This is a genomic window from Nocardioides rubriscoriae (assembly GCF_008087085.1).
GTDB classification, from domain to species: Bacteria; Actinomycetota; Actinomycetes; order Propionibacteriales; family Nocardioidaceae; genus Nocardioides; species Nocardioides rubriscoriae.
Window position 1 is genome coordinate 1 of the sequence record NZ_VIYJ01000015.1, and the last position, 54,206, is coordinate 54,206.

At 75.0% G+C, this 54,206-nt stretch carries 59 protein-coding genes and 3 pseudogenes (1 of these 62 running past the window's edge); 32 read left to right on the top strand and 30 right to left on the bottom strand.

What is annotated here, in order from left to right:
* The first annotated feature begins 310 nt into the window (after positions 1-310).
* From FZC61_RS23815 to FZC61_RS21450, 3 genes are all read left to right on the top strand, one after another.
* Positions 311-1,261, top strand: a complete 951-nt coding sequence (locus tag FZC61_RS23815; RefSeq protein ID WP_246142845.1) for a phospholipase D-like domain-containing protein — start codon at positions 311-313, stop codon at positions 1,259-1,261.
* 113 nt (positions 1,262-1,374) lie between these two features.
* On the top strand, positions 1,375-1,806 hold the full coding sequence (locus FZC61_RS23820; protein ID WP_246142848.1) for a phospholipase D-like domain-containing protein: 432 nt from the start codon (positions 1,375-1,377) through the stop codon (positions 1,804-1,806).
* A 51-nt stretch (positions 1,807-1,857) separates the two neighbouring features.
* Positions 1,858-3,135, top strand: a complete 1,278-nt coding sequence (locus FZC61_RS21450) for a GNAT family N-acetyltransferase (RefSeq protein WP_148616304.1) — start codon at positions 1,858-1,860, stop codon at positions 3,133-3,135.
* Here FZC61_RS21450 and FZC61_RS21455 read toward each other — a convergent pair.
* Positions 3,101-4,150: a hypothetical protein gene (locus tag FZC61_RS21455; RefSeq protein WP_148616305.1), complete on the bottom strand. Its 1,050-nt coding sequence runs from the start codon at positions 4,148-4,150 to the stop codon at positions 3,101-3,103. The two genes, FZC61_RS21450 and FZC61_RS21455, sit on opposite strands and share 35 nt — an antisense overlap.
* A 37-nt stretch (positions 4,151-4,187) precedes the next feature.
* On the opposite strand from FZC61_RS21455, the gene FZC61_RS21460 reads away from it, so the two are divergent.
* A complete protein-coding gene (locus FZC61_RS21460; RefSeq protein ID WP_148616307.1) occupies positions 4,188-5,384 on the top strand; it encodes a glycoside hydrolase family 183 protein in 1,197 nt (398 codons plus the stop codon).
* Between the two features lie 73 nt (positions 5,385-5,457).
* Here the strand turns inward: FZC61_RS21460 and FZC61_RS21465 are convergent, their stop codons facing one another.
* Positions 5,458-6,129: a DUF305 domain-containing protein gene (locus FZC61_RS21465; RefSeq protein WP_148616309.1), complete on the bottom strand. Its 672-nt coding sequence runs from the start codon at positions 6,127-6,129 to the stop codon at positions 5,458-5,460.
* Between the two features lie 110 nt (positions 6,130-6,239).
* Positions 6,240-6,701 carry a DUF6153 family protein gene (locus FZC61_RS21470; protein WP_148616311.1) on the bottom strand — a complete coding sequence of 154 codons (462 nt, stop codon included), beginning with the start codon at positions 6,699-6,701 and terminating at the stop codon, positions 6,240-6,242.
* Positions 6,702-6,883: 182 nt separating this feature from the next.
* Between FZC61_RS21470 and FZC61_RS21475 the strand changes: the two genes are divergently transcribed.
* Genes FZC61_RS21475 through FZC61_RS21485 form a run of 3 tightly spaced genes read left to right on the top strand, consistent with a single transcriptional unit; the run spans position 6,884 to position 9,659 of the window.
* On the top strand, positions 6,884-7,396 hold the full coding sequence (locus FZC61_RS21475) for a pyridoxamine 5'-phosphate oxidase family protein (protein ID WP_148616312.1): 513 nt from the start codon (positions 6,884-6,886) through the stop codon (positions 7,394-7,396).
* Positions 7,393-9,135 (top strand): GNAT family N-acetyltransferase, encoded by a 1,743-nt coding sequence (locus FZC61_RS21480; protein WP_170286213.1) that lies wholly within the window; start codon positions 7,393-7,395, stop codon positions 9,133-9,135. Before FZC61_RS21475 ends, FZC61_RS21480 begins: the two co-directional genes overlap by 4 nt.
* A complete protein-coding gene (locus FZC61_RS21485) occupies positions 9,132-9,659 on the top strand; it encodes an acetate--CoA ligase family protein (RefSeq protein WP_148616316.1) in 528 nt (175 codons plus the stop codon). The genes FZC61_RS21480 and FZC61_RS21485 overlap by 4 nt, the downstream gene beginning before the upstream one ends.
* On the opposite strand, the gene FZC61_RS21490 is transcribed toward FZC61_RS21485, so the two are convergent.
* On the bottom strand, positions 9,647-10,198 hold the full coding sequence (locus FZC61_RS21490; RefSeq protein ID WP_211357385.1) for a flavodoxin family protein: 552 nt from the start codon (positions 10,196-10,198) through the stop codon (positions 9,647-9,649). The genes FZC61_RS21485 and FZC61_RS21490 overlap by 13 nt on opposite strands.
* Positions 10,199-10,399: 201 nt before the next feature.
* Here FZC61_RS21490 and FZC61_RS21495 point away from each other — a divergent pair, with 201 nt between their 5' ends.
* Positions 10,400-11,548 carry a universal stress protein gene (locus FZC61_RS21495; protein WP_148616317.1) on the top strand — a complete coding sequence of 383 codons (1,149 nt, stop codon included), beginning with the start codon at positions 10,400-10,402 and terminating at the stop codon, positions 11,546-11,548.
* Between the two features lie 689 nt (positions 11,549-12,237).
* Here FZC61_RS21495 and FZC61_RS24130 read toward each other — a convergent pair.
* Together FZC61_RS24130 and FZC61_RS21505 are read right to left on the bottom strand one after the other, a co-directional pair.
* A pseudogene (locus FZC61_RS24130) lies at positions 12,238-12,801 on the bottom strand (GAF domain-containing protein); the annotation flags it as partial.
* A 135-nt stretch (positions 12,802-12,936) separates the two neighbouring features.
* Positions 12,937-13,860 (bottom strand): carbamate kinase, encoded by a 924-nt coding sequence (locus FZC61_RS21505; protein ID WP_148616319.1) that lies wholly within the window; start codon positions 13,858-13,860, stop codon positions 12,937-12,939.
* A gap of 322 nt (positions 13,861-14,182) precedes the next feature.
* On the opposite strand from FZC61_RS21505, the gene FZC61_RS21510 reads away from it, so the two are divergent.
* Both FZC61_RS21510 and FZC61_RS21515 read left to right on the top strand, forming a co-directional pair.
* Entirely contained in the window at positions 14,183-14,824 is a 642-nt protein-coding gene (locus FZC61_RS21510) for a response regulator (protein WP_148616320.1), read from the top strand.
* A gap of 142 nt (positions 14,825-14,966) precedes the next feature.
* The gene (locus FZC61_RS21515; protein ID WP_148616321.1) at positions 14,967-15,572 is read left to right on the top strand and encodes a hypothetical protein; all 606 of its coding nucleotides are present in this window, start codon (positions 14,967-14,969) and stop codon (positions 15,570-15,572) included.
* Positions 15,573-15,580: 8 nt separating this feature from the next.
* On the opposite strand, the gene FZC61_RS21520 is transcribed toward FZC61_RS21515, so the two are convergent.
* Positions 15,581-15,889: an SHOCT domain-containing protein gene (locus tag FZC61_RS21520; protein WP_211357386.1), complete on the bottom strand. Its 309-nt coding sequence runs from the start codon at positions 15,887-15,889 to the stop codon at positions 15,581-15,583.
* Positions 15,890-16,057: 168 nt separating this feature from the next.
* On the opposite strand from FZC61_RS21520, the gene FZC61_RS21525 reads away from it, so the two are divergent.
* Both FZC61_RS21525 and FZC61_RS21530 read left to right on the top strand, forming a co-directional pair.
* Positions 16,058-17,035, top strand: a complete 978-nt coding sequence (locus tag FZC61_RS21525; protein ID WP_148616322.1) for an alcohol dehydrogenase catalytic domain-containing protein — start codon at positions 16,058-16,060, stop codon at positions 17,033-17,035.
* 92 nt (positions 17,036-17,127) lie between these two features.
* The gene (locus FZC61_RS21530) at positions 17,128-17,739 is read left to right on the top strand and encodes a DUF2231 domain-containing protein (protein ID WP_148616323.1); all 612 of its coding nucleotides are present in this window, start codon (positions 17,128-17,130) and stop codon (positions 17,737-17,739) included.
* Positions 17,740-17,787: 48 nt separating this feature from the next.
* Here the strand turns inward: FZC61_RS21530 and ppk2 are convergent.
* Positions 17,788-18,783: pseudogene (gene ppk2 / locus FZC61_RS21535) on the bottom strand (polyphosphate kinase 2).
* 200 nt (positions 18,784-18,983) lie between these two features.
* On the opposite strand from ppk2, the gene FZC61_RS21540 reads away from it, so the two are divergent.
* The 3 genes from FZC61_RS21540 to FZC61_RS21550 all read left to right on the top strand — a co-directional run bounded on the left by FZC61_RS21540 (position 18,984) and on the right by FZC61_RS21550 (position 22,947).
* The gene (locus FZC61_RS21540; RefSeq protein WP_148616324.1) at positions 18,984-20,201 is read left to right on the top strand and encodes an NAD(P)/FAD-dependent oxidoreductase; all 1,218 of its coding nucleotides are present in this window, start codon (positions 18,984-18,986) and stop codon (positions 20,199-20,201) included.
* Between the two features lie 124 nt (positions 20,202-20,325).
* The gene (locus FZC61_RS21545) at positions 20,326-21,375 is read left to right on the top strand and encodes an alcohol dehydrogenase catalytic domain-containing protein (protein WP_148616325.1); all 1,050 of its coding nucleotides are present in this window, start codon (positions 20,326-20,328) and stop codon (positions 21,373-21,375) included.
* 3 nt (positions 21,376-21,378) lie between these two features.
* Positions 21,379-22,947 (top strand): bifunctional aminoglycoside phosphotransferase/ATP-binding protein, encoded by a 1,569-nt coding sequence (locus tag FZC61_RS21550; RefSeq protein ID WP_148616326.1) that lies wholly within the window; start codon positions 21,379-21,381, stop codon positions 22,945-22,947.
* Positions 22,948-22,975: 28 nt separating this feature from the next.
* Here the strand turns inward: FZC61_RS21550 and FZC61_RS21555 are convergent, their stop codons facing one another.
* The 6 genes from FZC61_RS21555 to FZC61_RS21575 form a co-directional block, all read right to left on the bottom strand.
* Positions 22,976-23,497, bottom strand: coding sequence for a universal stress protein (locus tag FZC61_RS21555; protein ID WP_148616327.1), 522 nt, complete (start codon positions 23,495-23,497; stop codon positions 22,976-22,978).
* 61 nt (positions 23,498-23,558) lie between these two features.
* Complete coding sequence (locus tag FZC61_RS21560) at positions 23,559-23,996, bottom strand: pyridoxamine 5'-phosphate oxidase family protein (RefSeq protein WP_148616328.1); 438 nt, start codon at positions 23,994-23,996, stop codon at positions 23,559-23,561.
* The gene (locus FZC61_RS21565; RefSeq protein WP_148616329.1) at positions 23,996-24,418 is read right to left on the bottom strand and encodes a hypothetical protein; all 423 of its coding nucleotides are present in this window, start codon (positions 24,416-24,418) and stop codon (positions 23,996-23,998) included. Before FZC61_RS21565 ends, FZC61_RS21560 begins: the two co-directional genes overlap by 1 nt.
* A gap of 237 nt (positions 24,419-24,655) precedes the next feature.
* The gene (locus FZC61_RS23505; RefSeq protein ID WP_211357387.1) at positions 24,656-24,799 is read right to left on the bottom strand and encodes a DUF1003 domain-containing protein; all 144 of its coding nucleotides are present in this window, start codon (positions 24,797-24,799) and stop codon (positions 24,656-24,658) included.
* Entirely contained in the window at positions 24,787-24,942 is a 156-nt protein-coding gene (locus FZC61_RS23510) for a hypothetical protein (RefSeq protein ID WP_211357388.1), read from the bottom strand. The genes FZC61_RS23505 and FZC61_RS23510 overlap by 13 nt, the downstream gene beginning before the upstream one ends.
* A 102-nt stretch (positions 24,943-25,044) precedes the next feature.
* The gene (locus tag FZC61_RS21575) at positions 25,045-25,755 is read right to left on the bottom strand and encodes a response regulator (protein WP_148616330.1); all 711 of its coding nucleotides are present in this window, start codon (positions 25,753-25,755) and stop codon (positions 25,045-25,047) included.
* A gap of 264 nt (positions 25,756-26,019) precedes the next feature.
* Between FZC61_RS21575 and FZC61_RS21580 the strand changes: the two genes are divergently transcribed.
* Both FZC61_RS21580 and FZC61_RS21585 read left to right on the top strand, forming a co-directional pair.
* Positions 26,020-27,021 (top strand): Acg family FMN-binding oxidoreductase, encoded by a 1,002-nt coding sequence (locus tag FZC61_RS21580; RefSeq protein ID WP_148616331.1) that lies wholly within the window; start codon positions 26,020-26,022, stop codon positions 27,019-27,021.
* A gap of 138 nt (positions 27,022-27,159) precedes the next feature.
* A complete protein-coding gene (locus FZC61_RS21585; RefSeq protein ID WP_148616332.1) occupies positions 27,160-27,804 on the top strand; it encodes an ATP-binding cassette domain-containing protein in 645 nt (214 codons plus the stop codon).
* Between the two features lie 33 nt (positions 27,805-27,837).
* Here FZC61_RS21585 and FZC61_RS21590 read toward each other — a convergent pair.
* Both FZC61_RS21590 and FZC61_RS21595 read right to left on the bottom strand, forming a co-directional pair.
* Positions 27,838-28,080, bottom strand: a pseudogene (locus tag FZC61_RS21590) (universal stress protein); the annotation flags it as partial.
* A 105-nt stretch (positions 28,081-28,185) separates the two neighbouring features.
* A complete protein-coding gene (locus tag FZC61_RS21595; protein WP_170286214.1) occupies positions 28,186-28,989 on the bottom strand; it encodes a universal stress protein in 804 nt (267 codons plus the stop codon).
* Between the two features lie 214 nt (positions 28,990-29,203).
* On the opposite strand from FZC61_RS21595, the gene FZC61_RS21600 reads away from it, so the two are divergent.
* The 3 genes from FZC61_RS21600 to FZC61_RS21610 are packed head-to-tail and all read left to right on the top strand — an operon-like array spanning position 29,204 to position 32,326.
* Positions 29,204-30,088, top strand: a complete 885-nt coding sequence (locus tag FZC61_RS21600) for a universal stress protein (RefSeq protein ID WP_170286215.1) — start codon at positions 29,204-29,206, stop codon at positions 30,086-30,088.
* A gap of 1 nt (position 30,089) precedes the next feature.
* The gene (locus tag FZC61_RS21605) at positions 30,090-31,817 is read left to right on the top strand and encodes a universal stress protein (RefSeq protein WP_148616336.1); all 1,728 of its coding nucleotides are present in this window, start codon (positions 30,090-30,092) and stop codon (positions 31,815-31,817) included.
* An 11-nt stretch (positions 31,818-31,828) separates the two neighbouring features.
* On the top strand, positions 31,829-32,326 hold the full coding sequence (locus tag FZC61_RS21610) for a hypothetical protein (RefSeq protein ID WP_211357389.1): 498 nt from the start codon (positions 31,829-31,831) through the stop codon (positions 32,324-32,326).
* Positions 32,327-32,386: 60 nt separating this feature from the next.
* Here FZC61_RS21610 and FZC61_RS21615 read toward each other — a convergent pair whose 3' ends face one another.
* Together FZC61_RS21615 and FZC61_RS21620 are read right to left on the bottom strand one after the other, a co-directional pair.
* Positions 32,387-32,812, bottom strand: a complete 426-nt coding sequence (locus FZC61_RS21615; RefSeq protein WP_148616337.1) for a pyridoxamine 5'-phosphate oxidase family protein — start codon at positions 32,810-32,812, stop codon at positions 32,387-32,389.
* 87 nt (positions 32,813-32,899) lie between these two features.
* A complete protein-coding gene (locus FZC61_RS21620) occupies positions 32,900-33,334 on the bottom strand; it encodes a DUF305 domain-containing protein (RefSeq protein WP_148616338.1) in 435 nt (144 codons plus the stop codon).
* A 473-nt stretch (positions 33,335-33,807) separates the two neighbouring features.
* On the opposite strand from FZC61_RS21620, the gene FZC61_RS21625 reads away from it, so the two are divergent.
* The 8 genes from FZC61_RS21625 (at position 33,808) to FZC61_RS21655 (ending at position 39,846) form a co-directional block, all read left to right on the top strand.
* A complete protein-coding gene (locus FZC61_RS21625) occupies positions 33,808-34,527 on the top strand; it encodes a response regulator transcription factor (protein ID WP_148616339.1) in 720 nt (239 codons plus the stop codon).
* The gene (locus FZC61_RS21630) at positions 34,524-35,870 is read left to right on the top strand and encodes a sensor histidine kinase (RefSeq protein ID WP_148616340.1); all 1,347 of its coding nucleotides are present in this window, start codon (positions 34,524-34,526) and stop codon (positions 35,868-35,870) included. The genes FZC61_RS21625 and FZC61_RS21630 overlap by 4 nt, the downstream gene beginning before the upstream one ends.
* Positions 35,871-35,991: 121 nt before the next feature.
* On the top strand, positions 35,992-36,273 hold the full coding sequence (locus FZC61_RS23240) for a hypothetical protein (protein ID WP_170286216.1): 282 nt from the start codon (positions 35,992-35,994) through the stop codon (positions 36,271-36,273).
* On the top strand, positions 36,270-37,220 hold the full coding sequence (locus FZC61_RS21635) for an FAD:protein FMN transferase (RefSeq protein ID WP_170286217.1): 951 nt from the start codon (positions 36,270-36,272) through the stop codon (positions 37,218-37,220). Before FZC61_RS23240 ends, FZC61_RS21635 begins: the two co-directional genes overlap by 4 nt.
* Positions 37,217-37,849, top strand: a complete 633-nt coding sequence (locus FZC61_RS21640) for a ferric reductase-like transmembrane domain-containing protein (protein ID WP_148616342.1) — start codon at positions 37,217-37,219, stop codon at positions 37,847-37,849. Before FZC61_RS21635 ends, FZC61_RS21640 begins: the two co-directional genes overlap by 4 nt.
* Positions 37,850-37,851: 2 nt before the next feature.
* Positions 37,852-39,120 (top strand): NADH-ubiquinone oxidoreductase-F iron-sulfur binding region domain-containing protein, encoded by a 1,269-nt coding sequence (locus tag FZC61_RS21645; RefSeq protein ID WP_170286218.1) that lies wholly within the window; start codon positions 37,852-37,854, stop codon positions 39,118-39,120.
* Positions 39,117-39,323, top strand: coding sequence for a ferredoxin (locus tag FZC61_RS21650; protein ID WP_148616344.1), 207 nt, complete (start codon positions 39,117-39,119; stop codon positions 39,321-39,323). The genes FZC61_RS21645 and FZC61_RS21650 overlap by 4 nt, the downstream gene beginning before the upstream one ends.
* 103 nt (positions 39,324-39,426) lie before the next feature.
* A complete protein-coding gene (locus FZC61_RS21655) occupies positions 39,427-39,846 on the top strand; it encodes a COX15/CtaA family protein (protein ID WP_148616345.1) in 420 nt (139 codons plus the stop codon).
* Positions 39,847-39,979: 133 nt separating this feature from the next.
* Here FZC61_RS21655 and FZC61_RS23245 read toward each other — a convergent pair whose 3' ends face one another.
* From FZC61_RS23245 to FZC61_RS21690, 8 genes are all read right to left on the bottom strand, one after another.
* Positions 39,980-40,132, bottom strand: a complete 153-nt coding sequence (locus tag FZC61_RS23245; protein ID WP_170286219.1) for a helix-turn-helix domain-containing protein — start codon at positions 40,130-40,132, stop codon at positions 39,980-39,982.
* A 68-nt stretch (positions 40,133-40,200) separates the two neighbouring features.
* Positions 40,201-41,490 (bottom strand): COG4705 family protein, encoded by a 1,290-nt coding sequence (locus tag FZC61_RS21660; protein WP_148616346.1) that lies wholly within the window; start codon positions 41,488-41,490, stop codon positions 40,201-40,203.
* A 100-nt stretch (positions 41,491-41,590) separates the two neighbouring features.
* Positions 41,591-42,916 (bottom strand): HAMP domain-containing sensor histidine kinase, encoded by a 1,326-nt coding sequence (locus FZC61_RS21665; RefSeq protein ID WP_148616347.1) that lies wholly within the window; start codon positions 42,914-42,916, stop codon positions 41,591-41,593.
* A gap of 62 nt (positions 42,917-42,978) precedes the next feature.
* On the bottom strand, positions 42,979-43,668 hold the full coding sequence (locus FZC61_RS21670) for a response regulator transcription factor (protein ID WP_148616348.1): 690 nt from the start codon (positions 43,666-43,668) through the stop codon (positions 42,979-42,981).
* 157 nt (positions 43,669-43,825) lie between these two features.
* A complete protein-coding gene (locus FZC61_RS21675) occupies positions 43,826-45,529 on the bottom strand; it encodes a sensor histidine kinase (RefSeq protein WP_148616349.1) in 1,704 nt (567 codons plus the stop codon).
* 30 nt (positions 45,530-45,559) lie between these two features.
* Positions 45,560-46,243: a response regulator gene (locus FZC61_RS21680; protein ID WP_148616350.1), complete on the bottom strand. Its 684-nt coding sequence runs from the start codon at positions 46,241-46,243 to the stop codon at positions 45,560-45,562.
* Positions 46,244-46,586: 343 nt separating this feature from the next.
* Positions 46,587-47,060, bottom strand: a complete 474-nt coding sequence (locus FZC61_RS21685) for an arsenate-mycothiol transferase ArsC (protein ID WP_148616351.1) — start codon at positions 47,058-47,060, stop codon at positions 46,587-46,589.
* A complete protein-coding gene (locus FZC61_RS21690) occupies positions 47,057-47,773 on the bottom strand; it encodes an arsenate reductase/protein-tyrosine-phosphatase family protein (RefSeq protein WP_148616352.1) in 717 nt (238 codons plus the stop codon). The genes FZC61_RS21685 and FZC61_RS21690 overlap by 4 nt, the downstream gene beginning before the upstream one ends.
* A 46-nt stretch (positions 47,774-47,819) precedes the next feature.
* Here FZC61_RS21690 and FZC61_RS21695 point away from each other — a divergent pair, with 46 nt between their 5' ends.
* Entirely contained in the window at positions 47,820-48,566 is a 747-nt protein-coding gene (locus tag FZC61_RS21695; RefSeq protein WP_281289856.1) for an aquaporin, read from the top strand.
* Here FZC61_RS21695 and FZC61_RS21700 read toward each other — a convergent pair.
* On the bottom strand, positions 48,557-49,741 hold the full coding sequence (locus FZC61_RS21700; RefSeq protein WP_246142846.1) for an ArsO family NAD(P)H-dependent flavin-containing monooxygenase: 1,185 nt from the start codon (positions 49,739-49,741) through the stop codon (positions 48,557-48,559). The two genes, FZC61_RS21695 and FZC61_RS21700, sit on opposite strands and share 10 nt — an antisense overlap.
* A gap of 226 nt (positions 49,742-49,967) precedes the next feature.
* On the opposite strand from FZC61_RS21700, the gene FZC61_RS21705 reads away from it, so the two are divergent.
* On the top strand, positions 49,968-50,210 hold the full coding sequence (locus FZC61_RS21705; protein WP_148616354.1) for a DUF6458 family protein: 243 nt from the start codon (positions 49,968-49,970) through the stop codon (positions 50,208-50,210).
* 191 nt (positions 50,211-50,401) lie between these two features.
* On the opposite strand, the gene FZC61_RS21710 is transcribed toward FZC61_RS21705, so the two are convergent.
* The gene (locus FZC61_RS21710) at positions 50,402-50,587 is read right to left on the bottom strand and encodes a DUF1918 domain-containing protein (protein WP_148616355.1); all 186 of its coding nucleotides are present in this window, start codon (positions 50,585-50,587) and stop codon (positions 50,402-50,404) included.
* Positions 50,588-50,819: 232 nt separating this feature from the next.
* On the opposite strand from FZC61_RS21710, the gene FZC61_RS23250 reads away from it, so the two are divergent.
* Positions 50,820-51,233 (top strand): Hsp20/alpha crystallin family protein, encoded by a 414-nt coding sequence (locus FZC61_RS23250; protein WP_170286220.1) that lies wholly within the window; start codon positions 50,820-50,822, stop codon positions 51,231-51,233.
* A 79-nt stretch (positions 51,234-51,312) separates the two neighbouring features.
* On the opposite strand, the gene FZC61_RS21720 is transcribed toward FZC61_RS23250, so the two are convergent.
* Together FZC61_RS21720 and FZC61_RS21725 are read right to left on the bottom strand one after the other, a co-directional pair.
* Complete coding sequence (locus FZC61_RS21720) at positions 51,313-52,383, bottom strand: lysylphosphatidylglycerol synthase transmembrane domain-containing protein (RefSeq protein WP_170286221.1); 1,071 nt, start codon at positions 52,381-52,383, stop codon at positions 51,313-51,315.
* 10 nt (positions 52,384-52,393) lie between these two features.
* The gene (locus FZC61_RS21725) at positions 52,394-53,620 is read right to left on the bottom strand and encodes a site-2 protease family protein (protein WP_148616358.1); all 1,227 of its coding nucleotides are present in this window, start codon (positions 53,618-53,620) and stop codon (positions 52,394-52,396) included.
* A 205-nt stretch (positions 53,621-53,825) separates the two neighbouring features.
* Between FZC61_RS21725 and FZC61_RS21730 the strand changes: the two genes are divergently transcribed.
* On the top strand, positions 53,826-54,206 hold the start of the coding sequence (locus tag FZC61_RS21730; RefSeq protein WP_170286222.1) for a universal stress protein. Its footprint extends 504 nt past the window's final position; the window shows 381 of its 885 coding nt (coding positions 1-381); its start codon is at positions 53,826-53,828; its stop codon lies beyond the right edge, outside the window.

Below are 54,206 nucleotides of genomic sequence, written 5' to 3' on the forward strand. Positions count from 1 at the left end.
TGCCCCGCGACCGACTCCACATCCATCAGATCCCGCTGGCGATCAGCCTCACCCTGCACAACCACATGATTTCAGCCCAACCCCGACGAGTCGCTCAGGCGCGCCCTTTGTTCAGCAGGCTCCTAGCGGCCCTCGCACCTCGACCACCGAAAAGGCAGTCGCCCGACCGTCGGCAGGATCGGGCTCCCCCGCTGTCCCGGTCGGGACCTGCGACCCGGGACCTCGGGTCGTCCGACGCTCGACGCGAGCAGTGCGGCCCGCGATGCTGACGCGGTGGACGCGCGGTGGGGACGACGGCGGTGGGGACGACGTGAGCATCCCTGACTGGCTGCCGTCGGGGTCGTGGCTGGCCACCCTCGTCGTCGTGCTGGTCGCGCTGGCCGGGCTGGCCCTGCGGATCGCCGCGATCGGCATCATCCCGGGCAACCGAAAGCCCTCGACCGGCATGGCGTGGCTGCTGCTGATCCTGCTCACCCCGTGGCTCGGCCTCGTGGCGTTCGTGTTCTTCGGCAGCACCCAGGTCGGCGCGCGCCGCCGCGAGCGGCAGGCGGAGATCAACGCCGCGATCACCGAGCGGGCCCGCACCCTGGCCACCGCATCGGTCGGACCCGAGGCGCCGGCGTACCTGCGGTCGGTGGTCGCGCTCAACCAACGACTCGGGGCCCTGCCGCTACTGTCCGGCAACCGCGTCGCGCTGGTGCCCGACTACGCCGGGTCGGTCGGCGAGATGACGGCAGCGGTCGAGGCGGCCGAGACCTACGTCAACGTCGAGTTCTACATCGCCGCCTGGGACGAGGTGACCGCGCCCTTCTTCGAGGCGCTCGTCGCAGCCACCGCGCGCGGGGTCACCGTGCGGCTGCTCTTCGACCACCTCGGGTCGCGACGCGTCCCGGGCTACCGAGACCTCCTCGCCCGGCTCGCCGCGACCGACATCGCCTGGCACCCGATGCTGCCGGTGCGGCCCTTCCGCGGCCGTTTCCGGCGTCCCGACCTGCGCAACCACCGCAAGCTCGTCGTCGTCGACGGCCGGGTCGGCTTCACGGCTCGCAGAACCTCGTCGAGCCCGGCTACCACAAGCCCGCCGGCGCCGACCGCCGCGAGTGGGTCGAGCTCGTCGTGCGCGTCGAGGGCCCGGTCGTGGCCGAGCTCGACACGGTCTTCGCCACCGACTGGAACGCCGAGACCGACGAGGTCCTGCCCATCACGGTGGGGCCGGACCTGCGCCCGACCGGCGAGGTCGGCCCCGCGCTGGACGAGGTGACCTGCCAGGTCGTGCCGTCGGGGCCGGGCTTCACCACCGAGAACAACCTGCGCCTGTTCACGACCCTGATCTACGGCGCCACCCGACGCATCTCGCTCACCAGCCCCTACTTCGTGCCCGACGAGTCCCTGCTGTACGCCGTCACCACGGCCGCGCAGCGCGGCATCGACGTCGAGCTCTTCGTCTGCGAGGAGGCCGACCAGCTCATGGTCGGGCACGCGCAGGCGTCCTACTACCGGGCGCTGCTCGAGGCGGGGGTGCGGATCTGGCTGTACCCCGCGCCCGCGGTGCTGCACGCCAAGCACTTCACCATCGACGACGACGTGGCGGTGATCGGCTCCAGCAACATGGACCTGCGGTCGTTCGCGCTCAACTACGAGATCTCGCTGATGCTCCTCGGCACCCCCGTCGTACGCCGTCTGCGTGAGGTCGAGGACACCTACCGGGCGCTCTCGCGCGAGCTCAGCGCCGAGGAGTGGGCCGGGCGGTCGCGGCGCGCGCGCTACCTCGACAACGTCATGCGGCTCACCGCTGCCCTGCAGTAGCCCGGGCCAGGTCCGCGCACCGCGACGCCGGATCGGCCTAGGGTGGTCGGCATGTCCGACCCGGCCGCAGTGACGCACCCCCGGGAGCTCGTCGACGGCCTGGTGCTCCGCTCGTGCCGGCCGGCCGACCTGACCCAGGTCGGCGACCTCCTGGCCGAGCGCGGTGACGACGCCGACCGGCAGGACCACCGGCTGGTGGTCGAGGACGCGGGCTACGACGCGTGTGCCATAGTGGTCGACGGCTACCGTGTCGTGTCGACCGCGGTGCTGCTCGACGAGGAGCTGACGCTGGCCGACGCGGGCGCCGAGGTGCGCCTGCCCGCCGGCCAGGTCGAGCTGGTCGCCACCGACCGGGCCTACGAGGGCCGCGGCCTGGTCCGAGCCCTAATGGGCTGGGCGCACGAGCGCTCGGCCGCGCGTGGCCACGTGGTCCAGGTGATGATCGGGATCCCCTACTTCTACCGCCAGTTCGGCTACTCGTACGCCCTCGACGTCCCGCCGCGCCTCGTCGTCGACCGTGTCCGCGCCCTCACCTCCGACCTCGCCGACTTAGCGTCCGGGCACGTCGTGCGCACGGCGACGGCGGCCGACCTCCTGGTGATCCAGGAGCTGCAGGCCCTCGCCCAGGCCACGGCGCAGGTGCGGATGCCGCACTCGGCCCCCTGCTGGAGGTGGGTGCTCGAGCGCACGGGTTGCCGGACCCTGCTGGTCGAGCGCGACGGTGTGCCCGTGGCGACCGGGCGTCTCACCCCCGCCGAGGGCCCGGACCTCCTCGGCGAGGTCGCAGCCGTCGACGAGGCCGCCGCCGCGGCCCTGGTCACGCACGCGCTCGGTGCCGCCGGGCGGGCTGCGGAGCCCGAGCCGCTGCGCGTCGCGGACCGCCCCGGAACGCCGGTGTCCGCGCTGCTCGCGCGCGTCGCCGAGCCGCCCTCCCCCCGCGCCGACCAGTACTACCTGCGCGTGCCCGACCCGGTCACCGCGCTCGACGCCGTCCGCCCGGTGCTGCAGGCGCGCCTCGACGCCGCCGACCTGCCCGTAGACGCGACGGGTCATGAGGTGGTGGTGTCCTTCTTCGGCTCTCACGTCCGGTTCCCGGTCGTCGGGGGCAGGCTCGGGGCGCCGGTGGCCGGCGGCCCGATGCAGGCGCCGGGTGCTGTCGGTGGCGCCGGGGTCGCCCCGGACCACCTCGGCGCCCTGCTGCTCGGGCCGCTCGGGATCGACGGGCTCGCCCGGCTGCGACCCGACGTCTACCCCGGCCCCCGCGCCGAGCTGATGTCGGCCCTGTTCCCGCCGGTCAGGTCGGACCTGCTGACCTACTACCTGGCCTGAGGGACGCCTCTCGCACGAGCGCGAGACGCTCGCGGCGCGCCGCGGTCAGCGTGAGGAGCGCCAGCAGCGCCCACGACACCAGCACCGCCACCGGCCGCAGACCCGCACCGCCACCGAAGAACACGTCCTGGCGCACCAACGACAGCGCCGAGCCCCCCACCGTCCACGGGAACAGCGCCGACCACGGTGCCGGGAGCGTGCCCGCGTCGGTCGCCAGCAGCAGCGGGGCCGCGCCGCACAGGGCCAGGGACACGGCGGCGGCGAGCCCCCAGAGCCCGAACAGGGCCTCGGAGCCCAGGACCAGCCAGGCGGTCGCGGCCACGGTCACCGCGCCGACGGCCCCGGTGCGGAGCACGTCGACGTCGGCACTGCTGAGGGCCCCGACCGCCAGCGACACCAGGAGTCCCACCACCACGCTGCTGGCCGCCAGCGCCGCCGTACGCCGGAACGCGCCGCGCCAGGTCGCGGAGAGCGGCCCGCGCCACCACGACAGCCCGACCGCCAGGGCGACACCGGCCACGACCCACGCCAGGACCATCGCGTACGGCGTGCCGCGCCACGCGTCGGGACTGCGCGCCGGCGCGACCGACCCGACGACCAACGACCGGCCGTAGCTGCTGCTGATCGCCTCGACCCGCACGCGGACCTCAGCGACCAGGGCCGGGGACAGCGTCGACGACACCAGCAGGGTGTTGTGGTCCTCGCGGAAGTCGACGGCCACGGTCGCCGCGAGGAGGCCCGCGCGCACGGGGGCCGCCGGGTCGGCGTCCTCGGCCAGCACGACGGCGTGGAACGGGTCGCCCGGGAGGCCGCCGCCGCGCTCGACGACGGCCTGCGAGACGACCACCGGGCCGATGACGCCCACCTCGAGGTCGCGGGGCTCGGTACCGACGCGGGCGACCTGGAGTGCGAGCAGGAGCGGAGCGAGGACCAGGACCGCGACCAGCGGCACCAGGACGAGCACCACGCCTCGTCTGCCCACCCCGTGCGGGGCGGTCGTCGTCAGCGTGGTCATGGCGGTTCGAGGCTAGTGGGCGAGAGGCGGGCTGGACGTGTCGGTCAACGACCACTGGCGCCGGCGCGTGGTCGCGACCGTGGCCCCCGCCGCCGCGGCCCTGGTGCTGATGGCCGCGGTCCTGCCGGAGGGTCCCAGCGCCAGCGAGGTACCGCGCGTGGCGGGGGCCAGCGAGACACGGTGCCTGCCGACCGGGGGGCTCGACACGGTCGCCGAGCTCGACGCCTTCGCCCGGGAGGTGCGCGGCAACCCGGAGTTCCAGGGGGGTGACGTCGGGGCGAGCGTCGAGCTGCAGGACGGTCGGCAGCTCTTCGTGTTCGGTGACACCCTGCGCGGTGCGTCCTTCGACGGTCAGGGCTTCGTGCACAACTCGATGCTGGTCTTCAGCCCGGCCTGCGCCCAGGCGGTGCTCCCGGCCGACCACGGCGCGATCGTGCCCGACCGGCGCGACGGGGTCGGCTACTGGCCGATGTCGGTGGCGAAGGTCGAGCACCCCGGCTACGACCTCGTCGGGGTGAGCACCCAACGGGTGCGCGACACCGGCGACCCGGGCGACGGCGGGTCCGGTGTCTTCGCCTTCGAGCAGCTCGGACCGGCCGTCGCGATCTTCGTCGTCCCGCGCGGCGGCACGCCCCAGCTCATCGACCAGCAGGACCTCGGGCCCGACCTGGTCGACACCACCCGTCCGGTCTGGGGTGCGGCGACCGCCGTCGTCGGCGACCAGGTCTACCTCTACGGGACCGCACGGCCCGACACGACCGGGGTGTTCGGGTTCTCGTTGCAGGTGGCGCGCGTCGACCTCGATGACCTGCTCGACCCCACGGCATGGCGCTACTGGGACGGCGAGCGCTGGCAGCGCGACGCCGACCGTGTCGCCGAGCTCGTGCCGGCGGTCGGCGGGGTCTCGCAGACGCTCAGCGTCTTCGAGCAGGACGGCCACTGGTACGCCGTGAGCAAGCGCGACGAGGTCCTCGGCAGCGACCTGACGATCTGGACCGCCCCCGCACCCACCGGGCCCTTCACGCCGAGCCCGGCGCTGGCACAGATCCCCTCGGACGCGGCCACCGGCACGCTGCGCTACCTGCCGCTGGCGCACCCCGACCTGCTCCCGCGGCCGGGCACCGTGGTGATCTCCTACAGCCAGAACGACACCGACGTCGGCGACGTCCTGGCCGATCCGCGGCTCTACCGGCCGCGGTTCCTGCGGGTGCGACTGCCGGACCCGACCGACTAGTCGGACTGGTCGGGCTGGTCGGGCTGGTCGGACCCCGGCGTACGACGGCACGCCGGGGTCCGTACCGAGCCGGCTAGGAGTCGAGCAACGCCTGCATCCGATCGATCTCGGCCTGCTGCGAGGCGACGATCGACTCGGCGAGCGAGATCGCAGCCGGGTAGCGACCGTTGTCGATCTCGGCCCGGGCCATGGTGATGGCCCCGGTGTGGTGCTCGACCATCATCGACAGCCACAGGTCCTGGAAGTCGGCGTCGGAGGCGTCCTCGAGGTCGGTCATCTGCTGGTCGCTCATCATCCCGGGCATGCCCGGGTCCATCGCGCCCATGCCGTCGCCCTCATCGCCCTCGTCGCTGCCCATGTCACCCATGTCGTGGTCGGCGTTCGCATGGTCGAGCGAGGTCTCGGGGACGTCCTCGCCCCAGGCGGTGAGCCAGTCGACCATCTGCTCGACCTCGGGCGACTGTGCGGCCCGGATGTCCTCGGCGATCGCCGCGACCTCGGGGTCGAGGGTCCGCCCCTCGGTCAGGGTGACCATCTCGATGGCCTGGGCGTGGTGCGGGATCATGTCGGTGGCGAAGCTGACGTCGGCGTCGTTGAAGACGTCGCCGTTGCTCGCGGTCCGCGTGGCGCTCGCCGGCGCGGCGGAGTCGCCGTCGTCGCCGCAGGCGACCAGGGACAGCGACAGGGTCAGGGTCACGGCCGCCAGGGCGGCCAGCGGGCGGGGGGTCTTGGTCCGGGTGTTCATCGACGTGGTCTCTCTCGTCCGTGCGGGCCGCCGGTCGGCGGGCCGCGGTGTGCGTGGGTGGGCAGGCTGCGCACGGGCTCGACCAGGGAGGTCGGGCCGTGCGGTGCCTGTCAGCACCGGTGGACGCAGAGGGCGAGCAGGTCGGGAGGGTCGGGAGCGCGGGCCCGCGCGCGCACGGCGACGACCCGTGCGGCGAGGCGGGCGCGCCGTACCGCTGCGGGCCAGCCGGCCCCACGGGCCACCAGCAGCATCCACGCGCCGGCGAGCACCGCCAGACAGAGCCCCATGACGTCGGTCGTCATGGTCGTGGTGACGGCAGCTGCGGCGGTCGTGTCCCGGGAGGGCCCGGTGGAGGGGGTGGTCGTGGCGGTCATGGGCATCGCAGCAGCGGGGTGCCCGCCGGTGTGAGCGTCCCGGCTGACGGCGAACGCGGCCCCCTCATGGTCCATGGCCCCGTGGCCGGACAGGCCGTGCATGGCGAACAGCCCGGCCAGGGCCGCGAGCAGCACCAGCACCCGGCCGACCGGCAGCGCGGTCGCCCGGCCCGTCGGGGTCAGGCTTGATCGAGTCATCTGCTCCAGCGTAGCGAGGCGGCGCACCCCCGCCGGGGTGGTCACCGCGGACTCACCACGGACTCACCGAGGGCCCGGACGTCCCGTCGGGCACGACCTTCGTCCCTGGCGCCCGGCCGCCCGGGGGCGTCGACTGGGACCGACGGCCGTGACGGCTGTCGACCCGCGACCGAGGAGCCACCATGACCCCCAGCCCAGCGACCTCGACCCGACGTGACGGCCTGCTGCACGAGCTGACCGAGGCGGAGTGCTGGGCGCACCTGCGGTCCCACCACCTGGGCCGGATCGCCTACGTCGTCGACGGCGACCCCCACATCGTGCCGCTGAACTACCTGGCCCGCGACGGGCTGCTGTGGCTGCGCACGACGTCCTACAGCCAGCTCGCCGTCCACCTGCCCGGGCAACGGGCCGCGTTCGCCGTGGACCACGTCGACGAGCACGCCCGCACCGGGTGGAGCGTCGTGGTGCGCGGGCGCGCGGAGCACGTGCTCGGCGCGCACCCCGAGGTCCCCAGCGGCGCCCCGGACCCGAGCCCGTGGCCCGACGGCCTGCGCCGGATGGCGTTCTGCCTGACCCCCGACCAGGTCACGGGGCGCGCGCTCGTGCAGCGGTCCGTCGCTCCGGCGCCGGGTCACGGCCCCGGCACGATCCAGCGCAGCCACGGCACCGACGTGGCCCGCCCCTCCCGGGGGTGACCGCCTCGCCGGTCGTCGGCGAGCAGGGTGGTCCGGCCTCCGACGTCCTGCTCTCCGACGGCTCCATCGCCGCGATCAGGCCCCTGCGCCCCGGCGACCGGGCCGCGGTCGAGGCCCTGCACGAGGGCATCTCCGCGGCGAGCACCCGCTACCGGTTCTTCACCACCGGCAGGGCCACCGGCGTGAAGTACGTCGACCACCTCTACTCCGACGCGTCGGCCGAGATCGCCCTGGTGGCGCTCGTGGGCGGCCGCGTGGTGGCGCTGGCCACGGCCGAGCGCATCGACGCCACGTCCGCCGAGGTCGCGTTCCTCGTGGCCGACGAGCTGCACGGGCACGGGCTCGGCAGCCTGTTGCTCGAGCACCTCGCGGCCACCGGCCGCGACCGCGGCATCTCACGGTTCGTCGCCGAGATCCTCACCGACAACACCGCGATGGCCGAGGTCTTCGTCACTGCCGGCTTCGAGATCGAGCGCGACACCGCGCACGGCGTCACGGAGGTCGAGATGTCGACCGCGGCCTCGGCCACGGCGGTCGCCGCCGCCGACGCGCGCGAGTGCACCTCGCAGGCCCGCTCGCTCGCCGGGCTGATGCGCCCGCAGCGGGTGGCGGTCGTCGGGGTACGCCGCGACGGCAGCGGCACCGGCGCGGCCGTGCTGGCCTCGATCAGGACCGGGGGCTTCACCGGCGACGTCGTCGTGGTGCACCCCGACGCCGGACCCGCGCGCCCCCGGGTGGCCGGGGCCCCGGCGTACGCGCACCTGGTCGACGTGCCCGGCCACGTCGACCTCGTGGTCGTGGCCGTCCCCGCACGTCGGGTGCTCGGCGTGGTGGCCGACGCCGCGCTCGCCGGCGCCGGGACCGTCGTCGTCGTGTCGTCGGGCTTCGCCGAGACGGGCGCCGAGGGCGAGCGCCGCCAGCGTGACCTGGTCCGCCTGGCGCGCGACCACGACCTCCGGCTCGTCGGGCCCCACAGCCTCGGTGTGCAGGTCAACGACCCGTGCACCCGCCTCAACGCGACCGTGAGCGACCTGGTGCCGCGTCCCGAAGGGCTGGCGCTCGCCTCGCAGTCGCATGGCGTCGGGGTGGCCCTGCTCGAGACCGCGCTGCGCACCGGCCTGGGCCTGCGGACCTTCGTGTCGCTGGGCACCAAGGCCGACGTCTCCGGCAACGACCTGCTCGCCGCCTGGCTCGACGACCCCACGGTGACCGCGGCCGGGCTCTACCTCGAGTCGTTCGGCAACGCCCCCAAGCTGGCCCGGCTGGCGCGGCGCTTCAGCGAGCGCAAGCCGCTCCTGGTCGTGGTGGGCGGGCGGTCGGTTCACGACCGGCGGGGCGGCGCCGCGCCCACCGGGGCCTCGGCGCCGTCGGCGGTCGCCGTGGACGCCCTCTTCGGGCACAGCGGGATCATCGCCTGCCGTGACGTGCCGGAGCTGGCCGAGACCGCGCTGGTCCTGGCCGAGCAGCCCCGTCCCGCCGGCCGCCGCCTCGCGGTGCTCTCCAACGCAGGGGGCCCGGGCGTCCTCGGCGCGGACGCGGCCGTGGCGGCCGGGCTCGTGGTCCCACCCCTGAGTGAGGGACTGCGGGCCCGGCTCGCCGGGCTCGTCCCCGAGCCGGCCCGCCCCGACAACCCGGTCGACGTCGGCGCCGCGACGACCCCGCACTCCCTCGAGCAGGCGGCCGACGCCCTGCTCGGCTCGGGCTCCCGGCGGCGGTCAAGGTCGCCGACCCCGTCGTGACGCGCAGGAGCGACCGCGGGCTGGTGCGCACCGGCCTGCGCGACGCCGCGGCCGTCGCCGCGGCCGTCACGGCCTTCGAGAGCGCGCTCGGCACGAGCGTCGAGGTGCTCGTGCAGCCCGTGGTCCCCGGGGTGGAGGTGGCGCTGGGCCTGCGGCAGGACCCGACGTTCGGGCCGCTGGTCGTGGTCGCCGCCGGCGGGACCGCGATCGACGTCTGGGACGACCGGGTCTCCCTGCTCCCCCCGCTCGACATCGGGTCGGTACGGCGCGCCCTGCGCTCGCTGCGGTCGTGGCCGCTGCTGGCGGGGTGGCGCGGCTCGGCCGCCGTCGACGTGTCCGCTCTCGAGCGACAGGTCCTCGCGCTGAGCCAGCTCGGCACCGACGTCCCCGAGGTCGCCGAGCTCGACCTCAACCCCGTGCTCGTCGACGCCGGCGGCACCCACCTGGTGGACGTCAAGATCCGTCTGTCCCCGGCCACGGCCGTCGACGCCGGCGTCCCACGGCGGCTGCGTCAGCCCGGCTGAGCCGGCGTCACGGCCTGCGGGCCGAACCCGGTCGGGTCGCGTGCGACGCGAGCCGCTCGCCCCACAGCCGGGCGCGCTCGACCTCGCCGGGCAGCAGAGGGCCCTGGACGCCGTCGACGTAGAAGCTGGTGCGGTCCACCACGGTCAGACCGCGGCGGCGCAGCCTGCGGGCGACCGCGCGCGACGCGGATCCCGGCCAGTGACGCGTCACCCGGGGCGCGGGTGTCGAACACGGCCACCGGCGGTCGCGCCGCGCCGTCGTCGAGCGCCTCGAGCCACTCGCGCACGCCGGTGGCGGCACGGGTCGCGTCGGCGCCCTGGGTGACCGCGTCGGCCCGCGTGCCCGGTCGGCTCATGGTCAGCCCGTGCGTCGGCGCCCCGAGGACGAGCAGGTCGTCGTCGGCGAGGGCGTGGTCGTGCTCGTCACCGACCAGCAGCAGTGTGGCCTCGGCGCCGCGCTCACGCAGCCCCGCGGCCACGGCCTCCCCCACCGCCTGGGTGTTGCCGAACATCGACTCGACCACCACCGCGACCTTCATGGCCACCCCTCCACCCCCTCGGCACCCTCGACACGCCACGTCGGCGTCTGCCACCGAGCGTGCGCTCGTCAGCGACCTGCGACGCAGAGGCCCACGTCCCCGGGCCCAGGGCCTTCGGCCCTGCCGGTGCCGCTCGCCCACGACTGAACGGGCGACGACCCGCACCCGCCCGGACACCCCACCCCACGCCGAGGAGCACCCGTGCCGGCCCACCTCACCCCGACCCACCGCACCGAGGCCGACGCGCGCTACCTCGAGGAGAGCCTCGCGGCCCTCGAGCTCGTGGCACCGCTGAGCCACGCGGGCAGCTGGTTCGCCCGCAGCGGCGAGGTGCGCGAGCTCGCGCGCCGGGCCGACGCGTTCCAGGAGGAGCTGGCCCGGACGCTGACGGCCCTGGCGGGTCCCGGCGGGCGCCCGGCCCCGTGGCAGCCCCGCGCGCTGGCCCCGACCCACGCCCCGAGCGATCGGCGTGTGGTCGCCGCGCTCGAGGCCCACGCGCGCGGGTCGGCCGAGCAGGCCCTGGACTGGGCGACCGACGAGGCGGCCCTCGAGCACCGGGCGCTCGTGCTGGTCTACTCGGTCCGGCTCACGACCAGCAGCGACGCGATGCTGTTCGGGCAGCCCGCCGTCGACATGACCGTCATCCTCGAGGACCTGCGGATCGCCGGGCACAAGATGCTCGCCGACGCCCGGCGACGGGCCCAGGCCCGTGCGCCCGGGCTCGTCGTGCACGAGATCCTGACCAGGGTCGACCCGCGCACCGCCCTGCTCGAGCTCGGCGAACGGGCCGCCGCCGTGGTGGTCGGCTCGCGCGGTCGGGGACCGATCGCGACGGCGCTGCTCGGGTCGGTGAGCGTGCACCTCGCCAAGCACGCGACCTGCCCGGTCGTGGTCGTGCGCCACGCCCCGGGCGCCGCGGCGCGCGGCGGTGTCGTCGTCGACGTCGACGACACCGAGCAGGGCCGCGCCGCGATCGAGTTCGCCTACCTGACCGCCTCGTTCCGCAGGCTCCCGCTGACCGCGTTGCGCGTCGTGTGGGACCCGACCCACGTCGGCGCCGACCATCGCGTGGTACGCGACGAGGACCCCGGGCTGGACACCGAGAGGCTGCTGCTCTCGGAGGCCACCGCCGGGATGCGGGAGAAGTTCCCGGACGTCGCGGACCGGCTCGAGCTCGTGCGAGGACGCCGGGAGCACCAGCTCGCACGCGCCTCGCGCGGGGCCGAGCTGCTCGTCGTCGGGTCAGCGCCCAACGGGCCCGTCGAGCACCTGGCCCGCGGGTCGGTCGCCACGGTCGTCGAGCATGCCGCGTGCGACGTCGCCGTGCTCCCCCGGCGGCCGGTCCACTGAACCGACCTGCGCGGCGCTCCCCGACCCGGCGTCGAGGGGCACGCACCACACCAGCCTGGTCCCGGGCCCGTCGCGACTGGCCAGCTCGAAGGTGCCTGCGCGCGCGACCGTACGCTGGCGCAGGTTGTCGAGCCCGCTGAACGCGTCTCGCCGCGCAGGCCCCGGCCGTCGTCGAGGACCTCGACCCACAGCCGCCGGGTGGTGGCGCCGACGACCACCTCGACGCGCAGCGCCTCGGCGTGGCGCCCCGCGTTGGTGAGCGCCTCACGCACCACGGCACACACGTCGGCGTGCATCGTCACGGGCACCAGCAGGTCCACCGGGCCCCGGAAGGAGACCTCCGGTGGCGCGGGCAGGAGCACCACGGTCGCGGTCGCCACGGCGAGGAGCTGCGCCCTCAGCCCTCCGCCGGACCCGCCTGCCCCGCCTGCCCGCCGGGCCCGCCGGAGCTGAGGGCGAAGATGGTCGTGCGGATCTGACAGACGGTCGCGTCGATCTCGGCGACCTGCGCGTCGAGCCGGTCGGCCTCGGGTCCGGGCCCCAGCGCGGCCCCGACGCTCTGGATTGAGCCCCGCGGCGTACAACCGCTGCACCACGTGGTCGTGGAGGTCGCGCGCGATCCGGTCGCGGTCCTGCAGCGTGCGCAGGTGGGCGCGTGCCTCGCGGGCCCGGGTCCGGTCCAGGGCGATCGCGGCGTGCCCGGCGAGGGAGGCCGCGACGTCGAGGTCGAGCTCGGTGAAGTGCCTCGACCCCAGGTCGCGCAGGACGAACAAGCAGCCCTGCACCCCTCCCTCCGCCGGCAGCGGCACCGCCATCGCGGGCCCGAGCGCGCGTGGCGGGAGCCCGACGAGCTCGTGGCCGGGCAGCCGGTCGCTCAGCTGCGGCCGCCGCGTCACCAGGCACCGGCGCACGAGCGTGTCACCCGCGTCGAGCGCCGCGCCGAGAACCGTCGCGGCCCGCGACCCCGAGGCCCTGTCGACGTGGAGCACGGGGAAGGGCTCGAGCGACCCGTGGGTGAGGACGACGACGACCAGGTCGGCGACCGCCAGCCCGAGCACGCGGTCGGCCACGAGCCGCAGCGCGTCGACGTCGTCGTTGGTCAGCAGCTCGTGGGTGATCGCGACGCCGGCGGTGGTCGACAGGGCCTCGATGATCTGGCGCAGCGCCCACGGCAGGTCGAGGTGCCCGATCGCGAGCCGGTTGGCCTCGAGCAGCCGGCGCAGCTGCGGCTGGGTGGCGGTGCGGGTGGCCATCGGCCGGTCCCTCACACGTCGTGGCACGTGCTCCCCGGGGCCGCCGGGATACGGGACGCGCCCACCCTTGGCCGTGATGGCAGCCCCCGTCGCCGCTCCCGACCCGACCGGGCTCACCTGCTGCCCACCTGTGACCTACCTGCGGCTTCCGGCGGGCACCGCGCCCACCTGGGTGCCGGCCGTGCCGGCGACGACCTCGGTGGCCTGGCGCAGCGAGCCGATCGCCGCCCGCCCCCCGGTGTCGCTGACGAAGGCGCAGGCCGCGGTCACCTTGGGACCCATCGACCCGTCGGGGAACGACTCGGTGCGCAGGTGGGCGGCGCTGACGTGGTGGATCGGCTGCTGCTCCAGGGTCCCGAAGTCGGTCATCACGGCGTCGACGTCGGTCAGCATGACGAGCAGGTCCGCGCGCAGCTCGGTGGCCACCAGGGCCGCGACGTGGTCCTTGTCGACCACCGCGTCGACCCCGTGCAGGCCGTGGGGGCCCGCGACCACCGGGACGCCTCCCCCGCCGGCGAGCACCACCGTGGTGCCGCGCTCGACGAGGATCCGCGCCGTCTCGATCTCGGCCACGCGCACCGGCAGCGGCGACGCCACCACTCGACGCCAGCGGGTGCCGTCCAGGCGCACGGTCCACCCGCGCCGACCGGCGTGGTCGCGAGCGGTGCTCTCGTCGTAGGACGGGCCGACGAACTTCGTCGGTCGCTCGAACGCCGGGTCGTCGGGGTCGACCACCGTCTGGGTGACGAGGGTGACCACCGGCGTGGCCAGGCCCGCGTTGGTCAGGGCCTGCTGCACCCAGTAGCCGATGAGGCCCTGCGTCTCGGCGACCAGCTCGCTGAAGGGGTAGGGCTCGCTCAGCGACGGGTCCGAGGCCGACTCGAGCGCGAGCATCCCCACCTGGGGCCCGTTGCCGTGCACGAGCACGAGCTCGTGCTCGGCGGCGATCGCCGCGAGGGCCGGGGCCGCCTGCGCGACGTGCTCGACCTGCAGGGCGGAGTCGGGCTTGTCACCACGGCGCAGCAGCGCGTTGCCGCCCAGCGCGACGACCACCCTCATCGGCACTCCTCCCGCGTCACGACCACGAGGGCCTTGCTGGTCCACGTCCGGATCTCGCGCATCACGGTCCCTCCTAGGCGGGAGGGCACCCCCCGACGTCGCCACGAAACCACCCCCGAGGGGATCGGGACAGAGCCCAAGGTCACCCGACGACCGCCGAAGGTCGCCCGGGTCGTGCGCCGCCGCTCGCGGCGGCATGACACCCTGGTCCGCACGAGCCCGATCGGCCCCCACCGCAGCCCCCGTCTCAGCCCCCACCGCAGGCCCGTGCGATCCGCCCCCCGGCCCGAGCGAGGCAACGATCGAGCCGGGCTCCAGCCCGATGATCAGGGTCTACCTGCTCGACGACCACGACGTGGTGCGCCAGGGGCTGCGCGCCCTGCTCGAGGCCAGCGGCGGCATCGAGGTCGTCGGCGAGTCGGGCTCCGCGGTCGACGCCATCGCCCGCATCCCGGCGCTGCACCCCCACGTCGCCATCCTCGACGGTCGGCTGCCCGACGGGTCGGGGGTCGAGGTCTGCCGTGAGGTCCGGTCGGTCGACCCGAGCATCCAGGCGCTCATCCTGACGTCGTACGACGACGGCGAGGCGCTGTTCGCGGCGATCATGGCGGGGGCGGCCGGTTACGTCCTCAAGGAGATGAGGTGCACCGACCTGGTCACCGCGGTGCGCGAGGTGGCCGCCGGCAACTCGCTCGTCGACCCGTCCCTCACCGACCGGGTGCTCGAGCGAGTGCGTCACCCGTCGACGACGGCACCGGAGCTGCGGACCCTCACCGAGCAGGGGCTGCGACTCCTCGGGCTCATCGCCGAGGGACTGACCAACCGACAGATCGCGGCACGGATGACGTTGGCCGAGAAGACCGTGAAGAATCACGGGTCCAGCCTCCTGGCCAAGCTCGGGCTGGAGCGACGTACGCAGGCCGCGGTCCTGGCGACCGGGCTGCTCGACCCGGGCTGCCGCTGACACCGGACCGCGACCGGCTCGTCGGTGGCTGCCGTGGCTCGGCAGGTGACCGACGGCCTGTGCGTGTGGGACCTCCAGCCCTGACGGCGGGCTCGAGTCGGCGCCATCCTCGGGCCACCCCTACTGAACTCGAGGACCCATCATGAGCACCCTGCACGCAAAGACACGCCACTCCGACCCGAGCCCGGCAGCCGCACCAGGTGCCGCGGCACCGGCGGCCGGACCCACCCAGCGCTACCTGGCCGACCGGGCCCTGGCGGTGCTCCGGATCGCCTTCGGCCTCACGTTCCTGTGGGCCTTCGCGGACAAGCTGCTGGCCCTGGGGTTCTCGACCGGTCGTGACGACGCCGGCGTGGTCGACCGGTTCGGCGACGGCGCGTGGATCCACGGAGGGAGCCCCACCGCGGGCTTCCTGACGTTCGGCGCCGACGGCCCGTTCGAGGGGATCTACCACGACATCGCCGGCGCGGCCTGGGCCGACACCCTGTTCATGCTCGGGCTGCTGGGCATCGGGGCGGCGCTGACCACCGGTGCCGCGATGCGCCTGGCCTGCGCCGCCGGCGCGCTGCTCTACGTCTTGATGTGGAGCGTCGTGCTGCCCCCGGAGAACAACCCGGTCCTCGACGAGCACCTCCTCGGCGCGCTCACGCTCGTCGTCCTCGCGCTGCTGGCCGCCGGTGACACCTGGGGCATCGGCGCCCGGGCGGCGCGGCTGCGTCTCGTCCAGCGGTACCCGATGCTGCGCTGACCGACCGGTCAGCCGCGCTCGAGGATGGCGCGTACGGCGTCGTACTCCTCGGGGGTGACCTCGCCCCGGGCCAGCCGCAGGTCGAGGACCCGTCGCGGGTCCTGGCCGCCGCCCGCAGGGAGGCTCGACGGGGGCACGGCCGCGGCTCCCGGAGGGACCGCCGTCCGTGCGTGCGTCGACTGACGCGTGAGGTGCACGACGACGTAGGCACCGACCGCCAGCACGACCAGCACGAGCAGCACCAGCAGGACCACGATCGCGGCCGACCACCCGTCCCCGTTCATCATCCCGTAGTCGTGGCCGTCGTCGTCCCACATGTCAGCAGCCCCTCGTCGTGCCCGTCGTCGCGTACCGGACCCCTCGAGGGTGCGGCCGCAGGTCCGTGGGGGCCAGTGCCGAAGGTCCCGCCGCCGGTCGACGTCGGGCACTGCCCGGGCGGTCGCGGTATGCCCAGACTTGGCCGGGCCCAGCCAGAGAGGCACGTCATGAAGGCCGCCGTCGTCACGTCGCTGTCCGCCCCGCTCGAGGTCGTCGAGCGCGCGGTCCCGGACCCGGGGACGGGCGAGGTGCTGCTCCAGCTGCAGGCGTGCGGCCTGTGCCGCGCCGACGTCGACGCCACGCGCGGCGAGCTCCCAGGGGCTCCGGCGGTGCCGTTCGTGCCCGGGCACGAGGGGGTCGGTGTCGTCGTAGCCCGGGGCACCGGGGTCAGGACGCCCCGGGTCGGCGACCGGGTCGCCCTGGTCCGGCGCGGGTCGCGCACCGTCGCCGGCGCGCTGGCCGAGTACGCCGTCGCGCGGGCCGACCAGGTCGTCGCCGTCCCCGAGGGGATCAGCGCCGTCGACGCCGCTCCCCTGACCTGCGGCGGGGTGAGGGCGTGGGCGGCGGTGAGGGTGGCGCGCCTGCTGCCCGCCGAGCGCGTCGGGGTCTTCGGCGTCGGCGGAGCCGGCCACCTCGCGCTCCAGTACGCCCGGATCCAGGGCGCCACCGTGGTGGCCGTCGACGTCGCGCGCGCCCCGCTCGACCTCGCGACCGCGCTGGGCGCGCAGCACGTCGTCAACGCCGGGACCACCGAGCCGGTCGCCGCCGTGCAGGCCCTGGGTGGCCTCGACGTCGCCCTGGTCCTCACCGCGGCGCCGCACGTGCACGAGGAAGCGCTCGCGGTGCTGAGACCGGGCGGCCGTCTGGTCACCGCGGCCCAGCGCCACGACGAGGCCACGATGGCGGTCCCGATCGGGCGGACCGTGACCGACGCCCTCACCGTCCTCGGTGCACCGCGGGGCACCCGCGAGGACCTCGCGGAGGTCCTCGCCCTGCACGCCGCGGGCAGGGCCCGCGTGGTGACCGAGTCCTGGCGGCTCGAGGGGGTCAACGAGGCCCTCACGAAGGTCCTCGCGGAGCACGTCGCCACGCGGGTGGTGATCGACTGCGCGGACGGCTCGACGGCCCGGACCACGCCACCTTGAGCCTCCCGCTCACTGCGTCACTCGCCGCCGCGTAGCGTCGGTCCCAACCCCCTGTGGCTCCCCGGGAGCCGCACGACCTGAAGGACCCGTCCATGTTCGACACGTTCAACGGCCTGCCCGTCCACCCCCTGGTCGTCCACGCGGTGGTGGTGCTGCTGCCCCTCGCCGTCCTCGGGACGCTGGCCATCGCGGTCCGTCCGCGCTGGCGCACGTCCTACGGGCCGCTGGTCGTGGGCGCCGCGCTGGTCGCCACGGTCCTCACCCCCGTGGCCACCTCGAGCGGCGAGTCGCTCGAGGAGAAGGTGGGTGACCCCGGCGAGCACGCCGAGCTCGGCGACCAGCTGCTGTGGTTCGCCCTGGCGCTGCTGATCGCCGCCGGCGCCCTGGTGTGGCTGCAGTGGCGGGCCGAGCGGGCCGAGCGGGCCCAGCAGGCGCAGAGCCAGCAGAGCGAGCAGACGGGACGTGTGGGGGTGGCTGGAACGCCGGGTCCGGCCCCCGCCGCCCACGCGGCGGACGGGTCCGAGCGCGCCGGTCGCGTGGGCACCGACGCCGAGCAGACCCGGCTCATGGTGGTCGCCGTCGTCGCGGTCATCGCGGCGCTCGCCTGCGCGGTCCAGGTCTACCGCGTCGGCGACTCCGGAGCCCGTGCCGCCTGGGGCGACGTCGGTGCGGCGCCCACCGGCGCGCCCGTCGCCGGGTCCTGACCGCCCTCGACCTGCACTGCACCCCGTGAGTCCGCTGACGGAGGTGCCTCAGGCGTCCGAGGTGCTCGGGGCGCCCCAGTGTCTGGCGTCGAGGACGGGGAAGTGTCGGGCCGGGTCGTCGTCGGGCTCCAGCGACGGGGGGCCGACGATGAGCGGGTCCGGGGTGCCGACCAGGGCGACGTTCTTCGAGGGGTGGTCGAAGCGGGCCAGCACGACACGTGTCGCCTCGAGCCGGGCGCGCTTCTTGTCGTTGGACGGCACCACCGTCCACGGGGCGTCGCCGGTGTGGGTGTGGAAGAACATGGCCTCCTTGGCTGCGGTGTAGTCGTCCCACTTGTCGCGGCTCGCGAGGTCGGTGGGCGAGAGCTTCCACTGCTTGACGGGGTCGAGCGACCGGGCCTCGAAACGGGCCGCCTGCTCGGCGCGGGGGACCGAGAACCAGAGCGTGACGAGGTGGATGGCGGAGCGCACGAGCATCCGCTCGAACTCCCGCGTCTCCCGCATGAAGTTGAGGTACTGCTCCGGCGTGCAGTAGCCCATGACGCGCTCCACGCCGGCGCGGTTGTACCAGGAGCGGTCGAAGAAGACCATCTCGCCGGCCGACGGCAGGTGGGTGACGTAGCGCTGGAAGTATTACTGCGAGCGCTCCTGCTCGCTCGGCACCGAGAGCGCGACGACGCGGGCCCCGCGGGGGTTGAGGTGCTCCGTGTAGCGCTTGATCGCACCCCCCTTGCCGGCCGCGTCACGCCCCTCGTAGAGCACCACGAGCCGGGTGCCGGAGTCCTTGACGTGGGCCTGGAGCTTGAGCAGCTCGATCTGCAGCTTGCGCTTGGTGCGCTCGTACTTCGGCCGCGACAGGCGCGACGGGTAGGGGTAGCCCTCCTGCCAGGCGAGGTCGGCGACCGACTCCGGTGCCCGGCGCGACCGCAGCTCCGCGCCGAGCTCGGCGATCTCGTCGAGCTCCTCGGCCTGTCCCGGGCGCCCCGGGGGTGCGGGCTCGTCGGCGACGGCGCTCGGCTTCACGGGCTTCACGGAGGCAGACATGGGCCGAGGCTAGGCACCCCGGGACCGGTCGTGGAGGGTCGTTGGTCCCGGTGCGGGCGGACCGACGACACCCGTGCCGCCCTCTCGCGGCCGGCGGGCCACCACAGGACGTTGGACCCTGCCCGACGGCCCCCCATGCCGGTCAGCCTGGAGACCCGAGCCCCCGGCCTGGTGGGCGTGGCCGTCGAGAGGAGCCCACCGTGCGAACGAGGGTGCTGGTCCTGGGGGCCAACTTCGGGGGCATGACGGCGGCGCTGGGCGTCAAGAACGACCTCGGCGCGCAGGTCGACGTCGTGGTCGTCACCCCCGACGACCACTTCGTCTTCACCCCGAGCCTGGTGTGGCTGCCGTTCGGACGTCGCCACCGCGACGACCTCACGTTCCCGGTCCGCCCGACCCTGGAGTCGCACGGCATCGAGCTGGTCAAGGCCGCCGCCGTGGCCGTCGACCCGGTCGGTCACCAGGTGACCCTCGACTCCGGCCGGGTCCTCGACTTCGACTACCTGGTCGTCGCCACGGGGACCCGCCCCGACGACGTGGTGCCGGGGGTCGCCGAGCACGCCTGCACGATCACCGACCTGGCCGGCGCCGAACGGTGCGCGACCGCCTGGCGCAGGCTGCTGCGCGAGCCCGGCGACGTGGTCGTGGCGGCCACGCAGGGCTCGACGTGCTTCGGCGCGGCCTACGAGTTCCTGCTCGACACCGCCTACCACCTCGACCGGGCCGGCCTGCGCCACCAGGTCCGGTTGACCTTCGTGACGCCCGAGCCGTACGTCGGGCACCTCGGCCCCGGTGGCCCCGGTGGCCCCGGCGCCCCGGGCGTCGCGGCGTGGGACCCGGTCCCGCTGGAGAGGTTCCTCGACCGGGCCGGCATCGAGACCAGGACCGCGGCGGCCATCGACCACGTCGACCGTGACGCGGTGGTCCTCGACGACGGCGAGGCCCTGCGGTTCACGTTCTCGATGGTCGTCCCGCCGTTCGCCGGCCAGGACTTCCTGCGCGAGGCCGACGGGCTGAGCGACGACCACGGCCTGGTGCTGGTGCGCGACACCTTCCAGAGCGAGAAGTACGACGACGTCTACGCCGTCGGCGCGGCGGCGGCCGTCGACGCCCCCTGGCAGGAGCCGGTGCCCGCGGGTCCGCGCCGTCACGGCCTGCCCACCGAGGTGATGGCCCAGACCGCCGCGCTCAACATCGCCTCTCAGGTGCGCGGCGCGTCACCGACGACCTCGCTGCCCTTCGCCGACACCACGACCACCTGGCGCACGGGTCCCGACGGTCCCGACGGCCCCGACCCGGCACCGGGACCACGGCGCCACGGCGCGCACGTCCCGGGGGCCCGGCTGCACCGGCTCCGGGTCGGGTTCGAGCGGTACTCCCTGTGGAAGATGCGCCACGGCCACGTCAACCTCGTCTAGGGCCCGGTACCAACGGCTCCACCGGGTCGGGCCGAAGGCCTCCTGACCCGCGGCTCCCCTGGTGCCAGCGTGGGAGGACACCCACGCGCGCTCCCCCGGGAGCCCCCGGAGAGGCAGGTGCGACATGAAGGCACTCGTGTACGGCGGGCCCGGCCACCGGTCCTGGACCGACGTCCCGGACCCGTCGCTGAAGGACCCGCAGGACGCCATCGTCCGCGTCGACGCCGTGACGATCTGCGGCACCGACCTGCACATCCTCAAGGGGGACGTGCCGGAGGTGGAGGCCGGCCGGATCCTGGGCCACGAGGCCGTCGGCACCGTCGTGGAGACCGGGGCGCACGTCCACGACGTCGCGGTCGGGCAGCGGGTGCTGGTCTCCTGCATCTCCGCGTGCGGCCGCTGCGACTCGTGCCGTCAGGCGCGCTACGGCCTGTGCACCGGGGGCGGCGGCTGGGTCCTGGGCCACACGATCGACGGCGCCCAGGCCGAGCTGGTCCGCGTCCCGTTCGCCGACCACTCGCTGCACCGCCTGCCCGACGAGGTGAGCAACGAGCAGGCGCTGATGCTGGCCGACATCCTGCCGACGTCCTACGAGGTGGGGGTCCTGGCCGGCGCCGTCTCGCCGGGCGACGTCGTCGTGGTCGTCGGGGCCGGTCCGATCGGCCTGGCCGCGATCCTGACGAGCAGGCTCTTCAGCCCGTCGCAGGTGGTCGTCGTCGACCTCGACGCCTCGCGTCGGCAGCAGGCGGTCTCCTGCGGCGCCGACCACGCGGTGTCCCCCGAGGACGCCGCCGAGATCGTCGCGTCGCTGACGCAGGGCCGGGGCGCGGACGTGGCGATCGAGGCCGTCGGCGTCCCCGACACCTTCGAGCTCTGCACGACGCTCGTGCGCGCCGGCGGCCACGTCGCCAACGTCGGCGTCCACGGCGGGCCGGCGGTCCTCCACCTCGAGGACCTGTGGGCCAAGGACGTCACGATCACGACAGGACTGGTCGACACCCGGACCACCCCGCTGCTGCTGCGGCTGGTCGCCGAGGGCACCCTCGACGCGACCTCGTTGTGCACCCACCGCTTCGGGATCGACGAGATGCAGGACGCCTACGACGTCTTCGAGCAGGCGGCGGACACCGGGGCGCTGAAGGTGGCGCTGTTCAACCCCGAGGCGATGGGCTGAGCCGTGCCCCGACCGCCGGACCCTCCCGGAGCCCCACGGCTCGAGCTCACCCACTCGGGCCTGGTCCTGCTCACCGACGACACGGCCTACAAGTTCAAGCGGCCCGTCCGGCTGGCCTTCCTGGACTTCACCGACCTGCAGGCACGACGAGACGCGTGCCAGCGCGAGCTCGAGCTCAACCGGCGCCTGGCGCCCGACGTCTACCTCGGCGTCGGGACCCTGGGCCTGCCCGGGCCGCAGGCGGAGCCCTGCCTGGTGATGCGGCGTCTCCCCGACGACCGCAGGCTCACCCACCTGCTGACCGCGACCCCGGCCCCTGCGACGACCCGCCCCACGGTCGAGGACGCCCTGACCGGCGTCGCCCGGACGGTCGCCGCCTTCCACGCCGGGGCCCGTCGTGGTCCCGACGTCGACCCCGACGGCGGCAGGAACGCGCTCGCCGCCCGCTGGCGGGCCAACCTCACCGAGCTGGGCGCGGCGGTGGACCCCGCGCGCGGACCGGCGGGCTCGACCCTCGACCCCCTGGTCGTCGAGGAGGTCGAGGTGCTGGTCGAGGAGTTCCTGGCCGGGCGCGAGCCGCTGCTCGCGGCACGTGTGGCGGACCGGCGCATCGTCGACGGCCACGGCGACCTGCTCGCCCAGGACATCTTCTGCCTCGACGACGGGCCCCGGATCCTGGACTGCCTCGACTTCGACGACCGGTTGCGGCACCTCGACGTCCTCGACGACCTCGCCTGCCTGGTCGCCGACGTCGAGCGCCTGGCCGGTCCCGACCAGGCGGCGGTGCTGCTGGAGCGCTACCGCGAGCTGAGCGGCGACCCCGCGCCGCCGTCGCTGGTCCACCACTACATGGCCTACCGCGCGTTCATGCGCGCCAAGGTCGCGTGCCTGGCCGGAGCTGCCCGCGACGTCCACCACGGCCACCTCAGCACCCCGCAGGAGCTCGCGGACCTGGCCCGGCACCACCTGCGGGTCGGGCGGGTGCGCCTGGTGCTGTGCGGTGGCGCCCCCGGCACCGGCAAGACCACCGTCGCGGGCGAGGTGGCCGACCGGCTCGGCTGGGTCGTGCTGTCGAGCGACCGGGTCCGCAAGGAGCTGGCCGGTCTCGACCCCGAGGACCGGTCGCCCCAGCCCTACCGCTCGGGCTTCTACGACGACGCATGCACGGCCCGGACCTACGAGACGCTGCTGCACCGCGCCGAGGTGCTGCTCGGCCGCGGCGAGAGCGTCGTCCTCGACGCGTCCTGGACCTCGGCGTCGTGGCGTCGCCGTGCGGCGAGCGTCGCCGGCTCCTGCCACGTGCCGCTCACCGAGCTGCGCTGCGCCGTCGAGCCGGCCGTCGCCGAGCGGCGCATCGACGAGCGCGAGGGTGACCACGGTGCCCGCAGCAGCTCGGACGCGACCGTCGCCGTCGCGCGCCGGATGCGGCTCGAGGCCGACCCGTGGCCCACCGCCGTGCGGGTCGACACCGGTGGCGAGGTGGCGCAGACCGTGGACCGCCTGGTCGCGGACCTGGGGTGGCAGGACGTCGTCGCCGCCCGTCGTCCCCGGTCGCGGATGGCGCCCGACTGAGCAGGACCGAGCAGGGCTGAGCGGGGTGTCAGGACCCGACGGCGACCGGCGTGACCGCGCTCTCGACGACCACGACCGGGCACGGCGCGCTCATCGAGCACCTCTGGTCGACGCCGGGCGCACCGCGCTCGGCGCGCGCGCCCCGACGTCGTGACGCACCGACCACGAGCAGGTCCTGGGGCGTGCACCGTCCCACCAGCGTGTCGACCGGGTGGGCGTTGACCACCGCCGTCGAGACCTCGAGGCCCTCCCAGGCCAGGCGCGTGGCCCCGAGCACCCGCTCCAGGCCCTGGACGGCCTGGTGACGCGGCGCGCAGAAGTGACCGGGCACCTCGTGCACGAAGAGTGCCTCGGGGTCCGGCCAGCAGGTGACGACCTCGAGACGACATCCCCGCGCCCTCGCCTCCGCTGCGGCCCACCGCAGCGCCTGGGCGCTCGCGGGCGAGCCGTCCACGCCCAGGACGACGTGACCGCCGTCGGGCCGGCTGGACGAGGTCGGGGCGGTCGGGGCGGACGGGGCGGACGGGGAGGTCGGCGCGGCGTGCGTCATGGTCCCAGCCTGGACGTCGCGAGGCCGTCGGCCCAGGGACCTTGGTCACCGGGTGCCGCGCTCACGGGCGCGCGGTGACACCCCGGTCGGGTCCGGAGCGGGTGAGCCTGAACTCGCGCCCGGTCACCACGTCGGGCTGGATCTCGACGACGTCGTACTTCAGCGTGGGGACCCAGGGCTGGCGGGGTTCCCCGTCGAGGCGGTGCTGCTCGTCCTCCTCGAGGATCCGCATCCGTCCGCGGGCCACGACCGACCACGCGTCGGTGTCGTCGTGCCAGTCGATCTCGAACGCGACGTCGGAGGTCAGGGCGGCGGCGAACAGCTTGTTGCCGGCGGCGGTGCGAAACAGCAGGCAGCGACCGTCGACGACGTAGTTGATGGGCACCAGGTGGACCTCGTCGACCAGGCGGTAGGCCAGGCGGCCGAACTCCTCGTCCTCGAGCTTGTCCCAGCACTGTTCGGGCGTGAGCTCCTCGACGACGTTGTCGGGGTCCAGCATCACGACACCTCCCCGTCGTACGGCCCCGGGACGACGGGGGTGGGCGAGGCCACCGACACCAGTCGCCGTCGGGGTCCGTCCAGCTCGCCGGCGCGCAGCCGGGCGAGCAACGACTCCGCGTCGGTGGTGCTCACGACCACCTCGTCGTAGCGCTGCCCGTGCAGGAGCAGCCGCAGGGCCGGCACGCCGCGGCGCAGCAGGACCAGCTGTCGGCGGCCCGGTGAGTACCACGTCCCGGCGAGCCAGAGCCACGGCACCGCGGCCCCCACCCGCAAGCCCCTGGCGACGTGCCACGAGGTGAGCAGCGACGCCGAGCTGATCGCGGCCAGGGGCGCGTCGAGGGCGCGGACCAGGCCGAGCACGCGCTCGACCGGGGTCGGGCGCACCTCGAGCCGGGCTCCGTGGAGCGTGACGGTCGGCATGGGTCCATCCGACCGGCGCTCCGGCGACGGCGCCACGGTCCGAAGGCCCGGGTCGAAGGGCCCTGCGACCCTCACGACGGGCAGCAGGGCGTGCGACCGGACGCCCCGCGGGCTCCCTGTGGGCCCGGCCAGGGGTGGCGGGGCCGCGCTCACCCCGAGGGCTCCTGGCTGCGCAGGACCAGCAGCGCGTGGATCTCGCGCGTCAGGGCCGTGTTGGTCCTGAGCTCCAGCTCCAGCTCATGCTCGACGAAGTCGTGGTCGGCCTTGGCCTGCTGGACGGCGGACAGCCTGCTGGACGGCGGACAGCCGGTTCTGGCCGATGAGGACGAACGTCGACAAGTAGATCGCCTCGAGCGACACCACGAGGGTCAGCTCGGCCACGGGTCGCCCTCCACCAGGAGCATCCACGCCCCGAAGGCCACCACGTGGAGGTAGCCGAACCACATCGACCCGGCGAACGCCGTGATCGCGTCGATGATGCGTGACTGCACGTCCCCGGCCCGGCACTCGAGGTAGCGCTGCACGCCGGGGTGCCGGGGGCGCCCGGCTGGACCGCGGTGGGAGTCGGGCGGCCCGAGCGCGCCGGGCAGGGCGCGAAGCCCCGGTGCCCAGGGGCGTTGGTCCGGTCAGGCGCTGCGGTCGCGGTGCTTGGCGGCGAAGATCGCGGCCTGCGTCCGGCTCGACAACCCCAGCTTCGCCAACATCGACGACACGTAGTTCTTCACCGTCTTCTCCGCCAAGAACATCGACTCAGCAATCTGCCGATTCGTCATCCCCTCCCCGATCAGCTCCAAGATCCGCTGCTCCTGCCCCGTCAACCCCTCCAGCTCACGATTGACCGGCGGACCCCGACGCACCCGCTCCAAGACCTGCGCAGTCACCTGCGGATCCAACATCGACTGACCCGCCGCCACCCGACGCACCGTCGCCACCAGATCCCCACCCCGCACCTGCTTCAACACATACCCCGCCGCCCCCGCCATGATCGCCGCGAACAACGCATCGTCATCGTCGTACGACGTCAAGATCAACGCCCGAATCCCAGGATCACGCGACCGCACCTCACGACACACATCCACCCCCGACCCATCCGGCAACCGACCATCCAAGATCGCCACATCCGGACGCAACGCCGGAATCCGCCGCGCCGCCTCCTCCGCCGACCCCGACTCCCCCACCACCACGATGTCGCCCTCACCCTCCAACAACTCCCGCAACCCACGACGCACCAGCTCATGGTCATCCAGCAGGAACACCCGGATCGGCGCCGCGCCCTCCGCGTGGTCACCGGACGGAGCCGGTACGGCGGTGGCGGCGGGCAGGGAGGTCTCGGTCATGGGTGCGACGCTAGGGCGGCACGCGCCGGGCGAACACCCGCCCGTGGACCCGGGGCGGTGGGACCTTCGTCCCTGCCGGAGGCGCGCGCCGAGGTCGCACCGTGGGAACTCCCCCACCCCGGAGGTCCAGATGCTCGCCCAGGACGCAGGGCCCGCCCACGTCGCCACCGTCGCCACCGTCGCCACCGCCGACGGGGCCCGAGGAAGGCCCGGGCGCCCCGACGCGCGCGGGCGCGCCGGCTGCCGGGGCGCGTGGCGACCACGGTGAGCGGGGTCTTCCAGGCCACCGGGTCACGTCCCGCGCGTTCGCGGGAGGAGGGCTTCGGACTCGACGTGATCGCCGCCGCGTGCCGGGCGCCGAGCACGCACAACACGCAACCGTGGTCCTGGCGCGTCGACGGCACCACCGTCGAGCTGTACGCCGAGCCGGCGCGTCGGCTGGTGCACGCGGACCCCGACGGTCGCAACCTGGCCATCAGCTGCGGCGCCGCCCTGCACCACGCCCAGGTCGCCGCGCGCGGGCTCGGGTGGCGTCCCACGGTCGTGCGTTGGCCCCGGGGTCCCGACACCGACCTGGTCGCCCGCGTCGACCTCGAGCCCTGCTCCCGCACCGCCGACGACCTCACCCTGCTGCGGGCGTTGCACGAGCGGCGCACCGACCGTCGACGCTTCACCGCGTGGCCGGTGCAGGGCGCCCGTCTCGACCGGCTCGTGGACGTCGCCCGGGCCTCGGGTGCCGAGGCGGTGTCGCTGTGCGACGTCGTCGAGCGGGTCCGCCTCGAGCACCTGGTCGCCCGGGCCCACGCGGCCCAGTCGGCCGACCCCGCCCTGGTCGCCGAGCACCGGGCGTGGACCGACCGCAGCGCCACGGACGGCGTCCCGTGCGAGGTCGTGCCGCCCTCCGACCCCGACCTGCCGAGTCGTCGCACGCGCTTCACCGGCGGGACCCTGCCCGACCGCGAGCGTGACGTCGACACCACCGACGGCGTCGTCGTGCTCTGCGGCGACAGCGACGACCGGGCCTCCTGGGTCACGACGGGAGAGGCCCTCGGCGCCCTGTGGCTGCGAGCCGTCGCCGACGGCCTGTCGGTGGTCCCGCTGAGCCAGGTGATCGAGGTCGACGAGACCCGGTCCGCCCTGCAGGACGACCTGCTGTTCGGCCTGGCCGTCCCCCACCTGCTGCTGCGGGTCGGGTGGCTCCCGATCGGGCGCGACGACCTGCCCCCGACCCCGCGACGCCCGCTGCGCGACGTGCTGCGCCGCTGAGTCGCCCCTGAGTCGACCGTGGTCCGCCGGCGGGGACGAAGGTCCCCCGGCCGCGGGTCGTGTGCCGCTACGCCGGCGACGTCGGCGTTCCTACGGTGAGAGCCGACCCGCCGCGCGGGGTGGACCCACGCGGCCCCGTTGACCGACCCGGTCTCGCTGGGCCTGGGGGCCGGCGGCCGGGTCGCGGTGGTCGGGCCGTCGGGCTCGGGCAGGAGCACGCTCGCGGCCGTGCTGCTGCGCTTCCTCGACCCGGCCTCCGGCAGCGTCGTGCTCGGTGGGGTGCCCGAGACGTCGATGGCCCTCGACGACGTACGCCGTCTGACCGGCCTGGTCGACGACGACCCCCACGTCTTCGCCACGACGCTGGTCGAGAACGTGCGGCTGGCCCGGCCCGGGGCCGACGACGACGAGGTCGAGGCGGCGCTGCGTCGCGCCCGGCTCGGCCCGTGGCTCGACTCGCTGCCCGAGGGGCTCCACACCTGGCTGGGCGAGGGCCACGCGCAGGTGTCCGGCGGCGAGCAGGCCCGGATCGCGATCGCCCGGTCCCTGCTGGCCGAGCAACCGGTCCTCGTCCTCGACGAGCCGGCCGCGCACCTCGACCACGCCACCGCGGTCGCGCTCGCCGACGAGCTGCTGACCGGCCCCCGCGCGCGCAGCGTCGTGTGGATCACCCACGGCGACGTGGGCCTCGACCTGGTCGACGGTCTCGTCGACCTCGGCGAGGGACCGCCGGTCGACCCGTTCGTCCAGCAGGACCACGGCCCGTCCGGCGGGACGACCTGACCCGACCTGGCCGGAGGGCCGCGTCAGCCCGCGTCAGCCCAGGGCGTGGGTCGGCTGCTCGTGGACCCCCGCGGGTGCGGCGAGCAGGACCGGGCAGACCGCCTGCCGCTGGACGGCGCGAGCGACCGGTCCCAGCCGGGAGCCCGCTCGCAGCCACGGACGGTGGCGCCCGATCACCAGCATCGACGAGCTGGTCGACGTGTCGACCAGACGCTGCTCGCGACGCCCGGCCACGACCTCCACGGCCACGTCGCACTGGTCGCCCCCGGGACCACGTGCACCAGCAGCAGGCGACGCCCGGTGCGCCCGGCCTCCAGCACGCCGCGGCGCACCACGGCGTCGGAGCCGCCACGGCCGAGGCGACCGGGACCGTCGCGACGATCACGGCAGCACCGCCGTGGCCAGGCTCGCCACGGCGACCACGAGCACCGGGCACGGCGCGAGCGCCGTGACGGCCTCCGACGTCCGCCCGAGCCGCCCGAGGACCGGGGACCACTGCTCGTGCCGTCCGACGACCAGCAGGTCGGACTCCTCGCCGTGACGCAGCAGCACCTCGTGGGCGACCCCCCGCTCGACGACGACCTCGTGCGGGACCCGGGGGTGCGCGGCGAACCACCCGGCGTACACCTCGGCCAGGTCCAGCCCCGGCCGGTCGCGCTCGTCGACGCAGTGCACGACCCGCAGCCGGGCGCCGCGCCGCTCGCACTCCTGCAGCGCGCCCCGGACCACCGGGTCGCTCGTGGCGACGTCGTCGACCCCGACGCTGACCCGGGCCGGGTGGCGGGGTGCCTGCGCCAGGGGCACCGGCGGCACCACCAGCACCGGCACGGAGCAGCGCGCCGCGACGCGCTGCGCCGGGCTCTCGCCGGGGCCGGGCAGCTCGCGCGGCACGACGACGACGCAGGCGTTGCTGCTGGCCGCGACGAGCATCGGCACCACGGGTCCGTGGCAGAGCTCGGTGCTCGGGGGCTCCTGGCCCTCCCTCAGCCCGGCGAGGCGGATCGCCACCGCGTGCAGTGCACTGACCGCGCTGGCCCGGTCCTGGCGCCCCGTCGGCGCGACCACGTGCACCAGGTGCAGGCCGCACCGGTGCCGGGTCGCCTCGTCCGCGGCGGCGCGCAGCAGCGCGTCGGTCGGCTCCGGGCCGACCGCGACCACGACCCGTAGGGGTTCGTTGTCCCACATGACGCACCTCTCGGAGAGTTCGCTGCTCCCACGGTGTCCGGCCCCCGGGTCCGGCGGCGAGGGCCCTTCGTCACCTGCGGCGCACACCTTGGCCTCCTCGGCACCCCGGTCCTCCGGCGCGGCGACGGCGCAGGGACCGGAGAGGGGCGAAGGTCCCCCGGGGTCGGGTCCCGCGCCGGTTCCGTCCCGGAGGCGCCAGTACGAGGGTGGGAGCATGAGGCTCTACGAGGTCCCGCACGGCACCGTCGTGGTCGGCATCGACGGCTCGGTCCACAGCAGACAGGCCGTCGACTGGGCCGCAGGCCTGGCGCGCCGGGAGCACCGGCCCCTGGTCCTGGTGCACTCCAGCGACCCGTTCACCTTCGAGCAGGGCGGGGTGTGGACCGGGTGGGGCGACTGGCACGAGCTGCGACGACGGGCCGACTCGCCCCACGGCGAGATCATGACCGCCGAGCTGGCCCGCACGCAGGCCACGCACCCCGAGCTGGAGGTGCACCCCGTCGAGGACTACGTCGACCCGCGCCTGGCCCTCACCGAGCTGTCGACCCACGCCTACCGCGTCGTGGTCGGCTCGCACGGCCGCGGCCCGGTCGCCAGCGCGCTGCTGGGCTCGGTGAGCGCGGCCGTCGCGCGCGACGCACGGTGCCCGACGGTCGTCGTACGACCCGACACCGCCCGCACCGGCGGCGTCACCCGCAACGGCGTCACCGTCGTGGTCGACCGCTCGCGTCCCTCGCCGGAGTCGATGGAGCTGGCCTTCCGCCACGCCTCGACGACCGGTCAGCGGGTGCGGGTCCTGCTGTGCCGCGACGACCGCGACGACCTCGAGGACCCCTCCTCGCCCGAGCAGCTGCGCCTGGAGCTGAGCGAGCTGTGCGCCGGGCTCGGCGAGAAGTTCCCCGACGTCACCGTGCAGCCCGAGGTCGAGCACGGCCCCATGGAGGACGTCGCCGTGGGCGCCACCGTCGAGTCCGACCTGACCGTCATCGGCCGCTACCCGCACCACGGCCGGGTCGGCCTGGCCCGCGGCCGGTTCACGACCACCGTCCTGGAGCACGCGCGGGGCCCGGTCGTGATCGTCCCCGAGAGGAAGAGCTGACATGTCCGTCCCCCACACCGAGGCCGGCGACGAGGTCGTGTGCGCCCTCGCCGGGCACGGGTCGCCCGCGGCCCTCGACCTCGCGGCCCGGGAGGCCCGACGCACCGGTGCGAGGCTGCTGCTGGTCACCGTCACCGACGACCCCCACGACCCCGACACGGTGGCGCTCCTGCAGGACGCCGTGGCCCGCGTGCACACGTCGTACCCCGACCTCCACGTCGCCCGTGAGGCCGTCGAGGGTGACTGGGTCGCGGCCACGCTCGCGCGGATCGGGCGGCACGCGCGCTACGTCGTGATCGAGCGCACCCACCACGGCCGCCTGCACCGGCTCCTGTCCGGCTCCACCGCCGAGGGGGTGTCGTTCAAGGTCCCCGCCCCCGTGCTGAGCGTGCCGCCGGGCTGGTCGCCCGAGACCTCCGGCACCGCCGCAGTCACGGTGGGCGTCCAGGACATCGACGAGGTGCCCGCGCTGGTCGGCCTGGGCGCGACCGAGGCGACCGCCCGCGGGGTCGACCTCGTCGTCGTGCACGCCGCGGCTCCCCCGCAGGGTCACGACGTCGCCGACGTCGACGTCCGTCAGGACTGGATCGACCGCGCGCACCTGCGGCTCGACGCCTCGATCGGCGACGCCGTGGAACCCTTCCCCGACCTGAAGGTCCGGCTCGACGTGGTCCCCGAGCGGCCCCTCGACGCGCTGCTGCAGGCCTCGACCGGCTCCGCGCTGCTCGTCCTCGGCCGACGCCACCACGAGCACGCGTGGGGCACCCACCTCGGACCGGTGGTGCGCCGTGCCCTGCTCGACGCGACGTGCCCGGTGCTCCTGGCCCCCGACGAGGAGGCCACGCGCGCCGCCGATGCCGCGGCCGCGGTGCACGAGCGCCAGGCCAGCGACCGACGCGCGGAGCCCGGCGACGTCGTGGTCGCGGTCGGGGAGGACGACGCCGCCGGCGCCGTCCGGTTCGCCGTGGCCGAGGCGACCTCACGCGGCGTCGGTGTCCACCTCGTGCACGTCGTGCGGATGCCCGCGGTGGACGGCGTGGCGGCCGCGGAGGTCTGGCGCGACGCGGTCGCGCGCGGCCGGGGCCTGCTGGAGCGTGCCGAGGAGCACGCCCGCGGTGCCACCGGGCCCGACCTGCGCCTCACCCACCGCCTGGTCGACCGGGGCTCGCTGCTGACCGACCTGGTGCAGGAGGCCGCGCAGGCCTGCGCGATCGTCGTCCAGCACCGACGCCTGGGCCGTGCCCAGCGTCTGATGACCTGGTCGGTGACCAACGGCGTGGCCGCGCGCACCGACGTGCCCGTCATCGTCGTGCCGGCCGAGTGGTCCGCTGGTCCTGAGCGCGTCGGCTGCGTGGTGGTCGGCCTGCAGGACCTCGACGACGTCGAGCACGTCCTCCCCGTCGCCGTGGAGGAGGCCACCCGCCGCGGGCTGCCGCTGCGGGTCGTGCACGGGGGGCGGCTCTCCGAGCACCAGGAGGAGGAGATGACAGCCGCGATCGCGGCGCTCGTCCAGGGCGTTCCCGACCTCCGGGTCCACCGGGTCTTCGAGGACCGGGACGCCGCCGACCTCCTGGTGGGGGCGGTGACCACGGCCGAGATCGTCGTCGTGGGGCGGCGCCGTCACACGCTGTCGCGGCGCTCGCACCTGGGTCCCGTCGCGCGCGAGGTCCTGGACCGCACCGGCTACCCCGTGCTGCTCGCGCCGCCGGCCGCCTCGGCCCCGGCCTGATGACCGGCCTGATGACCGGCCGGACGACCGGCGCGTCCACCACGACCCGGCCGGCGACGCCGCACCGGGCGAGCGAGCAGCAGGTGATCGACCCGGTCCTGGGGGCCCTGGCGCATCCGCACCGGCGCCGGGCCGCCCGCACCGCCGTCGGCGGGTTCTTCCTGGCGATGGCCGGGGTGCACCTCGGACTGGTCGCAGCCGACCCGCAGGTCTACGCGACGTTCGCCGACCGGTCCGAGGTGGCCTTCGTGCGCGACTCGTGGCGAGACGTCGTGATGGCGGCTCCGGTGTGGTGGATCTCCCTGTTGCTGGTCGGCGAGGCGCTCGTCGGCGTCCTGCTGCTGGTCGGGGGCCGCGCGGCCCGCGTGGGGTGGGCGGCGGCCATCGCGTTCCACCTGCTCCTGCTGCCGTTCGGCTGGTGGGCGTGGGTCTGGGCCGTGCCGGCGCTCGGCTGGCTCGTGCTCATCGCCGCGCTCGAGCTGCGCGCGCCGCGGACCCGGGCCGCCTGAACGGTCCGGGCGGCCCGTGGCTCAGGCCAGACGGTCAGGCCAGACGGTCAGGCCAGACGGTCAGGCCAGACGTCGTCCGGAGATCTGCTCGATCTCGACGTGCAGGCGCAGCGACCGCGGCCCGGTGGGCCACACGTCGATCTCGGGAGCGTCGACCCGGCCGAAGGACCAGTCGATCTGCACGTGGCCGTGGGCCAGCACGCTCCAGCCGGTCCGGGTGACCGGGTCGAGGTGGTCGGCCTGGAAGCTCACCGGGCCGTCATCGGCCTCGCGCGCCACGGCCGAGTAGGCCGTGGTCCGCACGTCGATCCCGTCGGTGGTGACGGCGAAGTTGACCGGCACCACGGTCGGTCCGTCGGTCCCGTTCCACGCCAGGCGACCGACCGCGGTGCCACGCAGCAGGTCCCAGCACTCGTCGTTGCTGAGGTCCACGAGGTGGCGGGTCGCAGCCGTGCCGTGACCACCGGTCGTCGAGGAGTTCGTCATGGTGCCGATGCTCCGGCCCGGGGGGTCCGGCGGCCAGGGTTGGCCGACCCGTCGGGCCGGGACGTTCGTCCCGCGGCGGGACTGCCGTCAGCGGCGCATCGGCCCCGCACCGGACCCGGGGCCGGTGCCGAACCAGTCGTGCGACCACCGCAGCATCAGCGCGATCTCGCGGCGCTGGGCGGTGACGATGCGCCGGGCGAGGTCGGCGACCTCGGGGTCGTGCAACAGGCCCGCCGCGAGGGCGTGTCGCGACATCATCACAGCCGCCATGTGGTGCACGGCCATGTCCTGCAGGAACGTGCGGTCGAGGTCGTCGCCCGACGACGCACCGAGGTCACGCATCATCGGGTCGTACGGCGCCGCGGGCCGGCCCGGGTCCTCACGCGCCAGCAAGGCGCGCATCAGGCCCACCTCGCGGGTCTGGCCCTCGACGATCGAACGGCCCAGGGCGCGCATCGGGGCCCGCTGCGACCGCGACAGCTCGCCCGCCGACGCGATCGCCTCCTCGTGGTGGCTGATCATCGAGGCCAGGGAAGTCGGCCTCGCTGGTCACCACCGACGTGCCCGACCCGTGCATCGGGCCACCGTCCGGTGGGCCCATCGCGGTCGGGTCCGGGTCGCCGTCGGCGGCGCAGGCCGTCAGGCCCAGCGACGCGCCCAGCGTCAGGACGACGGCCCCCAGGCCGAGGCGTGGGGCGAGCGAGAGGCGGTTCATCGTGCGGCTCCCTGCTGCGGGGTGGAGGGCTCTGTCCTGGTCTGGTCGTGACCCGGTCGGGGTCCATCGGGGGTCGATCGGGGCTCGGTCGGTGGCGCACCCGGCCTGCGCGTCCAGCCCGCCACCCGGGCGGACCCCTCGCCAGGGCACGCGGGGGCACACCGGCAGGACCGAGGTCCCGCGCCGCGCGGCGTACGCCGTCCACCGACCACCACCCACCGAACGCCGTCCACCGAGCGCCGGCGGCCGGCCCTGGTGACCGCTCGCTACGGTTCGGGGCATGGTGCACCTCCTGGTCGTCGAGGACGACGAGCCGCTGCGGCGGGCCCTGGTCCGGGGGCTCACCGCCGAGGGCGCCAGCGTGGTCGCGGCGAGCACCGCCGTCGAGGCGATCGGCCTGGTCTCGAGCCAGCGGCCCGACGCCGTGCTGCTCGACCTCGGGCTGCCCGACCTCGACGGGCGCGACGTGCTCGCCCTGATCCGCGCCGGCGGCGACCTCCCGGTCGTCATCACCACCGCACGCGACGACGAGCGCGACATCGTCCAGCTGCTCGACTCGGGAGCCGACGACTACCTCGTCAAGCCGTTCTCGGCCGCCCAGGCGATGGCCCGGGTGCGCGCGGTCCTGCGACGCGGCCAGGCCGGGGCCGACGAGGTCGCCGACACCACCGTCCGCGTCGGCGAGCTGGTGCTCGACCCGGGGGCCCGCACCGCGACCCTCGCCGGGACCGAGCTGTCGCTCAACCGCAAGGAGTTCGACCTCCTGCTCGCCCTGGCCTCGCGACCGCACCAGGTCCTCTCCAAGCGTCAGCTGCTGGCCGAGGTCTGGCAGCAGCCGTGGGGCGGTGCCGACCGCACCGTCGAGGTCCACCTGTCGTTGCTGCGCCGCAAGCTGGGCGAGACCGCCGCCGCGCCGCGCTACCTGCACAGCGTGCGGGGCGTCGGGATCAAGATCGTCGACCCCGGCGACCCGGCGGGCGACGCGGCGGGCGACGCGTGAGCCTCTCGCGGCGCATCCTGGTGCTGAGCGTCGGTTCGGCGGCGGCCGTGCTGGTGCTCTTCACGATCCCCCTCGCCCTGCTGCTGCGCGCGAGCGCCGCCGACAGCGTGCGCGGCTCGGCGACCGACTCGGCCCAGGCCGTCGCCGACTACCTCAGCTCGGGACCGTCACGAGCCGCGACCACGGCGTACGTCGAGCGCGTCAACAGCCGCGACGACAGCTATCCCGTCGCCGTCGTGCTCACCGACGGCACCGTCGTGGGCGCCGACCTGCCGGGGCTCGCGACCGTGCCGCCGGAGACCTCACGGGTGCCCGCCGAGTCCGACACCGACGGCGACGGCGACGACGGGCTGGCGCCCACCTCGTCGGCGAGCGTGGTGCCCACCGACGGCGGGCAGCTGGTCGTCGTCGAGGTGCGCGGCGAGCTCGGCGACGACCAGGTCGTCGTCTTCGCCGCAGACAGCCGGGTCACCACCCGCGCCGCCGAGCAGCTGTCCCTGCTCGGGCTGGTCGGGCTGGTCCTGCTCGCCCTCACCGCGGTCGCCTCCCAGGTGGTGACGCGGCGCCTGGTCGGCACCCTGTCGGAGGCGGCGAGCGTCGCCGACGCCCTCGGCGAGGGCCAGCTCGCCGAGCGGGTACCCGTCGACGGGCCACCCGAGGTGCAGCGCGTCGCCCTCGCCCTCAACCGGCTCGCCACGCGCATCGACGAGCTGCTCCTGGCCGAGCGCGAGCTGGTCGCCGACCTGTCGCACCGGCTGCGCACCCCGCTCGCCGCGCTGCGCCTCGACGTCGAGTCGCTGGCCCGCACGGTGCCGGTGCCCGAGATCGAGGAGCACCTCGACGCCCTCGAGCGGACGCTGACCGCGGTGATCCGCGAGGCCCGTCGCGCCGAGCGGGAGGGCGTGCGTCCCCACGCGGACGTCGCCGCGGTGCTGCACGACGCCTTCGACTACTGGTGCCCGCTGGCCGAGGACCAGGGCCGTGCGGTCTCGCTGAGCGTCCTCGACGGCCTGCCCCCGGTGCGGTCCGCGCCCGAGGACCTGCGCGTCGCCCTCGACGCGCTGATCGGCAACGCCGTGGCCCACACCGCCGACGGGGTCGCGCTCGCGGTCGTGGTGGCCGCGGTGCCCGACGGGGGCGTCGCGGTCGAGGTGCGTGACCAGGGTCCCGGCGTGCGGCCCGACGTCGTGCTCCGCGGGCGCAGCGACCGTGGTTCGTCCGGCCTCGGGCTCGACATCGCCCGCCGGTGCGCCGAGTCCAGCGGCGGGGGGCTCGAGCTCGACCGCGTCACCTGCGACGGCGCCTCGTGGGCCGTCGTACGGCTGGTCCTCGGCCCCGCCTGACCTGTCCGGCGCCGCCGGCGCGACGGGCACGACCCCGTCCTGGGCTGCTCACAGGTCCGCTTGAGCCCGATTTGAGGGTCGGTTTCGGTGGGTGTGAGCCGATCGGCGCCACGCTCGGGGCATGACCACCCCCCGAGACCGTCTGGTCCGCAACGTCCGGGTCGCCACCGGCGCCCTGGTGCTGTCCGCGGTGGGCGCCACCGGACTGCTCACCGTGGTCGCGGACGCCGCCACCCCGCACGACCGGGGCCAGCAGCCCGACTCGGGCACCTCGGGCATCTCCGGCACCTCGGGCACCTCGAGCACCGGCTCCTCGTTCTGGGGCACCGGCAGCGGGACGACGGGGATCGGCCCGGGCGGCAGCAGCGGCAGCAGCACCGGCAGCGGGAGCCACGCGTCGTGACCACCGTCTCCTGGCGCGACTGGTCGTGCCGCGTCGACGTGACGCTCGACGACCACCGGACCGGTGACGACGACGGCGCGCTCGCCACCGCCGCTACCGCCACCGTCCGGACCCTCATGGCCGAGGTGGCCCGGGCGGTCAGCCGGTTCGACCCCGACTCCGAGCTCGAGCGGGTCAACGCCGCCGCCGGGCGTCTGGTCCCCGTGGGGGCCCTCGCCCAGCTGCTGGTGCGCGGCGCGCTGGACGCCGCCCACGCGAGCGACGGCGCGGTCGACCCGACCGTGGGCGCGGCCCTGCTCGCCGCCGGGTACGACGCCGACATCGCCGAGCTCCGGACCCGCCGGCCCCGGCCGGTCGGGGCCCGGCCGCCGCGACCGGACTGGCGACGGGTCCGCGTAGACACCGAGCTCGGGCTGGTCGGCGTCCCGGTGGGGTGCCGCCTCGACCTCGGGGCCACCGCCAAGGCCTGGACGGCCGACGAGGCGGCCCGTCGCGTGGCCACGCTGACCGGGCGCCGGACCCTCGTCGGCATCGGCGGCGACCTTGCGGTCGGGCACCCGGGGGTCGGGCACCCGCGGACCGCCCCGACCGTCGCGTGGGACGTGCCGGTGAGCGAGCGCGAGGGCGGACCGGCCCAGGTGGTGGGCCTCTCCTACGGCGGCCTCGCCACGTCGTCGACCGGCGCCCGCCGCTGGCGCACGACCACCGGACCCGCCCACCACGTCATCGACCCGGCCACCGGACGACCGGTCGAGGGACCCTGGCGCAGCGCCTCGGTCTGGGCCCCGTCGTGCGTGGCGGCCAACGTGTGGAGCACGGCCGCCCTGGTCTGGGGCGCCTCGGCGCCCGAGCGGCTCACCGGGCGCGGGGTCGCCGCCCGCCTGGTCGACCACGACGGACACGTCCGCACCCTTGGTGCCTGGCCGGTCGCGCAGGTGGCGGCATGATCCTCTGGGACCTGGCCCGCGCCGCCGGCTACGTGGCGGTGCTGACGGCCACCGTGACGGTGGTCCTCGGCGCCCTCGGCACGGCCCCGAGCCGGGAGGCGGGGTCCTGGCGCGTCAGCGCGCAGCGGCTCGACCGGCGGCTGCTGCGCCAGATGGTGCACCGCAGCGCCGGGGTGCTCACCCTCGCGATGCTCGCCCTGCACGCCGTGCTGCTGGTGGCCGACGCCTACGTCCCGGTCGGGGTGACCGGCGCACTGGTGCCGTTCACCGCCGGGTTCCGCGGCTTCGCCCTCGGGCTCGGCACGCTGGCGACCTACGGCTTCGTGGTCGCGGCCGGGAGCGGGGCCCTGCGCCGGCGCCTGGCCACCTCGGCCACCGCGGTCCGGACCTGGCGCGCGGTCCACCTGACGTCGTACCTCGCCTGGGTGCTCGCGGTCGGTCACGGCGTGCTCGCCGGCACCGACACCGGCCGGTGGTGGTCGTGGCTGCTGTACGGCGGGTGCCTCGCCGCGGTGCTCGGGGCCGTCGCCTTCCGGCTCTCGGTCCTGGGCAGCCCGCACGCGTCGCCGCTGGGCGAGGCGCGTCAGCGCGCCGACGTGCGGCCCTCGGTCACCGGTGGCAGGAGATGACGATGGCACCCCCCGAGGCCCCCCTGCTGCCGCCGGCCGTCGCCCTCGGCGCGGCCCGGCTGCTGCTCGGCACCAGCCACGGCCAGCGCATCGACCTGGCGACCCACCGGCGCCTGCACGGCACGGTGGCCCCCGTCGACCTCGACCGCCTGGTCGCGATGACGACCGAGGTCGCGCTGCTGGGCCGCGGCGGCGCTGCCTTCCCGGTGGCCACCAAGCTGCGGGCGACGCCCGCGGGCTCGCGCACCCAGGTCCTGGTCAACGGCTCCGAGGGTGAGCCCGCCAGCTTCAAGGACCGCACCGTGATGACGCGCACGCCCCACCTCGTGCTCGACGGCGCGCTGGCGGTGGCCGGGGCCCTCGGGACCCGCCACGTCACGATCACGGTGCACGACGACGCATCGGCCCACAGCCTGCGCCGGGCCGTGCAGGAGCGCCGCGACGCCGGCCGCGTCCGCGTGGTGCAGCGGCCCGGGGGGTTCGTGTCCGGTGAGGTGCGCGCGGCGATCCGTGCGGTCGACGGCCACGCACCCCTGCCGGGCGGGCGCCGGGTCCTGCCCAGCGTCAGCGGTGTCAAGGGCGCCCCCACCTTCGCCTCCAACGTCGAGACCTTCGCGCAGGTCGCCGTCCTGCTCTCGCGGGGGGTCCGCGAGCACGCGAGCGTCGGCGACCCCGACGAGCCCGGCACGACGCTGCTGACCCTGTGGGCCGACGACTCCGGTCCGGTGGTGGTCGAGGTCCCCACCGGGCTGGCCCTGCACGGGCTGCTCCCGGGCACCGACGACCGGCCGGTGCTGGTCGGCGGCTACCACGGCACCTGGGTCCCGGTCGCCGGCGACCTGCGGGTCAGTCGACCTGCTCTGCGCCGGGCGGGCCTGCGTCTCAACGCCGGCGTCGTCGCCCGTCCGCCGGCCGACACCTGCCTGCTCGGCGAGGTCGCCGCGGTGACGCGGTGGCTGGCAGCGGAGTCGGCGGGCCAGTGCGGACCGTGCTGGTTCGGGCTGCCCGCGCTGGCACGCACGGTCGACGACCTGGTCGCCGGTCGGCAGGTGCCCGAGGCCGCGCAGGCGCGCGCGGCCCTGCTGCCCGGTCGCGGCGCCTGCGCCCACCCCGACGGCGCGGCCGGGTTCGTGAGCTCGGCCCTCGAGGTGCTCACCCACGAGGTCGCCCTGCACCGGACCCACGGCACCTGCGGACGCCCGCTGCGCGGAGCGCTGCCCGTGCCGCCGGTCGGCCCGCGCCCCTCCGCCAGGCACGGGGGGGCACGGTGAGGCTCGAGATCGACTGGACCCGCTGCGACGGCCACGGCCTGTGCGCGCGGCTGCTCCCCGAGCTGGTCGACCTCGACGAGCACGGCTTCCCGGTCCTGCGCACCCACGACGTGACCGCGGCCCTGGTCCCGCACGCGCGGCGGGCGGTGAGCGCCTGCCCGGTGCTGGCCCTGCGCCTGGTCGACCCGGGCCCCCGCGGATGAGCGCACCGCGTCACGCGCGCGCACCCCCGAGCCGGCGCGCACCGCGCTCCCCCTCGCCCCCACGCCGCACGCCCTCCGATCCACCTTCCACCAGGAGCAACCTGTGACCGACTCCCGTTCTGCCACCACGACCACCACGACCCCCTCCACCGCCGGCGCCCGCAAGGCCTACCTGTCCGTGATCGGGCTGGCCAGCGTCCTGATCCTGCTCCAGGGCCTGTGGGCGGGCCTGTTCGTCCACGAGGGCGAGGACTACGAGGAGAAGTGGGTCGAGATCCACGCCCGGGGCGCCGACCTCGCGATCCTGCTCGCCGTCGTCGGCGCCGTCATCCTCTACGTCAAGATGCGCGAGCGTCGCGACCTGCTCATCGGCACCGTCGCGATGGCCGTCATCCTGGTCTTCGAGGCCTACCTCGGCGGCCTGATCGGTGACAACCCCGGCGTGACGGCGATCCACTTCCCGCTGGCGATGGCTCTCATGGGCCTGTCGGTGTGGCTCCCGCTGCGCGCCGCCCGTACCTGAGCGCCTGACGGCCCGGGGCGACCGCCCTCGGGTCGCGCGGGTCCCCACGGTGCGCGGTCCGGGTCGACCAGCCGGAGCGCACCGTGGGGACACGCGCGCGCGGCCGCCCTCGCCTGCGCGTGTACGGCGCGGATCATCGAGTCAGCGTGAGACCGCTGATGCCCGGGAGTGCCGGGTCGGGCAGCACGACGTCCGGCGGCGAGGCGACCGGCCGCGCGCGGGCGTCCGCGCAGGACGACGAGCGCGCGGTGGGCGCGAGGGAGGCGGTCGACGAGGTGGAGGTCACCGGGCGCTGCGTGGGCGGTGCGCCGAGCTTGACCGTCAGGTTGAGCGCCGCTCCTGCGCACCCGCGGCTCAGCCCAGCGTGGCGATCAGCGCCGTCAGGGCACCGGTCTCGGCCTGCGGGTCGGGCGCGGACGCACGGACGGCGCCCAGGACGGTGTCGATCTGCTGGTCGACGTAGGTCCAGGTGGTGCAGTCCTTCGCGACGAGGCGGTCCTCCGCGTCGTCCCAGGCGGTCTCCAGGTCGGTGATCCGCGAGGTCGCGCCGGCCTGGTCCCCGGAGCGCACGAGGCCGAGCGTGTCGGTGGCGACGGTACGGAAGGCGCTGACGTCGGCGGCCGGGAACGACGTGGCGACCTGCTGCCGGGCGGCGTCGGCGGTGAGCGACGACGGGTCGCTCGCGCACGACGGGGCGGCCCCCTCCTCGGCGGCGAGCGCGTTGGCGTGGGGCTGAAGATTGGCATAGGTGAGCAGGGCCACGGTCGCCACCGCGAGGGCGCCCATCGCCCCCAGCGTCGCCCGTTCGCGGGCGGTGTCGCGCGCAGGCGCCTCGGCGCCGTCGCCGTGACGGGCCTGCCAGTCCTCGATGACGTCGGCCCTCGAGACCGACAGGTAGACGACCGTGGCGAGGATCGCGCCCAGGAACAGCAGGCTCGTGCTCAGCGTGCCGAGGCCGAGACCCCGTTCGCTGGAGGGCGAGGCGAGGTAGTCACCGATGTTGGCCCCCAGCGGTCGGGTGAGGATGTAGGCCACCCAGAAGGCGAGCACCGGGTTGGCGCCCAGCCGCCACAGCACCGTGACCGCGGCGATCAGGCCCAGCGGCAGGAGCACCGAGGTGCCCGGGCTCCACCCGGTCAGCTCGAGGGTCCAGTCGCCGGTGGCGGTGCCGAGGGCGAAGGTGACCAGGACCGCGACCCAGTAGAACGACTCGCGCGGGGTGGTGACGATGCTGTGGATCGACAGGGTGCGCTCGCGGGCGTACCAGGTGCCGAACACCCCGGCGAGGAGCACGGAGAACACCGTGGTGCTGATCCACAAGGGCACGCCGACCTGGTCGGTGAGGATGTCGGTGTAGAGGGTGCCGGTCACGCTGACCACGACGACGGTCAGCCAGTAGGCCGCCGGCACGTAGCGCCGCAGCCGCACCTGGACGGCCAGCACGAGCACGAAGGCCACGGTGAAGATCACCGAGGTGCGCACCAGGCCGACCCCGAGGGTCTCGTTGACGTAGTCGGCGAAGCTCTCGCCGACGGTCGTGCACAGGATCTTGATCACCCAGAACCACAAGGTGACCTCGGGGACCTTGTTGAGCATGGTCCTCGGGGTCAGCGGGCGGGTCGGGACGGACGACGTCGATGACATGGTCCGAGGGTCGGTGCCGGCACCTGACACGCGCCTGAGCAGGTGACGGGTGGCGGTGCCTGGAGCGCCCGGGGGCGCCAGGAGGCGTTGAGCCGGTGGCTCAGGGGGTCGGGAGGGTGACCGAGACGCGGGTCGCGAGCGGCCCGTCCACGACCCGGACGTCGCCGCCCATGCTGCGGGCGACCCGTCGTGACAGGGCGAGCCCGAGGCCGGCGCCGGCACCGTGCCGGTGGTCCTGGGTGTGGCCCGGCTCGAAGACCGCCTCCCGATCGCCCGGGGCGATCCCCGGACCGTCGTCGTCGACCAGGAGGTCGACGAACCCCGGCCTCGACGCCGCCACCGTGACCACGACCCGGCCGGCCAGCCGGTGGGCGTTCTCGAGGACCGGCGACATCGCGCGCACGGCGAGCGCGTGCGGCAGCAGGACCCGCGTCGCGGGGTCGATGGTCACCGAGACCCCGTCGGCGCCGATGGCGGAGAGCGCGTCGTCGACGGCGTCGCGCAGCAGGCACGACGCCCCCAGCGCCTGGGTCGACTCCGAGCGGGCCAGCTCGAGCAGGCTCTCGATCGTCGTGCCCATCCGCCGCGTGGACACCGCGATCTCCTCGAGGCACTCCTGCACGTCGGTACCGAGGTCGCGGTGCAGCAGCGCCAGGTCGGCGTTGGCCTGGATCGCGGCCAGCGGGGTGCGGAGCTCGTGCGCCAGCTCGGAGGTCAGCCGCTGCTCGGACCTGATCGCCGTGGCCACCCGTTCGAGGAGCCGGTCGAGGGTGCGCCCGAGAGCAGCGATCTCGTTGCGGTCCGGACCGAGGTCGAAGCGGTGGGTCAGGTCGTGCTCGCTCCAGTCGTCGGCCGCGGCCGTCATCGCGGCGACCGGTGCCAGCGCTCGGTGCGACACCCACGCGGCCAGCCCTGCTGCCAGGGCGACCATCAGCAGCCCCGCACCGACGCAGACCAGCAGGGCCTGCCGCTCGGCTCGCTCGTAGGGCGCCAGCCGCTCGGTCACCACGACCACACCGGAGCCCCCCGCGCCGGTGTCGAAGGGCTGGGCGAGCACCCGGCTCTCGTCGCTGCCCGGACGGTCGACATAGGTCCGCGCGGTGACCGTGGAGAGGTCGGCGTAGGTCGCGGCCTGCGAGGTCGGGACGCTGCCGGCGGCCAGGCGGCCCGTGGAGTCGTAGACCGCGACCCCGGCGTCGAGCCGGGCGTCGGGCACGACCACGCGTCCGTCGCGGTCGGTCGAGACCGAGCCGACCACCACCTGCGCCCGGTCACGCAGCACCGTGTCGAGGCTGCGGGTCGTGGAGCGGGCCAGCACGACCTGGACGAGGATCGTCAGGAGCAGGACGACGACCGCGGTGACGGCCGCGACGAGGAGCACCAGCTGGGAGCCGAACGACCGGCGCCCGGGCCGCGCCGGCCGCACGGCACGACCGGCACCAGGTCGAGGACGTGACCGCGGACGTGGACGATGACGTGGACGGAGGTTCACGCGCCCGGTGGCCTGTCGACCAGGCGGAAGCCGATCCCGCGCAGCGTCTCGATGACGACCGGGGTCTCGACCTCGCCCATCTTGGTGCGCAGCCGACGCATCAGGGAGTCGACGGTGTTCTCGCTGACGATCGCCCCGTCGGGCCAGGCCGCCGCCACGACGGCACGGCGACGGACCACCTCGTCGGGTCGGCCGGCGATCGCGGCGAGCATCCGGAACTCCGTCGGCGACAGCAGCACCTCGCCGCGCTCCGTGCGCAGCGTGTGGGTCGTCGCGTCGAGGACCAGGCCTGAGGTGTCGGAGCGGACCACGAGCTGACGACCACGTCGCCCGAGGACCGCGACCCGGGCCAGCAGCTCCTTGAGCTCGAAGGGCTTGGTGACGTAGTCGTCGCCGCCGGAGCCGAACCCCGCCAGCCGCTCGTGCGTCGCCCCCAGCGCGGTGAGGAACAGCACCGGCGCGTCCTGCCCGCCCGCCTTGAGGGCCTGGCACACGTCGCGCCCGTCGGCGTCGGGCAGCCCGATGTCCATGATGATCACGTCGATCCCCGACCCGGGCCCGAAGAGGGCGAGGGCCTCCTTGCCGCTGTGGGCCAGGACCGTCTCGTGGTCGTCGAGGGTCAGGGCCTGGCGCAGGGCGCGTCGCAGCGCGGGATCGTCCTCGCAGATCCCGACCGTCAACCTCATCGCCGTCTCCTCGTCCTGTGCCCTGCCGCCGCGCCCACGAGGGTGCTGTGATCGTGCGCGCACGGTCCTGACACCGACCTGAGCAGCGCGACCCCCGCAGCCCCCGCAGCCGCCGGAGCAGCACGACCGCGCACCGCCCGGACCAGGCCGGGCGGGGTCAGTCTGCCGGGTTGGCCGGCACGCGCCAGCACAGGTGGGTGCCACCCTCGGCGCGCGACTCCAGCACGAAGCTGCCCCCGTGGATCGCCGCCCGGTTGCGCATGTTGGCGACGCCGCTCTCGCGGGGGTCGTCGGGCAGCCCGACCCCGTCGTCGTCGACGACCAGCACGATGTCGCCGTCACGGACGGCGAGCACCACGTCGACCGACGAGGCGGCAGCGTGCCTGCCGGCGTTGGACAGGGCCTCGGCCAGCACGGCGAGGAGGTCGGGGGCCAGGCGCTCGCCGAGCAGGGTGCGGGCCGGGCCCTCGAAGCGCAGCGACGGGCGGAACTTCAGCGTGGCCCGCGCGCGCTCGACGAGCCGGGTCACCTCGGCCTGGATGTCGGCGGAGGCCTCGATCGACCCGAGCGCGAAGATCGAGCGCCGGATGTCCTTGATGGTGCCGTCGAGGTCGTCGACCGCCTGCTCGATCTTGTGCGAGACCGCAGGGTCGCCCGACAGCCTGGCAGCGCTCTGCAGACCGAGCCCGACGGCGAAGAGACGCTGGATCACCAGGTCGTGGAGGTCGCGTCCGATCCGGTCCCGGTCCTCGAAGACGGCCAGACGCCCCTGGTCGTCGCGCGCGCGGGCGACCTGCAGCGCCAGGGCCGCCTGCTCGGCGAAGCTCGTCGGCAGCGCGAGGTCGACCGTGCGGTAGCGCTCGACGTGCTCGGGGTGCCACGCGAGCGCGAGGACCCCTTCGACGGCGCCGGCCGAGCCGAGGGGCACCACGATCGCGGGGCCCATCCGGGGCCAGCCCAGCACCGGGGCCAGGTCGAGGGCGCGTGGGTCCGCGGCGAGGTCCTCGACCGACATCGCGCGACCGGTGCCGACGACGGCCCCGGCGAGGGAGTTGGCCAGGTCGATCGACCGCATGGCGACCGGGTCGGCGGGCGCCCCCGACACGACCTTGAGCGCGAGGTCCTCAGGACACGAGCCGACCACGATCCACGAGACGTCGGCTCCCGCCACCTCGCGGGACAGGTCGGCCACGGCCTGCAGGGCCTCGAGCCCCGGCCCGCTGCTGGCCATGAGCCGGGTGATCTCGGCGGTCGCCGCCAACCAGTGCTCGCGACGCGCGGTCTGCTCGTAGAGCCGGGCGTTCTCGATGACGACGCCGGCGGCCGCCGCGAGGGCCACGACGATGTTCTCGTCCTGCTCGGTGAAGTCGACGCCCCCTGACTTCTCGGTCAGGTAGAGGTTGCCGAAGACCTGGTCGCGGATGCGCACCGGCACCCCGAGGAACGAGCTCATCGGCGGGTGGCGCTCGGGGAAGCCGAACGACGACGGGTGCTCGGCGATGTCGTGCAGCCGCAGGGGGCGGGGGTGGTCGATGATCTGCCCGAGCAGCCCGTGCCCGGTCGGCAGGTCGCCGATGCGCGCCACCTGCGAGGTGGTCATGCCGTGGTGGACGAACGTCCGCAGGCGGCGCTCGGGTCCCTCGCCCAGGACGCCGAGCGCGGCGTACTCGGCGTCGACGAGCGTGCTGGCGATCGCCACGATGCGCGCCAGGACCCCGTCGAGGGTCAGGTCGGCCGCCATCGTCACGACGGCGTCGAGCAGCAGCCGCAACCGGACCTGCTCGTCGAGCACGCCCTGCACCCGCGCGAGCACCTCGCGCAACAGGTCGTCGAAGTCGACCTGCCCGAGCGGGGTCGTCACCGTGTCGTCACCGTGTCGGCGCTGGGGTCGTCACCGCTGGCGCTTCGACGCGAAGATCGCGGCCTGCGTCCGGCTCGACAACCCCAGCTTCGCCAACATCGACGACACGTAGTTCTTCACCGTCTTCTCCGCCAAGAACATCGACTCAGCAATCTGCCGATTCGTCATCCCCTCCCCGATCAGCTCCAAGATCCGCTGCTCCTGCCCCGTCAACCCCTCCAGCTCACGATTGACCGGCGGACCCCGACGCACCCGCTCCAAGACCTGCGCAGTCACCTGCGGATCCAACATCGACTGACCCGCCGCCACCCGACGCACCGTCGCCACCAGATCCCCACCCCGCACCTGCTTCAACACATACCCCGCCGCCCCCGCCATGATCGCCGCGAACAACGCATCGTCATCGTCGTACGACGTCAAGATCAACGCCCGAATCCCAGGATCACGCGACCGCACCTCACGACACACATCCACCCCCGACCCATCCGGCAACCGACCATCCAAGATCGCCACATCCGGACGCAACGCCGGAATCCGCCGCGCCGCCTCCTCCGCCGACCCCGACTCCCCCACCACCACGATGTCGCCCTCACCCTCCAACAACTCCCGCAACCCACGACGCACCAGCTCATGGTCATCCAGCAGGAACACCCGGATCGGCGCCGACCCGGCGGGCACCACGGAGTCGGCAGGCAGCGGGGGATCAAGGGCCATAGGACCACCGTAGACCCGGGATCAGGGTCCCGGAGGCGTTCCTCACGGGGTCGGGACCAAGGGCCCTGTCGACCCCTGCACGGTGGCTCGACGATGGATCCCGAAGCGAGCACGAGCGGGCACACCCTCCGACGCGACAGGGACGGCCATGGACCACGAGACGAGACCCTGCGCCGCGCGCGGGCACGTCGCGTCGCGTCGCTCGTGCCGCGTCGCTGGTGGCCACCCGGTGGTCCGTCCCTGACCGGCTGACGCACCCCCAGACCGCTACCGCCGGGCCTGCCCCCCCGTAAGGGCTCGGCGGTAGCGCCCACGTCTTGGCCGGCCGCCGCCCGGTCGGACGTCAGGTCGCGGGACCGGAGTCCGCGTCGGCGAGCACCGACGGGGGCAGCTCGTGGTCGGGGACCAGCTCGGCGAGCAGCCCGCGGACCCGCGCGTCGAGGTCGGCGACGATGCGCCGCACCGTCACGTCGTCGCGGCCCAAGGGATCGTCGACGGGCCAGTCGACGTAGCGCACCCCGGGGACGTACGGGCACTCCTCGCCGCAGCCGAGGGTGATGGCGAGAGCACTGCTCGCGATCATGTCGCGGGTCAGGTGCTTCGGCTCCTCGCGGGAGGTGTCGAGCCCGAGCCCCTCGAGCACCCGGGCCACCTCGGGGTGGATGTGGTCGCCCGGCTCGGTGCCGGCCGACAGCGCCGTCACGGTGCCGCCGGCGTAGTGCTCGGCGAGGACCCGGGCGATGACCGAGCGACCGCCGTTCTTGCGGCAGGCGAAGACGACCTGGTGGGGGTGCGCGCCGGGCTGGTCGTGGGTCATGGGGCTCCTCGCTCGGGTGGGCGGCCGGCGGTCCCGGCCAGGGTGGTGATCCGTCGGTCGAGCTCGGCGACGACGGCGTCGTAGGACGCCGCGGTGTCGGCGACGACCGGGTCGGGGACCGACCAGTGGACGTCGTCAACGCCGGCCAGCTCCTCGTGGGCGTGGTCGCAGACCGTGACGACGAGGTCGCCGTCGCGCCGGACCTCGTCGAGGTGTCGTGGGGTGTCGTCGACCAGGCGCAGGCCGTGGCGCGCCGCGGCGGCACGGGCGCCGGTCGCGATCACCGGTGCCGGCTGGGTGCCGGCCGAGGCGACGGGCAGGTCGCTGGTCCCTCGCCACAGGGCGCTCGCGAGCTGCGAGCGCGCGCTGTTGGCCGTGCAGACGAACACGACGCGAAGCGCCCCGGTCGAGGCCGCCGTCGTGGCCGGACCCACCAGGTCGTCCAGACCGCCGGGAGCCAGGGTCACGTAGCTGCGGCGGCGGTCGCCCTGCGAGCGTCGGCGCCGGGCGATCCCGGCGCTCTCGAGGACCTTGAGGTGGTGGGCCAGCAGGTTGGACGTCAGGCCCAGGGCCTGCTGGAGCTCCGACGGCGAGGCGTCGCCGACGAGCAGCCGGTCGACGACCGCGAGCCGGACCGGGTCGGCGAGCGCGGCGTGCCGGGCCACCCGTACGTCGGGGCGCCGGAGCGTCGGGAAACTTCGCTCTACGATCATTGAGTCAAGTTTGACTGAGTCTTCGTGGGTGGTCAAGATGAACGCCGTGAGCCACACCGACACCGCCCTGGGCACCCCTGCCGACGAGGTCCCCCTGACGACCGGCCTGGTGCGCCAGCTGGTGGCCGAGCTGCTGGGCACGGCGCTGCTGGTCGCGGTCGTGGTGGGCTCCGGCATCGCCGCGACCACGCTGTCGCCGACCGACGTCGGGATCCAGCTGCTCGAGAACAGCCTCACCACCGCCCTGGCCCTGGTGGTGCTGATCCTCGCGCTCGGGCCCGTCTCGGGCGCGCACTTCAACCCGGTGGTCACCCTGGCGTCGCGGGTGGCCGACCGGCGCGACGGCGTCCCCACCATGGCCCCGCTCGCCGTGCTGGCCTACGTGGTGGCCCAGGTGGTCGGCGCGATCGGCGGCGCCGTCCTGGCCAACGTGATGTTCGACGTCCCCACCGAGATCTCCACCCACCACCGCGCCACCGGTCCCCACCTGCTCGGCGAGGTGGTGGCGACCGCCGGGCTGGTGCTCGTCATCTTCGCGTTGACCCGCACCGGGCGCGGCGTGCTCGCCGCCCCGGCGGTCGGCGCCTACATCGGCGCGGCTTACTGGTTCACCAGCTCCACGTCGTTCGCCAACCCGGCCGTCTCGGTGGGCCGGATGTTCTCCGACACCTTCGCCGGCATCGCCCCCGCCTCGGTGCCGGCATTCGTCGTCGCCCAGGTCGTGGGCGGGCTGGTCGGCCTGGTCCTGGTGGTCTACCTCTACCCGAACGCCCCGGCCGACCGTCAGGACTGACCCGACTCCGCCAGCACCTCGACCCGGTCCACCCGATCGGCCACGGCCGCCGCGGTGTCGCGTGCCGAGCGGTTGACCCCGATCAACGTGGCCGATGCCAGGGCGCACCAGTCGCCGTAGCCGAGGAAGAAGACCCGCGGGTCGTCGACTGCGACCGCGGCCGTCGACCCGGGCGCCGGGGACCGGGTGACCGGGTGGCCCCGACGGGTCGACAGGCCCAGTGGGTGCAGGTGCCGCAGCGCCGGCCGGAAGCCGGTGCACCAGACGATCGTGTCGACGAGGCGGGTGGTGCCGTCGGCCCAGACCGCGCCGGTGGCCGTCAGCCGGTCCGGCATGCCCACCGCGCGCAGCCCTCGCTCGTCGCGAGCCTCCCGGACGCCGGGAGTCACCACGATGTCGCCGAGCGAGGCGACCCCCGCGCTCGTGCGGCCCGCGTCGCGCTCGCGCACGGCCCGCGTCGCGGTGGCGAACAGCACGCGGCCGTCGACGTCGTCGGGCAGGAGACGGGGTGGGGTGCGGGTGGCCCAGACGACCTCCCTGGCGGAGTGGAGCAGCAGGTCGGCGGCGATCTGCGCCCCTGAGTTCCCGCCCCCGACGACCAGCACGCGCCGGCCGGGCAGCGTCGCGGCCGAGCGGTAGCCGACGGTGTGGACCTGGACGCCGCCGAAGAAATCACGCCCCGGGACGCTCGGCCAGAAGGGCCGGCTCCAGCTCCCGGTCGCGTTGACCACCACGCGCGCCCACCAGCGCGAGCCGTCCTCGGTGAGCACCTCGAGCCGCCCCCGGCCCGCCCCACCGGCCTCGGTGACCGCCACGACGCGCCGAGGGCGGTGCACCGGCAGCGCGTAGCGGGCCTCGTAGTCGCGCAGGTACGACGCGACGTGCGCGGCCGAAGGCGTCCCCTCGTGGGGCCACGGCGGCATCGGCCATCCCGCCAACGAGCTGTACGCCGCGGGCGAGAACAGGCACAGCGTGTCCCAGCCGTGGACCCACGCCCCACCGGGCTCGGCACCGTCGTCGAGCAGCACGAACGACGTCGGAGGCCCGCCGGCCTGCTTGCGCCGCCGCGCGAGACGCTGCAGGTGGAAGCCGAGCGCCAGACCCGACTGGCCGGCGCCGACGACACACACGTCGACCTCGTGCGGCCCGTCGCTGGGTCGCCCCGTCGTCGTCACGCCCTCACGCTATCGACCGGTCGGCGTGGACCACCCGGGTCGCCGCCGAGGTCACCGCCGGGGTGACCGCCACCTGCCGGGGGCACTCGCCCCTAGGGGTGACTCGTCGGGGCCGGCGTAACGCCCAGGGTCGTACGCCGGAGGAACCACCCGAGGAACGTCCTCCCGCGCCCTGCGCACCCCCACCCGCCCCGCCTGCCGGGGCGACAACGAAGGAGCACACATCATGGGATACGGATTCGGAGCGTTCCTGCTCGTCGTCGGACTCGTGCTCGCCCTGGCCGTCACCGACGGCATCAACGGCGTCGACGTCACGACGGTCGGCTGGATCATGGCGGCGGTCGGGCTCGTGCTCATCGCGCTCACCGCGGTGACCTGGAGCTCGGGACGCCGCACGAGGGCCGTGCAGACCGTCACCCACCCCGACGGCACCCAGACCGTGCGGGAGAACCGCTCGGACAACGTCTGAGCCCGACGGCCACGACCCGGTAGCGGTCACGACGGCCCCTTGCTCGCCGACGGCGGGCGAGGGGCCGTCGCTGTGCGTCCGGTGGCCGTCGAGGACGACGGCTCGCCGAGCCGGCCCAGCCCGACGACGGTCTCCACCTGGTCGGCACGGGCTCCGACGGCCGGGTGTCGTCGACACCCGTCCGGCAGCGGTCAGGAGTGGGCCACGTAGGCGTCGGGTCCGGGGAAGAACAGGCTCTCGTGGCCGTTGTCGGACCAGCGCACCAGGTACGGCGGCGAGCCGTCTTCGTGCTGGACCTCGATGATCTCGCCGTCGCGTACCGGTTCGCCGAGGTGGGTGTTGCGGATGACGATGCGGTCACCGACGCGTCCTTGCATGGCGTTCTCCTCCTCCACAGTCGTGACGGGTCCGGTGGTCCTGCCGTCCCCGTCGTCGTGGCGGAGCGGACCTCGTCGCGGCCACGCTAGGAAGCGTGGGTACGGCGGGACAGGGTCGTTGGTCCCGCGGACGGGGAGCCCGGGCCGTGGGGACGTTGGACCCTGGGGTCGCCTGTTCCCGCGCGGTGCCATGGAGGGAGTTCCCCCGTCCCCCAGCAGAAGAGAGAAGCCCGTGAGCACCCTGATCCACCGTGACGACGTCTCGTTCCTCAACGACCTGGTCGGTTGGTTCTCCGACGTGCGCGTGCGCCCCACCGTCAGGGTCGAGGAGTTCCTCGAGGACGGCCAGCACGTGGTGCGCGCCGACCTGCCTGGCATCGACCCCGAGACCGACGTCGAGGTCGTCGTCGACAACGGCCTGCTGCGCATCCACGGCCAACGACGCGAGGAGAAGCACGAGGAGCACCGCAGCGAGATCGCCTACGGCTCGTTCGACCGCGTCCTGCGACTGCCCGAGGGGGTCTCCGGCGACGAGGTGACCGCCGACTACACCGACGGCGTCCTCACCGTCTCGCTGCCGGCTCCCGCCGAGCCGCAGAAGTCGCGCAAGATCCCGATCGCCCGCCGCGAGCTGCCCGTCGAGTAGCCGCCCCGCGGCGCGATCCGGCCCCGTCCGACCTCACGGTCCGGCGGGGCCGCACGCCGTCGGGGCCCGGCGTGCGACCTCAGCCGGCCGACGGGGCGCGCCAGGGGCACAGGCTGGCCCAGGTGAGCCACGAGATCGGGATCGGCAGCCAGAACTGCAGCGCACGCCAGGTGAGGACCCCGAGGACCACCGGGCCACCGGCGTCCGCCAGCACCGTCAGCGTCGGCACGAGGACGCTCTCGACGACCCCCAGCCCACCGGGGGTCAGGGGCAGCAGACCGGCCAGGCTGGCCGCCGCGTAGGCCACGAGCAGCTCCCCCGGCGGCACGACGATCCCGTAGGCCCACAGGCACAGCCACAGGCCGGCGGCGTCGGGGAGCCGGTTGCCGACGGCCCACCCGAGCAGGCGCCGACGACGGCGCCGGTCGTGCAGCGACACGGCCGCGCGCTCACCGGTGCGCCGTACGGCGCTGCCGGCCCGCTCCCGCTGTCGCAGGGCCCACGCACGACGCGCGCCAGAGTCGCGGCGATGGTCCGGGGACCGGCGCCGGCGGCCCGGCTCCCGCCGTCGTGGCGTCACGACCAGCGCGACCGCCAGCAGGCACAGCCCGACGAGAGCGGCCAGCACGTAGGCCGGGTGGGCCCAGATCCCCGGCAGGGCCAGGACGACGCCGGTGGCGAAGATCGCCACCAGACCGGCGACCACCGTCGCGGTCTGCACGGCGGCCGTCGAGGCCGCGTCGGGGGGCGGCACGCCGCGGACCGTCATCAGTCGGTACCGCAGTGCCGCCGCACTGGCGCCCCCACCGGGCAGGACGTGGCTGGCGCCGAACCCGGTCACGTCGATGCGCAGCTGCAGGCCGAAGCTGGGCCGCACCGACCGGTCCAGCACGGCCAGGGTCAGGGCGGTGTAGGCCATCAGCGACACCAGCTGCAGGAGCGCCGCCAGACCCACGCGCCACGTCGCGCCGTCGACGAAGAGCCACAGCTCGCCACGCGCCGCGACCAGCTCGGGGAGCACGAGGTAGGCGACCAGGGCGAGCGCCACGACGCTGCCACCGACCCGGGTCGCCCAGCGCACCAGGTGGCGGCCCGACCCGTGTCGAGCAGGCACCGGCGGGTCGACCGCGGGGCGCCGCAGGCTCGACACGGCGAGCGGCTCAGGTGGTGCTGGGGGCGGCCCCGTCGGCACCCTGGGGTCCACCGGTGCGCGACGCGTCGGCCCGCTTGGTCAGCGCGGCACGCTCCACGTCGCCGTCGCTGACGAAGCCGACCGGCTTCGCGCCCTCGAGGACCACGGCGTACCCGCCGCGCAGGTGCAGCGGGAGCAGCAGGCCGGCGAGGTCCTGGTCCGGTCCGGTCCGCAGCAGCTGATCGGAGCCGTGGGCGAGGTGTCCGAGGTGCACCGCGGCCCGACGCCCGACGGGGACCTGGTCGAGGGTGGCGAGCGTGACGGCGCCGACGAAGTCGCCGTCGATGTCGACCAACGGGACGACCGGCTGCCGGGACGGTTCCGGGGGCAGCGCGGCGACCAGCTGCTCGACGGTCCACCAGGACGGCGCGAGGTACGGGGTCGGGCTCATCACGTCGCGCACGGTGAGGCCGTGCAGGCGCTCGGCGCGCACGGCGTACTCCTCGGAGGCGGCACCGCTGAGGATGAACCAGCCCAGCAGCGCCGACCACGCGCCGGTGGCGTCCCCGGCGAGGACCTGCACGAGCCCGACCCCGATCAGGACGGCCCCGATCACGTGGCCGACGCGGCCGGCCCACACCGCGGCGCGGTCACGGTCCTGCGTGCGCCACCACACCAGCGCGCGCAGCAGCCGTCCGCCGTCCAGCGGCGCACCGGGCAGCAGGTTGAAGACCCCGAGGACGAGGTTCATGACGCCGAGCCAGACCAGCGCGTAGCCCACCAGCCCGTGGGACCCGACGAGCCAGGCCGTCCCGGCGAGCATCCCGCCCAGGCCGAGGCTGGTGAGCGGCCCGGCGGCCGCGACGACCGCATCCGCCCGCGGCGACGGGAAGGCACCCTCGATCTCGGTCATGCCGCCGAGCATCCACAGCGTGATGCGGGCGACCGCCAGCTCGTAGTGGCGCGCGGCGACGGCGTGGGCCAGCTCGTGGGCCGCGAGGGTCACCAGGAGGGCCACGGCCGTGAGCGCACCGGCCGTCCAGTACGCCGCGGGCGAGGCTCCCGGACGCGCGGCCGGGAGGGTGACCGTGGCGAGCAGGAAGGCGAACAGTCCCACCGCGAGCAGCACCGACCAGTGCGCGCGGACCGGCACGCCGACCCAGCGACCCAGCGGCGCCCCTGCCCCGAAGGGCGTGTCGCGGCCCGTGGCGCGCGCCGCCGCGGAGCTCGTCGGCCCCGGTCCCGTGTCGGCCATGACGGCCCCCTCCCACTGGCTCTCTCTCGTGGAGTCCAGCACCGGTGCCGGGCCTGGGTCAGGGGCGAAGGTCTCTGCGGGAGCGTGCCGTCGACCCGACCTGCCCGCACCTGCCAGAGGCGGGCGCGGGGGCGGGCACAAGGACCGTCACGGCCATGACGATCGACCGTGGCCGCACGCGGCGAGCCCCACCCAGGGTGGGGACATGGCGATCTCCGAGGTTCCCGACGGCAGCATCGCGGTCGGCGTGGACGACTCCCTGCACAGCGACCGCGCGCTGGACTGGGCCGCCGACATCGCGGCGGCGGAGCACCGCACGCTGGCCGTCGTGCACTCGGAGAGCCCGATGGGCCCGCTGTACGGCGTCTCGTCGGGGATGCTCGCCACGGACTGGCCCGACCTCCTCGCCTCGTCACGCCGCGCGCACGCACAGGTCGTGGCCCGGGCAGTGGCCCGGGCCCGCCACCGCCGGCCCGCGCTCGACGTGCGTGACGTCGTCGACGAGGTCGACCCCCGGGTCCACTTGGTGACCGACTCCGAGCACGCGCACCTGATGGTCCTCGGCACCCGCGGACGCGGACCGGTC

Excerpts from the sequence above, each read along its gene's own strand:
- FZC61_RS21450 (WP_148616304.1), top strand. The coding sequence starts at position 1,858 with ATGTCCGACCCGGCCGCAGTGACGCACCCCCGGGAGCTCGTCGACGGC.
- FZC61_RS21455 (WP_148616305.1), bottom strand. The coding sequence starts at position 4,150 with ATGACCACGCTGACGACGACCGCCCCGCACGGGGTGGGCAGACGAGGC.
- FZC61_RS21465 (WP_148616309.1), bottom strand. The coding sequence starts at position 6,129 with ATGAACACCCGGACCAAGACCCCCCGCCCGCTGGCCGCCCTGGCGGCC.
- FZC61_RS21470 (WP_148616311.1), bottom strand. The coding sequence starts at position 6,701 with ATGACTCGATCAAGCCTGACCCCGACGGGCCGGGCGACCGCGCTGCCG.
- FZC61_RS21475 (WP_148616312.1), top strand. The coding sequence starts at position 6,884 with ATGACCCCCAGCCCAGCGACCTCGACCCGACGTGACGGCCTGCTGCAC.
- FZC61_RS21490 (WP_211357385.1), bottom strand. The coding sequence starts at position 10,198 with ATGAAGGTCGCGGTGGTGGTCGAGTCGATGTTCGGCAACACCCAGGCG.
- FZC61_RS21505 (WP_148616319.1), bottom strand. The coding sequence starts at position 13,860 with ATGAGGGTGGTCGTCGCGCTGGGCGGCAACGCGCTGCTGCGCCGTGGT.
- FZC61_RS21510 (WP_148616320.1), top strand. The coding sequence starts at position 14,183 with ATGATCAGGGTCTACCTGCTCGACGACCACGACGTGGTGCGCCAGGGG.
- FZC61_RS21515 (WP_148616321.1), top strand. The coding sequence starts at position 14,967 with ATGAGCACCCTGCACGCAAAGACACGCCACTCCGACCCGAGCCCGGCA.
- FZC61_RS21520 (WP_211357386.1), bottom strand. The coding sequence starts at position 15,889 with ATGTGGGACGACGACGGCCACGACTACGGGATGATGAACGGGGACGGG.
- FZC61_RS21525 (WP_148616322.1), top strand. The coding sequence starts at position 16,058 with ATGAAGGCCGCCGTCGTCACGTCGCTGTCCGCCCCGCTCGAGGTCGTC.
- FZC61_RS21530 (WP_148616323.1), top strand. The coding sequence starts at position 17,128 with ATGTTCGACACGTTCAACGGCCTGCCCGTCCACCCCCTGGTCGTCCAC.
- FZC61_RS21545 (WP_148616325.1), top strand. The coding sequence starts at position 20,326 with ATGAAGGCACTCGTGTACGGCGGGCCCGGCCACCGGTCCTGGACCGAC.
- FZC61_RS21555 (WP_148616327.1), bottom strand. The coding sequence starts at position 23,497 with ATGACGCACGCCGCGCCGACCTCCCCGTCCGCCCCGTCCGCCCCGACC.
- FZC61_RS21560 (WP_148616328.1), bottom strand. The coding sequence starts at position 23,996 with ATGCTGGACCCCGACAACGTCGTCGAGGAGCTCACGCCCGAACAGTGC.
- FZC61_RS21565 (WP_148616329.1), bottom strand. The coding sequence starts at position 24,418 with ATGCCGACCGTCACGCTCCACGGAGCCCGGCTCGAGGTGCGCCCGACC.
- FZC61_RS21575 (WP_148616330.1), bottom strand. The coding sequence starts at position 25,755 with ATGACCGAGACCTCCCTGCCCGCCGCCACCGCCGTACCGGCTCCGTCC.
- FZC61_RS21595 (WP_170286214.1), bottom strand. The coding sequence starts at position 28,989 with ATGTGGGACAACGAACCCCTACGGGTCGTGGTCGCGGTCGGCCCGGAG.
- FZC61_RS21600 (WP_170286215.1), top strand. The coding sequence starts at position 29,204 with ATGAGGCTCTACGAGGTCCCGCACGGCACCGTCGTGGTCGGCATCGAC.
- FZC61_RS21605 (WP_148616336.1), top strand. The coding sequence starts at position 30,090 with ATGTCCGTCCCCCACACCGAGGCCGGCGACGAGGTCGTGTGCGCCCTC.
- FZC61_RS21610 (WP_211357389.1), top strand. The coding sequence starts at position 31,829 with ATGACCGGCCGGACGACCGGCGCGTCCACCACGACCCGGCCGGCGACG.
- FZC61_RS21615 (WP_148616337.1), bottom strand. The coding sequence starts at position 32,812 with ATGACGAACTCCTCGACGACCGGTGGTCACGGCACGGCTGCGACCCGC.
- FZC61_RS21620 (WP_148616338.1), bottom strand. The coding sequence starts at position 33,334 with ATGATCAGCCACCACGAGGAGGCGATCGCGTCGGCGGGCGAGCTGTCG.
- FZC61_RS21625 (WP_148616339.1), top strand. The coding sequence starts at position 33,808 with ATGGTGCACCTCCTGGTCGTCGAGGACGACGAGCCGCTGCGGCGGGCC.
- FZC61_RS23240 (WP_170286216.1), top strand. The coding sequence starts at position 35,992 with ATGACCACCCCCCGAGACCGTCTGGTCCGCAACGTCCGGGTCGCCACC.
- FZC61_RS21640 (WP_148616342.1), top strand. The coding sequence starts at position 37,217 with ATGATCCTCTGGGACCTGGCCCGCGCCGCCGGCTACGTGGCGGTGCTG.
- FZC61_RS21645 (WP_170286218.1), top strand. The coding sequence starts at position 37,852 with ATGGCACCCCCCGAGGCCCCCCTGCTGCCGCCGGCCGTCGCCCTCGGC.
- FZC61_RS21660 (WP_148616346.1), bottom strand. The coding sequence starts at position 41,490 with ATGTCATCGACGTCGTCCGTCCCGACCCGCCCGCTGACCCCGAGGACC.
- FZC61_RS21670 (WP_148616348.1), bottom strand. The coding sequence starts at position 43,668 with ATGAGGTTGACGGTCGGGATCTGCGAGGACGATCCCGCGCTGCGACGC.
- FZC61_RS21680 (WP_148616350.1), bottom strand. The coding sequence starts at position 46,243 with ATGGCCCTTGATCCCCCGCTGCCTGCCGACTCCGTGGTGCCCGCCGGG.
- FZC61_RS21685 (WP_148616351.1), bottom strand. The coding sequence starts at position 47,060 with ATGACCCACGACCAGCCCGGCGCGCACCCCCACCAGGTCGTCTTCGCC.
- FZC61_RS21690 (WP_148616352.1), bottom strand. The coding sequence starts at position 47,773 with ATGATCGTAGAGCGAAGTTTCCCGACGCTCCGGCGCCCCGACGTACGG.
- FZC61_RS21705 (WP_148616354.1), top strand. The coding sequence starts at position 49,968 with ATGGGATACGGATTCGGAGCGTTCCTGCTCGTCGTCGGACTCGTGCTC.
- FZC61_RS21710 (WP_148616355.1), bottom strand. The coding sequence starts at position 50,587 with ATGCAAGGACGCGTCGGTGACCGCATCGTCATCCGCAACACCCACCTC.
- FZC61_RS21725 (WP_148616358.1), bottom strand. The coding sequence starts at position 53,620 with ATGGCCGACACGGGACCGGGGCCGACGAGCTCCGCGGCGGCGCGCGCC.